The organism is Saccharopolyspora sp. NPDC050389 (genome assembly GCF_040655595.1).
GTDB lineage: Bacteria > Actinomycetota > Actinomycetes > Mycobacteriales > Pseudonocardiaceae > Saccharopolyspora.
Genome location: NZ_JBFAKG010000045.1, coordinates 8,767 through 60,656, shown reverse-complemented (window position 1 = coordinate 60,656; position 51,890 = coordinate 8,767). Strand labels below are relative to the sequence as shown.

Genomic DNA, 51,890 nt, shown 5'->3' with positions numbered 1-51,890 from the left:
ACGCCCCCCCGCCCCCCCCGGGGGGGCGGGGGGGGGGTCTGTCCTCCTGCCCCACCACCCAACCCCCAAAACCCCCCCCCGGCCCCGGCTCCGCGGTGACCGAGCATTTGAAAGGCACAGGCCGCTTCATGGTGTCGTTCGCCGACGTGCGCCGCTGGAAACCCGATGCGCTGGAGGAGGTTTTCCGCACCCTCGGCAAGCGCCGGGACGAGCTGGTCGGGCTCGACGACGAGCTCCAGGCCGCGCGCAACCCGGACGGCTGGACGGGCGAGGCCGCGGAGAATTCCACTAAGCAGCACACCGAACTGGTCGAGAACATGCACCGGCTGGTCGCCGAGGTCGACGGCGTCCGCGACGCCGTCGGCAAGGCAGCCGAAGAGGTCGAGCAGATCAGGAAGCGGCTCGACGAGACGGAACACCAAGCGCGCGCCAACGGCTTCGAGATCACCGAGGAAGGCGGCATCCGCGACGCCGCCCCGCCGCAGGACGTGCCCGCCGGCGAAGTCGAGCAGGTGAAGCAGGAACGGCTGCGCGTCCGCAACGAGCTGGCCGCCGCGATCGAATCGATCCTCGACGACGCCGAGCGCGCCGACGCCGAACTGGCCAAGACGCTGACCGCGGCGGAACAGGACGAGATCGAGCCCGGTGCCGCCCCGGCGCAGACCATGGCCGCAGCCGCCAAGCCTCCCGAGGACGGCGGCCCGGCGGAGAACGCCAAGTGGTGGAAGTCGTTGTCGGACGCCGAACGCGAGGCGTACACCAAGAATCCGCCCGCCTGGCTCGGCAACCGCGACGGCATCCCGGCCGAAGTCCGGGACCAGGCCAACCGCGCCCGCATCGGCGACGAGCGATCCGCACTGCAGGCCCGCAAGGACGAGCTGAAGCAGGGCGGCATTTCCGGCGACGAGGAGAAGGAGCTGGAGAAGGTCGACGCCAAGCTCAAATCCATCGACGCGGTGGAGACGATGCTGGCGCGCGGCGACCGCCAACTGCTGCTGCTCGACACCGGCGGCGAGCGCGCCAAGGCGGCGGTCGCGGTGGGCAATGTGGACACCGCCGACCACGTCTCGGTGTACACGCCGGGCATGAACACCACCGTCGACGGCTCGCTGAACGCCGACAAGCAGATGGACCAGCTGCGCAGGCAGGCCCAGTTCGAGAGCGACCGGCACGGCGACGGCGGCAAGGTCGCCGCGGTGACCTGGGTCGGCACCGAATTCCCGCAGCGGAGCGAGGTCACCGACCCGGACCACTCGGTCGCCGCCGCCAAGTCCGCCGAGGAGGGCGGCAAGAAGCTCGCCGACTTCTACGAGGGCATCAACGCCTCGCGGGGCGACGATCCGCACCTGACCGCGATCGGCCACTCCTACGGCTCCACGATCACCGGCTACGCGATGCAGGAGAAGGGCCACGGCGTCGACGACGCGGTGTTCTCCGGCTCGCCGGGCGTGGGCACCGACAACATCGAGGACCTCAACGTGCCGACCGGGCACTCGTACCGGATCGAGGCGAAGAACGACTGGGTGGCCGACCTGGGCCGCTTCGGCGGCGACCCCAGCCACCTGGACGGGATGACCGGCCTGTCCGCGAAGGAGTCCGAGCACGGCAAGGGCGTCGAGGGCCACAGCAGCTACTTCGCGCCGGACAGCACGAGCCAGTACAACATGAGCACGGTGGTCGCCGGAGTGCCGGATCGGGCGGTCAAGGACGACGGCCGCGGGATCGGCGACGTGATCTCCGGCATGATCTCCTGAGGCGACCGCCACCCTTACCTGACCAGACGGGGGAATCGTGGACGACCCGCGCAACCTGCTCCGCCAGCGCCCCAGCATCGATGAGATCAGCGAGCGCTACGAACAGATGCAGCAGCGGCTGCTGGACCGGCTCAACATCGAGGTCGGGCCGCTGGCATGGGCGGTGTCGGACCCGGTCAGCCGGGCAGGCTGCACGGAGTTCCCGGAGGTCCACGAGGCGGAGAGCCGGGTCCTGGAGTCGTGGCGCGCGCCGGGCAACCTGCCGGACGCGGAGTGGTCCCTCGCGGTGGAGATCGTCCAGGAGATCACCGGCGAGTACGGCTTCGGCGAGCCCGAGATCATCGTGAACCGCAGCGGTGACCACGAGATCATCGGCAACGACCAGTACGGCGCGGTCTACCAGTTCGGCACCGCCGCCAACACGGTGCTGATGGTGACCACCGGCTGCCACCTGCTCGCCGCCGCCAAGGGCTGACGGCGGTTTCGCGCGAAATCGCCTCGGCACCCGGCCGACGTCACCCGGCGGCCACCCCTGCGGGTCGCCGCCACCTGCGCCGATTACCGTTTCGGGTATGAGTGCACAGTCTCCCGACCCGCAGACCACGGGCGCCCACGGCGTGGGCCTGGCCACCGTGACCGACGACGGCACGGTGCTGGACACCTGGTTCCCGACCGTCAAGCTCGGCGAGCCGGGGCAGTCCGGCAGCACGCGGCTGTCCGCCGAGCAGGCGGCCGAGTCCCTCGGCGAGGCCGGGGCCGCCCTGCTCGGGCGGGACGAGGCCCGCGGCGTCGAGGTCGTCGCGGTGCGCACCGAGATCGGCCGGCTCTCCGACGAGCCCGTCGACGCGCACGACATCTACCTGCGCCTGCACCTGCTGTCGCACCGCCTGGTCCGCCCGCACGGCCAGAACCTGGACGGCATGTTCGGACTGCTCGCCAACGTCGTGTGGACCAACCACGGCCCGTGCCCGGTGGAGGGCTTCGAGGCGACCCGGCTGCGGCTGCGGGCGCGCGGCGCGGTCACCGTCTACGGCGTGGACAAGTTCCCGCGCATGGTCGACTACGTCGTGCCGTCCGGGGTCCGCATCGGCGACGCCGACCGGGTCCGGCTGGGCGCGCACCTCGCCAGCGGCACCACCGTGATGCACGAGGGCTTCGTCAACTTCAACGCCGGCACGCTGGGCGCGTCGATGGTGGAGGGCCGGATCTCGGCCGGTGTCGTCGTCGGCGACGGCTCGGACGTCGGGGGCGGCGGCTCGATCATGGGCACCCTCTCCGGCGGCGGCAAGGAGGTCATCTCCATCGGCGAGCGCTGCCTGATCGGCGCCAACGGCGGGGTGGGCATCTCGCTGGGCGACGACTGCGTCGTGGAGGCGGGCCTGTACATCACGGCGGGCACGAAGGTGACGCTGCCGGACGGCACCATCACCAAGGCGCTGGAGCTGTCCGGCTCGGACGGCCTGCTGTACCGCCGCAACTCCACCACCGGGACGATCGAGGTCACCACCCGCACCGGCGGCAAGGTCGAGCTGAACGCGGCGCTGCACGCCAACGACTGACCCGACCGGGTTTCAACAGGCCAGGCGAAGGGCACCTCCGACCGGGGGTGCCCTTCGCTCGTCATCCGAGCGAGATCCACTGGATGGACGAGGCGTCGGCCGGGGCGGCCGGTTTTATCATTGGCAATGGCCACCAGCTGGCAGCGACGAGACCTCACCGGCGTCGTCGAGCTGCCCGCCGAGCCCTTGACGGCCGACCGGCGGGCACCCCTCGCCGAGCACATCCGTGCCGGGCTCGACGCCCGGCTGCGCGCCCTGATCGCGCACGACGCCGGCACCCGGCAGGGCGAAGATCCCGAGGAACTGCACCAGATGCGGGTCTCGGTGCGCCGGATGCGCGCGATGCTGCTGTCCGGCCGGCGGTTCCTGGACCGGGCCTGGTCGGAGCCGTTGCGCGCGGAGCTGGGCTGGTTGGGCAGGGCACTCGGCCCGGTTCGCGATCTCGACGTGCTGCTGGAGCGGCTGCGCGAGGAGAGCGCCGATCTCCCGGCCGACGAACGCGCCGCGGCGGCCCGGCTGATCTCCGGTCTGGAGGCCGAGTACGGCCTGGCCCGCGGGGAGATGCTCACGGCGTTGGACAGCGATCGCTATCTCGCCCTGCTCCGCTCGATCTCGGACGCGCTCCGCGCCGGGCTGCCGACGCCGGAGTCCGATGTGGACACTGAACGCGAGTTGCGCAAGCTGGTCGTCGGCCAGTTCGGCAAGCTCCGGAAATCCGTTGCACGGCTATCAGAAGTGCCCGCCGACGACGAACTGCACGCGCTGCGCATCCGGGGTAAGCGGGTGCGCTACACGGCGGAGCTGGCGCAACCGGCGTTCGGCAAGCCGATGCAGCAGCTGATCAAGGCGGCGAAGCAGTTCCAGGACGTGCTCGGAGAGCACCAGGACGCCTGCGTCGCGGAAGACCGCGTCCGCGGCCTCCTGCGAGACCTCGGCGGGAGCGTCGACGCCGCGGTCCCCTTCGTGGCGGGCCGCCTGGTGGAGCGGGAACAGGCGCGCAAAGCGGCCCGCCGCACCCAGTGGTGGCCGGCCTGGGAAGCACTCGACACCGCTGCCGCGGCGATCTGAAAGGTCAAGTTTTCCCTGGTAAACACCCGTGAGTGTTTTGGGCTGCTATAGCGACCCAAAACACTCACGGGGTTTGACCAGCGGAAACAGTTCAGCCAGCAGCTGCAGAGGCCGGGGTCAGTCGCCCAGGCGTTTGGCGGCCGCGGCGATGCGCTCGTCCGTCGCGGTCAGGGCGATGCGCACGTGGCGGTCGCCCGCCGGACCGTAGAAGGTGCCCGGCGCCACGAGAATTCCCCGCTGCGCCAACCAATCCACCGTCTGCCACGCATCGTCGCCGCGGGTCGCCCACAGGTACAGGCCCGCCTGCGAGTGCTCGATGCGGAACCCCGCCGCCTCCAGCGCGGGCCGCAACACCGCCCGCCGCGCCGCGTAGAGCTCGCGCTGCACGCCCACGTGCGCGTCGTCGCTCAGCGCGGCCGTGATCGCCTCCTGCACCGGCCGCGGGACGATCATCCCCGCGTGCTTGCGCAGCTCCAGCAGGCCTCGCACCAGATCCGGATCACCGGTGACGAACCCGGCGCGATACCCCGCCAGGTTCGACGACTTCGACAGCGAGTGCACGGCGAGCACGCCGCGGAAGTCGGAGCACACCGAGGGGTGCAGCACCGAAACCGGTTCGGCGTCCCACCCGAGCGCGAGGTAGCACTCGTCCGAGGCCACCACCGCGCCGAGCTCCCGCGCAGCCCGCACCGAGTCGGCGAGCTGCTGGGCGTCCAGCACCCGCCCGGTCGGATTGGACGGGGAGTTCAGCCACAGCAACCGGGTTCCGGCCGGCGGCAGCTCGCCGGGCGCGAGCCGGACCACCTCGGCGCCGGCGATCTTCGCGCCGACCTCGTAGGTCGGGTACGCCAGCTCCGGGATCGCGACGACGTCACCCGGCCGCACGCCGAGCAGCGTCGGCAACCAGGCCACCAGTTCCTTCGAACCGATGGTCGGCACCACCGCGTCCGGCGCCAGGCCGAACACGCCGTAGCGCCGCTCCATCGAGGCGACGGCGGCCTCCCGGAGCTCCGGCGTTCCGTGCGTGGCCGGGTAACCCGGCTGGTCGGCCACCGCCGACAGGGCCCGCCGCAGGTTCTCCGGCACCGGGTCGACCGGCGTGCCGACCGACAGGTTGACGATGCCGTCCGGATGCGACCGGGCCGTGGCGGTCTGGGCCACCAGCGAATCCCACGGGAAGTCCGGCAGCTGCGGTCCCCGAAGCCCGGATCCGGGCCCGGACGCCGCGGCGTCCGGGCCGGTCGCGGAACTCATTCGCCCTGCGGGGGCAGGCTGGTGACGGGCTCGACGTCCTTGTTGACCTTGCCCACCTTCGCGGCGCCCCCCGGCGAGCCCAGCTCGTCGAAGAAGTCCACGTTCGCCTTGGTGTAAGCGGCCCACTCCTCCGGCACGTCGTCCTCGTAGTAGATGGCCTCCACCGGGCAGACCGGTTCGCAGGCGCCGCAGTCGACGCACTCATCGGGATGGATGTAGAGCATCCGCCCGCCCTCGTAGATGCAATCGACAGGGCATTCCTCGATGCATGCCTTGTCGAGCACGTCGACGCAGGGCTCGGCGATCACGTAGGTCACGGTTGCTCTCCTGCTCGAAGCGTTGTCCTACTCGCGCCCAGGAACCTCCTGACGCGACTGCTGACAGTATCTCTCGTACCCACCTTGGACACGTAACTGGTCCCACAGCGCGAGAGCCAAGCCGACTCTACGACGCCCGGGTTAACGCCGTAAACCATTGCGCCGCAACCATTGCGCACCCAGCCGCCCCACCTTGCGCAGAGCGGATCTTTCTCCCAGGTAACCGCCCACAACGCCGACGACCGGGACGTTGCCGAGCAACTCGTGGTAGAAGCGGCCCTGCGGTCGCTTGTCGAGTTCCGAATCGATCTCCCACAGCGCACGTGCCATTCGCCACACCGTGCGCGCGACGGCCTTCGGCGTCGCCCGGCCGTGCTCGCGCCGCGCGGCGTCGAGGTCCTCGGTGAGCTCCGAGACCCGCTCGTCGTCCTCGGCGCGCCCGGCCGCCAGCTCCGCCGACAGCTCGCGGCCGAGCAGCACCTCGGCGATCAGCTGCACCTTGACGGCCCGGTCGGTAACGCCGTGCTCGGCGGCGATGGCGCACAGCACCAAGCCCTGGCCGGTGATGCCCAGGGCATTGCGGATCGGCAGCCGCGAGGTGATCACGCCGCCGAACCGGGGCAGCCCGGCGACCAGCGCGAGGAACCGCCCGACCCGCGAGGCCCACCAGTCACAGCGCTGCTCGACGGACATAGCGTCCCACGCGGAACTTCCCGGCACCTGCATCCCGTCCAGCTGCCGCAGGACCTTCCGCAGCGCGCCGTCGGCGTCGAGATCGCCGGCCCGACCGCGCAGCCGCAGCGGATCGGCCTCGCGCAGCGCGTCCAGCACCGGCGCGGTCGCACGCACGAACGGACGCAGCACCGCCGCGATCCGCTCGTCCGTCAACACCTCAGCCATCGCGCTTGGCGTGCTTTCCCAGCACGATCCCGAGCATCATCGCGCTCGGCAGGGCGCCGCCGCCGATCAGCAGCAGGGCTCGCCAGTCGTTGAGCAGCACGATGTCGCCGCCGGGCCCGAACAGGCCGAACACGAAAACCGTCGCGAACCACACCAGCAATGGTGCCCCGGAAACCCGCCGCCGCGGCGAGATCCGCGCGGCCTCGGCCACCAGCAGCGGCGTGGTCACCGCCGCCAGCGCGGCGGTGATCGGGAACTGCATGGCGCCGATGTAGGACGGGAGGAACAGCAGCTCGACCAACGCCAGCAGGACGGCATTGAGCAGCAGGAAACCTAACAGCACGCGGTCGCGAGCGGTCAACGGTCGCCCACCGGCTCGGTTCCGCTCACGCCGAGCCCGCCGAAGAGATCCGCCTGGCAACCCTGCGGGTCACCCGCCGCCAGCACGTAGTGCTCGGTCGTCACGATCGGCTGCGCGACGCCGTTGGACAGCGCGTACGCCGCCACGCCCTCGCCGTTGTGCCACTGGTCCAGCCACACCTTGACCTGCGTGCCGTGCGCGCGCAGGGCGCTTATCTTCGCCGGCAGGTGCTCGGAGACGTCGACGACCGTGGTGATCGACTCGTCCTCGACGCTGGCCAGCTCGTGCGGTTCGGGCAGCTCGAAGGGCATGTCCTCGGCCTGCGCCAGTCCGTCGAGCCCCTTCGCGAGCACGTCGCGGGACGGGACCGCGTAAAACACCCGCTGCACGTCGGAAACCTTCGCGGCCGCCGCGACGGTCACCTCGTGGGCGCGGACGTGGTCCGGGTGACCGTAGCCGCCGTCGGCCGCGTAGCTCACGACGACCTGCGGCTTCACCTCCCGCAGCACGGCCTCCAGCGCATCGGTCTGCTCCTGCAGATCACCGATGGCGAAGGCGCGCGGGTGCGCGTCGGGCAGCGCCCCCGCCTGACCGGGCTGTTCCCAGAGCATCCCCGAGTCGCGCCAGCGGCCGACGCCGCCGAGGAACCGGTGATCGGCCACCCGCAGCGCGGCGCACGCCGAGCGCAGCTCGCCGACCCGATAGCCGCCGAGCTGGTCGGCCTGGTCCGAAGCCAGGCCGCGCAGGCTCTCCGGGATGACCTCGCCTTCCTCGCCGAGGGTGCAGGTCACCAACACCACCTGCACGCCGCGGGCGGCGTAGCGGGCGATCGTCCCGCCGGTCCAGAGGGTTTCGTCGTCTGGGTGCGCGTGTACCAGCAGCAACCTCGGTGGGGCCGTCAGCGTCACCGGTCCAGCCTAATCTGCGGCGCGCACCACACTGCGCACGGTAGCCGCATTACCCCGAACGTCCGAATCGGCTCGCCGCGAACAGCGCACCCGATCGCGACAACCACCCGGTACCGGTACGCCCACGAGCCGAACGAATCGACGCTCTCGCAGCTCAACAGCCATGTGCCCGCTGAGTGGCCGCGTCGCGGGAATTAATACCCGTCGTTATCGGCGGGTGTTCCGATCCACTTGGCCGCGGTGGAGAACGGCCCGGCCAGGCCGTTGCCGGCCTCGACCCCGGTGGCCTCCCGGCGCAGCGCCATCACCTGGGCCTGCTGGTACAGCGGGAACGCGACCGCGTCGCGCCACAGCACCGGCTCGACGACCGCCGAGGCCTCCGGGAACGGCACCTGACCGGTCAGCGCAGCGTCGATCGTCGGCTGCAAGAGCTCGTCGCAGAAGCCTGCATCGTTGTACGGGAACGGCTGCTCGCTGTCCGCGGCCACGCCTGGGCAGCCGTACGAGGAGGCCATCATCGCCGCCGGGTCGCCGCCGGCCGGACGAGGCGCGATCGCCATGTCCACCGAACCCGCGCCGCCGGATTCCCCGAACCGCGGATTCGCCGACAGCATCTCGCCGAACAGCTGATCGCCGGTCGGCGTCACCACGGTCGCCTGGATCCCCTGTTCCCGCAGCTGCTGCGCGACCGTCTCCGCGATCCGGATGTACGACTCGTGCTCGAACGGCGCCGCGATGACCAGGTTCAGCGGTCGCCCGTCCCGCAGCCACGCCCCGCCGCTGCGGTGGTACCCGGCCTCGCCGAGCAGCCGCTCGACCTGCGCGGGATCCGGTCGGTTCGGCAGGCCCGGTTCGGTCGGCGTGTAGCCGCGCTCGGACGGGGCGAGCACTTGGGCGTGCGCCTGGAGTTGATCCGCCGGCCCGCCACCGGTGCCCGCCTCGATCAGCGCGGGCCGGTCGAGGGCCGCGAGGATCGCCCGGCGCACCTTGACGTCCGCCAGCTCGCGGCTGTCGTGCCGCAGCAGCACCTCCATGGTGGCCGGGCGCGGCACGGTGATCAGCTGCACCGCGTCGCCGAGATCCCGCAGCGACTGCATGGTGCCGCGGTCCGCGCCGAACACCGCCAGGTGGCTGTCGCCGCTGCGCAGCGCCTCGACCTGACGCGCCCTGTCGACCGCGCGCAGCACGATCCGGTCCGACTGCGCGGGCGGGCCCCAGTAGCGGTCGTTGCGCTCCAGGATGATCTCGCCGCGGTCCAGGTCGATCTGCCGGATCGCGAACGGCCCGCCGGAGGCCGGGTAGCCGTCGTCGAGCACGGTCGCCCAGCCGCGCGGCGCGTCCCGCAGCAGGTGCGCGGGCAGCAGGTTGTTGAACAGCGTCTGCCAGCCGGGGAACGGCTTGGCGAAGGTCACGTCGACCGTCTTGCCGCCCTGCCGCGACGCGACGTCGTCGATCAGCTGGTAGCCGGCCGGATCGGACACCCCGGGCTGGGAGCGCAGCTGCTCCCACAGGTAGACGAAGTCCTCGGCGGCGATCGGCGCGCCGTCGGACCAGTTGGCCTCCCGCTGGATCCGGTAGCGGACGGTGAACTTCTCCGCGTCCGGCACCACCTCGGCCGATTCCATCAGCGTGCCGTCCAGCTGCAGGCTGCCGTCGGGCGCCGGGCGGAACACCGACGGCAGCATCAGGCTGGCCAGCGCCGAACTCGTCGGCGACAGGTCGGCGAGGGTGTGCGGATTGAACCCGCCTTCGAGCTCGTCGACGCCGACGACGACCTCCACCGGCATCGGCTGCGTCGGCGGCGCGCTGGTCGGCGGGATCTGCGTCGTCGGGGTTTGCGTTTGCGGCACCAGCGGCGGCGGGGGCGCATTCGTGCAGGCAGCCACCACGCTGACGGTCGTCAGCAGCAGGGAGACCACGGCCAGCGGGCGGCGTCGACCCTGGGACACGCCGAACCTCCCCTCACGTCTGCTCCCCCGAACACCCCGGCCCACCCGGGGCGGCTCGCACGTGCGGAAGACGCGCGAGAGCACTCCATGGTTCCTGCCGTCGCCGAAATGATCGACACCGGGGTCATAGCTCAGTGTGCTAGCCGACCGCCCGCCGTGCGCGCGAATCGGCGAAATCCCCGGTCACGCCAAGGAAGGACGCGGGTGATCTCGGGGCGGCCGATGTACCGACCGCCGCCGAGATCACCGCACGATGTCGGGAATCCCACAGCGAGAAGACGACGGCAATTCCCGCAAGGGGCCGCCACCCGCACCGCCGAGCAGAACGAGTTTGGAAAGCAGTCTTCTCAGTTGACGCCGTTGTCGCGGGCCTTGGCGCGCGAACGCTCGCGGCCGCGGGTGGTGCTGTCCAGGACCAACTTGCGCACCCGGATCGCCGACGGGCCGACCTCGACGCACTCGTCGCCGGAGCAGAACTCCAGCGCCTCCTCCAGCGCGAGCGTCCGCGGCTTGGCCAGCCGCTCCAGCTCGTCCGCGGTGGAGGACCGCATGTTGGTGAGCTTCTTCTCCTTGGTGATGTTCACGTCGAGGTCCTCGGCGCGCGGGTTCTCCCCGACCACCATGCCCTCGTAGACCTCGTTGCCCGGCTCCACGAAGAAGCTGCCGCGGTCGGCCAGCTGGATCAGCGCGTAGGTCGTCGCCGAGCCGGCCCGGTCGGCCACCAGCGAACCGGTGTGCCGGGTGCGCAGCTCGCCCACCCACGGGAAGTAGCCCTCGAAGACGTGGTTGGCGATGCCGGTACCACGGGTCTCGGTGAGGAACTCGGTGCGGAACCCGATCAGGCCGCGGGCGGGGATCACGTACTCCAGCTTGATGCGGCCGGTGCCGTGCCCGTCCATGGTCTCCATCCGCCCCTTGCGCCCGGCCAGCAGCTGGGTGACCGCGCCGAGGTGCTCCTCGGGGGCGTCGATGGTCAGCCGCTCGAACGGCTCGCACAGCTGGCCGTCGATGGTCCGGGTGACCACCTGCGGCTTGCCGACGGTGAGCTCGAAGCCCTCCCGGCGCATGGTCTCCACCAGGATGGCCAGCGCCAGCTCGCCGCGGCCCTGCACCTCCCAGGCGTCCGGCCGCTCGGTGGGCAGCACCTTCATGCTGACGTTGCCGATCAGCTCGGCGTCCAGCCGGTTCTTGACCTGCCGCGCGGTGACCTTGGTGCCGCCGTTGCGGCCGGTCAGCGGCGAGGTGTTGACGCCGATGGTCATCGAGATCGCCGGGTCGTCGACGGTGATCCGGGGCAGCGGCGAGGGGGCGTCGGGGTCGGCGAGGGTGTCGCCGATGGTGATGTCCGGAATACCGGCGATGGCGACCAGGTCGCCCGCGGACGCCTCGGTGCACGGCACCCGGTCGAGGTTCTCGGTGATCAACAGCTCGGTCAGCCGGACCTTCTCGACGGTGCCGTCGGCGCGGCACCAGCCGACGGTCTGGCCCTTGCGCAAGGTGCCGGAGTGGATCCGGCACAGCGCGATCCGGCCGAGGAAGGAGGACGCGTCGAGGTTCGTCACCAGCGCGCGCAGCGGTGCCTCGGTGTCCGCGGTCGGCGCGGGCACGTGCTTGAGCAGCACCTGGAACAGCGCGGCGAGGTCTTCGTCGGCGGGCAGCTCGCCGTCCACCGGCTGGGCCAGCGAGGCCCGGCCGGCGCGCGCGGAGGCGTAGACGACCGGCAGGTCCAGGATCGCCTCCATGTCGAGCTCGACCTCCCCGTCGAGCTCGCTGGCCAGCTCCAGCAGCAGGTCGTGGGTCTCCTCGACGACCTCGGCGCAGCGGGCGTCCGGGCGGTCGACCTTGTTCACGACCAGGATCACCGGCAGCCCGGCGGCCAGCGTCTTGCGCAGCACGAACCGGGTCTGCGGCAGCGGGCCCTCGCTGGCGTCCACCAGCAGCAGCACCCCGTCCACCATCGACAGGGCGCGCTCGACCTCGCCGCCGAAGTCGGCGTGGCCGGGGGTGTCCACCACGTTGATGGTCACCGGGCCGGCGTCGGTCTCCCGCCGGACCGCGGTGTTCTTCGCGAGGATCGTGATGCCCTTCTCGCGCTCCAGATCGTTGGAGTCCATCACGCGGTCGACGAGCTCGGCGCGCTCGGAGAAGGCACCGGACTGCCGCAGCATGGCGTCCACCAGGGTGGTCTTGCCGTGGTCGACGTGGGCAACGATGGCGACGTTGCGCAGATCACTGCGAATGGGGGCGGCGACGCTGGTGGCGGACACGCGGGTACTCCTGGATCGGCGCAGTTGGGCGCGGCGGGGTCGGTCGACTTGGTCCGGGTGCGGGACGATCCGCAAGGCACCGAGCCGCGGCTCCACTGCGCCGCAGCTGCGGAGCTAATTGGGCGCCACCACCGCCGGGGCGGAGGCGCGCACGTCGACGCGCGGCTCCCCCCAGGGTAGTGCAACCTCATGCGGGACCGGCCGTCGCGTGCTCAGCGCAACACCCGAGGCCGGTGCCCAACATCAAGTTCGCCAACAGAGGTTAGGTTCGCCTAGCCTGTGCCCAACCCCGTCTCGGCATCGGAAGAACAAACCGTGGGCAAAGGCACCATCAAGGTCAAGAAGAAATGCTGTCGATCTCAACCGCCCTGCAAGAGCTGTCCCATCGTGGTACTGCGCGACCTGCTGCGCGAAGCCAAGGCGGAAGAGGTCAAGAAAACGCAAAAGAAGGTCAAGAAAGGGACAAAGAAGAAATAGCGCGAATTGATCTCACCGCGGCACCCGCCGCGGTTCTGGGATGGCTCCGGGGCTACTTGTGGGCGGCCGTGGACAGCGGGTCGGCGTACTTCGCCAACTCGGGGATCGTCCGCAGCGCGGTGAACTCGATGACCTCGTAGCGAGCGAGCTTGTGCAGCGCGAACGGGTCCGTCGCGAGGATCGCGTCGAGCCTGCCGCGGGACATCGCCCTGGCGATGATCACCCCGCCGCTGCGCGGGTGGCGGTGGCCGGCGGCGATGAAGTCACCGGCGTCGTAATGCTGGGTTACCCATTCGTAGTGATCTACCAGTTGGCCGTCGATATCCGATTCTGGCGCGGTGTATTGCAGCAGCACTACAAACATTCTTTCACGGTAGCCCTTCCACTTGACCGCTGCCGATCACCAAGCGGTAACATTGCGGCGTGCGCGCAATGTCGAACATGTGGTGGGCCGTCCACGGGCGGCCCAGCAGCGTCGTGCACTGACACGCAGACCATCGGCCGCCTCTCCGGGCGGCCGAGCGGTGCGAGGTCGATCCCGGTGGCAGCGGCCCAGGACCCCAGGAGAGACCAATGACCCGCCTGTCCGGGATCACTCCGTCCGGCCACGTCCAGCTGGGCAACTACCTCGGCGCCGTGCGGCGATGGGCCGCCGAGCGCGAACCTGCGGACCTGTTCTTCGTCTCCGACCTGCACGCCATGACCACGTCGCCCCGGCCGCAGCGGCTGCGCGCGCTCACCCGGGAGCAGTTCGCGGTGCTGCTCGCGGCGGGCATCGACCCGGATTCGCTGTTCGTGCAGTCGGATCTGGCCGGCGAGCTGGGGACGCTGAACTGGATCCTGGAATGCACCTGCTCCTACGGCGAAGCCGCCCGGATGGTCCAGTTCAAGGAGCGCGGCGCCGGGCAGGAGTCGGTGCGGGTGGGCCTGCTGACCTACCCGGTGCTGATGGCCGCCGACATCCTGCTGCAGGGCGCCACCCAGGTGCCGGTCGGCAGCGACCAGGACCAGCACGTGGAGCTGGCGCGCACGCTCGCCCGCCGGTTCAACGCCAACTACGGCGACGTGTTCGCCGTCCCGGAAGCCGTGGTGCCCAAGACGGCGGCGCGGATCCGGGACCTCGCCGAACCGGCTCGCAAGATGGAGAAGTCCAACCAGCAGTCCCCCGGCGTGGTCTTCGTGCTCGACGAGCCCGACGTCATCCGCCGGAAGTTCCGCCGCGCGGTCACCGACGGCCTCGACGAGGTGCGGTACGACCCGGACGGCCGCCCGGGCGTGGCGAACCTCCTGGAGATCCTCGCCGCCTGCAACGGCACAAGTCCTTACGCCGCAACGGAATCGGCGAGCACCTACGCGGAGCTCAAGGAGGCGGTGGCCGACGCCGTGATCGAGGAGCTGCGACCGGTGCGCGAACGCGCCCGGGAGCTGCTGGCCGACGCGGCGGAGCTGGACCGCATCCGGGCGCACGGGGCGAAGCGGGCGAGCGAGCGGGCACAGCCGCGGCTGCAGGCCGCGTTGCGCGTGACCGGCCTGCGCTGATCCGCCGGAGCGGGAGGCGCCCGTGACCTGGCCGCTTGGTCACGGGCGCTCCGCGCTACCTGCGCATTCGTTCACTAGTTCGAGTGGATCACCTGGCGAACAGCTGATCGACGTCGGCAATCTTGGGGCATGACTACCGCAGGACAGGTCCCGAACTGGTTCGTCGTCGAAAGGAGTCCCGCCATGGCCGCGCCGAAGATCGAACTGCCTCCGCAGGGTCCGCTCGCCGCCCGCTACGGGTTGTGGACGACCGACGCTGTTCGCCTCAGGCACCGACTAGCAGGTTTCGAAGGGAGTGGACGACGACTCGGTCGGCGTCGAGCCAGTCGAGCCCGGCCAGTTCGTCCGCCTCCACCCAGCGGACTTCGCTGTGCTCCACGGCTTTCGGGGTCGCCGCCGAGTCGGCGAGTTCGGCCGCGTGGATGCGCAGGAGCATGCCGTTGCTGAGCGGGACGTCCGTGCCGACACGGCCGGTCGGGCGGACTTCGACGGCGAGTTCTTCCTGGCATTCCCGGACGACCGCGGCGGATTCGTCCTCGCCCGGCTCGACCCGGCCGCCGGGCAGCTCCCAGCGGCCCGCGTCCGGAGCCGGGTAGCTGCGCTGCTGCGCCAACAATCGTCCCTTGTGGACGATTGCGGTGCCGACGACGATCGGGCGGGTCGCCCAGGATTCGGCGAGCTCCCGCACGGCGGCGATGCGCGCGGCCAACACGTCCAGCACGAACCGGCGAACGACGGTGATGTCGACGAGCCGCCCCAGCGGGCCGAACGGCGTCGTCCAGTGCACGGAGTCGGTGAGCAACGTCCGGGAGCCGACCTCGGCGAGCACCGACGCATGGCGCAACTCCGGCAGCGGGCCGGAGATCAGCACGGAACTCATCGCGTCGGCGTCGGCGCGCACGATTCGAGTGGTCAGATCGACGGGAAGGCGGGCGATCTTGGTGCGAAAGACGATCTCGTCGCCGGGCACGAGCAGCGCGGCCGGGCGGGTCGCGGCGCGGGCGTTGACGCCCAGGGCCGCAAGTCCGACTTCGGCGGTCCGGGTGTGCCGCAACGCGGCCCCCACCGTGGCCACCGGTGCCTCGATCAGTCCCGTGCTCCGCAAAACCGACACGTGCAGACATCTTGCCCCACCCGATCGTGCCGACCACCACCGCCTGCCCGGAGGCCGCGCTGGTCGGGAGCGCTACGTGAACGGGGGCCGACGGTTCCCGCGGTCGGCACCGCCGCGGGACGCGTCCGCTCAGGCGTCGGCCGCGTACCGCGGCCAGCGCGCCTCGACACGGGCACCGCCGTCCGGCGACTCCGAGGCGCGGACCGTTCCGCCGCGGCGGCGCACCGCCTCGGCCGCGAGGGCGAGTCCGAGCCCGGCTCCGCCGGTGCTGCGCGCCCGGTCCGGTTCGACCCGGTGGAACCGGTCGAACACCCGCTCGCGATGTGCCACCGGGATCCCGGGGCCGTCGTCGTCCACCACCAACCGCACCCAGTCCACTCCGGAGGAGCCCCTGCCATCAGCGAAAACGGAGACCCGCACCAAAGTGCTGGTGTAGCGCAGCGCGTTGCCGACGATGTTGTCCAGCACCGTCGACAGTTCCGCCGGATCGGCGAGGACCAGCACCGGCCGGGCCGGGACCTCGACCTCGATCCGCGGCCCGAGGCCGGGCGAGCCCGGCAGTTCGAGCCGATTGGCGGCGGCACGCACAGCCGTGCCGATGTCGACCGGCTGCCCCGGGGCGGCCGCGCCGCGCTCGGCCCTCGCCAACGCGAGCAGGCTCTCCACCAAGACCGACAGGCGCTGCGCCTCGTGCGCGATGTCTTGCAGGGTCTCGTGGGCGAGCTCCGGGTCCGGGTGCATCACGGCGACCTCGGCCTGGGCGCGGATCGATGCGACCGGGTTGCGCAGTTCGTGCGCGGCGTCGCCGGTGAACCGCCGCAGCCGTTCGGTGTCGGCGTCGCGTCGGGCGAGCATCGTGTTGAGCTCCTCGGCGAGCGCGCGGATCTCGTCGGCGGCCTCGGGCACCGGCAGCCGCCGGCCCTCGGGGAGCCCGGCGGCGGCGACCCGCATCCGTTCGACCGGGCGCAGTGAGCGGCGCACCACCAGCCAGGTGGCGAGCCCGACCAGCGCACCGGCGAGGATCGAGCCGAAGCCGAGCAACCGGCCGGTCTTGCCCGCGGTGTCGGTGAATCCGACCAGTCGCGCCCCGGTCGCGACGAGCAGCGGCCGGCCGGTCTGGTCGGGCACGACGATGCCGCGCCACCGGTGCAGTTCGGCGGGTGGTTCGAAGTCGATCACGCCGTCGCCCGCGCGCAGCTCGTCGATCTGCCAGTCGTGCAGGCTCGGCTTGGGCCACCCGTCCAGCGGCGCGCCCGAGGTGTCGAGCACCCGGATGTCGGGGGCGGCGACGGTGACGGGCGCGGCCCCGCCGGCGAGCAGGTTCGCGGTCGTGGCCGCGGTGCGCTGCAGGTCGGCGTCGACCGAATCGATCAGCAGCCAGCTGACGACGCCGGTGCTCACGTGCGCGACCACGCCGAGGCCGATCAACGCCACGACGGCGGCCACCACGCTGGTCCGGAACTGGATGGTGCGGCGGTGCCACCACCTGCGCAGGCGCGTCATCATGCCGGTTCGGCGCAGACCCGGTAGCCCTGGCCGCGCACGGTCTGCACCAGCTCTCCGGCGCCGGCCGCGGCGAGCTTGCGGCGCAGGTAGCCGACGTAGACCTCGACGACGTTGCGGGTGACGAACTGCTCCTCGCCCCACACCATGCGCAGCAGGTCGTCCTTGGGCACCACGGCCTCCGGGTGGCTGGCCAGCGCGACCAGCAGGCCGTACTCCCGCGGCGAGAGGGCGATCGACTCGCCCGCCCAGCGCACCTCGCGGGCGGCTCGGTCGATCTCCAGCTCGCCGACCCGCAGGCTCACCTGCCGCCCGGCGGTTTCGCGCCGCCGCAGCAACGCGCGCACCTGCGCGACCAGCACCAGGAAGGAGAAGGGCTTGACCAGGTAACCGTCCGCGCCGAGATCCAGCCCGTCGGCCTGATCGACCTCGCCGTTCTTCGCCGAGATCAACAGCACCGGGGTGGTCACGTCGTCGGCGCGCATCCGCTCCAGCACCCGGTAACCGGACAGGCCGGGCAGCATCACGTCCAGCACGACGACGTCGAAGGCGCCGGTCAGAGCCAGGCGCAGGGCATCGATGCCGTCGGCCGCGACGGTCACGTCCATGCCCTCGGCGGACAGCCCGCGGCGCAGCGCGGCACGAACTCCCGGCTCGTCGTCCACCACCAACACCCGCGACACCATGGTCCAAGCATGCCGATCCGCCGGCCGTGGCCGCAGGGAAATCTCAGCCGCTTCTCAGTTGCGAACTGCTTTCTCAGGTTGATCTCAGCCTCGGGTCGGTCCAGCGCGCCGGTGCCGGTTGCTCGCGCGGGCTGCGATCGGCGGCGCGTCGAAGCCGACAAATCGAACCGATCACAGAAGCCGAGCCGTCGGAAATGGCCGGAAAGCCGGATTCCGGCGATAACCGTCCGAATCGGATCGGCGGCGCCGGGTGATGAACCGAACCCGGCGCATTGTGACGCTGCTCGCCTTCCGATCGGTCGGCTAACGGCGGGAGAACCACCTGCGACAAACCCCGCTCGCGGCGTCGCCGAGGCGCGCTCCGGGGCCGCCCGGCACCGGCGAAACCCATGGCCAAGCGCGGTTCGACGACATGATCAAGCGTTGCGAAAGTAGCAAGAGAGAGCAACGTTTGAACCGTCACCGGCGACCCGGGGCTTGACATATCAACCCAGCGCATGGCGGGTTGACAGGCTCCATCACGTCGGTAAAGGTCGATGCGATCGATTGACTGATCAATCAGTCACAGGTCGAAACGCAACGCCAGCGGGGCGCTGTCGAGACGCTCCAGCGCCGCCCCAGCGGCCACGTCACCGGCGCACGTCCGCGCCGACGGGTGCCGCGCGCCCCGCGAGACACAGGAGGTTCCGCCGGATGCCGAGCAGAGGACAGTCGAACGCCGGCCCGAGTCGTCGCGACTTCCTCCGATACGTCGCGGTGGGCGCCGGCGCAGTGGGCGCGGGCGCCGTGGTCAGCGGGTGCGCGGGCGGCGCGGTCCGGAAGGCACCGATCCCGTCCGGGCCGCCGCAGTACGGCGGGCGACTGCGGGTCGGCATCGTCGGCGGGTCCAGCAAGGACACCCTGGACGCGCACGCCACCGTGACCCACCCGGACCAGGCGCGCATCTTCCAGCTCTACGACACGCTGCTCAGGTTCGACGACGACTACCAGATCCAGCCGGCGCTGGCCGAGTCCGTCGAGTCCGATCCGCAGGCGCTGACCTGGACCATCCGGCTGCGCGAGGGCGTCGAGTTCCACAACGGCAAGACCCTCGCCGCCGAGGACGTGATCCACACCCTGCGCCGGATCGCCGACCCGGCGGACCCGAAGAACGGCGCCGTCGGGCTGAGCTCGCTGGACCTCAACGCCATGCAGGCACTGGATCAGCGCACCGTCCGGCTGACCCTGTCCCGCCCGGACGTCACGCTGCCCGACCAGTTCGCCGAGTACGCCAACGGCATCGTCCCGGTCGGCTACGACCCGAACCGGCCGGTCGGCTGCGGCCCGTTCGCCTACGACTCGTTCGAGCCCGGCCAGCAGAGCCTGTTCACCAAGAACCGCAACTACTGGCGCGACGGCGAGCCGTACGTGGACGAGGTCGTGATCATCGACTTCCCGGACGACACGGCCCGGATCAACGCGCTGCTCGGCGGCCAGGTCGACGCCATCGACCAGGTGCCGCTGGGGCTGCTGCGGGTGCTCGACGCCGACCCGAACCTCCGGCTGCTGGAATCCCAGACCGGCTCGTGGGTGCCGTTCACCATGCGGGTGGACCGGCCGCCGTTCGACGACGTCCGGGTGCGGCAGGCGTTCCGGCTCGTCGTGGACCGCGAGCAGATGATCAGGCAGGTGCTCGGCGGCCACGGCACCGTCGGCAACGACATCTACTCGCCGGCGGATCCGCTGTACAACTCGTCGCTGCCGCAGCGCGGCCGCGATGTGGCCAAAGCGCGCCAGCTGCTGCGCGAGGCCGGCCGGGAGAACCTGACGGTGGAGCTGGTGACGTCGCCGGTGGCGGCCGGTGTGGTGGAGGCCGCGCAGGTGTTCGCCCAGCAGGCCGCCGACGCCGGGATCACCGTCAACATCCGCCGGGTCGATTCCGGCGAGTTCTTCGGCGACATGTACCTGTCCTGGGACTTCGCGCAGGACTACTGGTTCACGCGGAACTTCCTGGCGCAGGCGGGTTCCGGCAGCCTGCCCGATTCGCCGTACAACGAGACCCACTGGAACCACCCGGAATTCAACGATCTGGTGTACCAGGCGCGGGCCACCACCGATGCGGCGCGCCGCAAGGAGCTCGTCGCGCGCGCCCAGCAGATCGAGTGGGAGAGCGGCGGATACATCATCTGGGGCTTCCCGAACCAGCTGGACGCGCACAGCGTCCGGGTCGTCGGGCTCGAACCGGACAAGAGCGGGGCACCGTTGAACTCCTACGGTTTCCGCCACGCGTGGCTGGCGAAGTGAGGGCGGATCAATGACTCGAATGCTGGTCAAGCGAATCCTGCTCGGCGTGGTCATCCTGTGGGCCGTGTCGGTGGTGGTCTTCCTCGCCACCCAGGCGCTGCCCGGGGACGCAGCCCGCGCCATCCTGGGCCGCGAGGCCACCCCGGAGCGGCTGGCCGCGCTGCGCGCGCAACTGCACCTCGACGAGCCAATGTGGGTGCAGTACTTCTCGTGGCTGGGCAACATCTTCCGGCTCGACCTCGGTACGTCCTACGCCAACGGCATGCCGGTGGCCGAGCTGCTGGGCTCGCGGCTGAACAACTCGCTGGCGCTGATGCTGTGCGCCACGATGATCAGCGTGCCGCTGTCCATCCTGGTCGGCACCTACAGCGCGCTGCGCCGCGACAGGACCTTCGACCACGCCACCTCGGTGGTCAGCCTGGTGCTGGCCTCGCTGCCGGAGTTCGTGGTCGGCATCGTGCTGGTGCTGATCTTCTCCACCGGGCTGCTCAACCTGCTGCCCGCGGTGTACGTCATGACCGGCACGGGTTCGGCCTGGAGCGACCCGACGCAGCTGGTGCTGCCGACGCTGACGATGGTGCTCGCGGTTTCGCCGTACATCGTGCGCATCATGCGGGCCACCATGATCGAGGTGCTGGAGAGCGAGTTCGTGCAGCAGGCCCGGCTGAAGGGGCTGCCGGAGCGCACCGTGATCCTGCGGCACGCGCTGCCGAACTCGATCGGCCCGGTGGCGCAGGTGATCGCGCTGCAGCTGGCGTGGCTGGCCGGTGGCGTGGTCATCGTCGAGTTCCTGTTCCGCTTCCCCGGTATCGGGTTCGCGCTGGTGGACGCGGTGAACAACCGCGACCTGCCGGTGGTGCAGACGCTGACCCTGGCCATCGCCGCCGTGTACATCGTCGTGAACCTGCTGGCCGACGTGGTGAGTCTGGCCGCCAATCCGAAGGTGAGGTCCGCCGCGCGATGACCATGACTGCGCAGACCGAGGAAATCCGAGCGACTCCCGCTCCAGCCGTGCCGCGCGCGGTCGGCGCGTGGCGGGCGGCGCTGCGCCTGCCGCGCACCAAGATCGGCCTGGCGCTGTCGATCCTGGTGGTGTTGACCGCGATCGTCGGGCCGCTGCTGGCGCCGCACGGTGCCACCGAGTTCGTGGACACGCCGTTCTCCGATCCGACCGCGAGCTCCTGGTTCGGCACCGACAACCTGGGCCGCGATGTGCTCACCCGGTTCCTCCACGGTGGACAGACGCTGCTGGTGCTGGCGGTGCTGGCCACGCTGCTCGGCGTCGGGCTGGGCTCTCTGCTGGGCATGTACGCCGGCTACCGGCGCGGCTGGTTGGACGAGGTGCTGATGCGCTTCGGCGACATCGCGCTGGCCTTCCCGCAGGTGGTGCTGGCGCTGCTGTTCGTCAGCGTCGTCGGCCCGGAGCTGTGGTTGCTGGTGCTGGTCGTCGGCGGCAGCCACCTGCCGCGGGTGATGCGCGTGGTGCGGGCGGCGACGCTGTCGGTCGCCGAGCGCGACTTCGTCAAGTCGGCGGAGGCGATCGGGCTGTCCCGGGTTCGCATCCTGCTCAGCGAGATCCTGCCGAACGTCACCGGCACAGTGCTGGTGGAGCTCGGGCTGCGGCTGAACTACTCGATCGGGCTGGTCGCCGGGCTGAGCTTCCTGGGCCTGGGCCTGCAGCCGCCGACGGCGGACTGGGGCCTGATGATCAACGAGAACCGGATCGCGCTGACCGTGCAGCCGTGGGCGGTGGCGCTGCCGGTGATCGCCATCGCGGTGCTGACGATCGGCACCAACCTGGTGGCCGATGGCCTGGCCCGCTCGGTCGCGGGCGTCGACCGAGGCATCGAGAAGGCCCGCTGATGCCACCGACGACTCGTGATCCGCAATTTCCATTGAAATCGAAGGTCCAGTTTCCGTTGAGATCGCGGGAGATCCCGGACCACGACCTGCCGTCGACCCGTTGGGGGTGCCGATGACCGCCGCTGCTTTGGACGCCGCCGGACTGGAGATCCGGGGCGTGCCCTCGGAAGCCGCCATCGTCGCCGACGTGACCTTCACCTTGGCGCCGGGCGAGATCCTCGGCCTGATCGGTGAATCCGGCTCCGGAAAGACCACGCTCGGCTTGGCGATGCTGCGCTACTGCAAGCGCGGCACCCGAATCGCCGACGGCCGCATCCGCGTCGGCGACACCGATCTGACCGCGCTCCCGCCGAAGCGTGCCGCCGCGCTGCGCGGGCGCCGGGTCGCGTACATCCCGCAGTCGCCGGGCTCGGCGCTGAACCCGGCGCTGCGGCTGCACACCCAGCTCGCGGAGGGCGTGCACGACGTTTCCGGCGAGGCGGCGCGGCAGCGGATCAAGCAGGTGCTGGCCGAAGTCGCGCTGCCCGCTGACGACGAGTTCCTGAGCCGCTACCCGCACCAGCTCTCCGGCGGTCAGCAGCAGCGCATCGCGATCGCGATGGCCTTCGTCGGCCGTCCGGAGGTCGTGGTGCTGGACGAGCCGACCACGGGCCTGGACGTGACCACCCAGAAGCGGGTGCTGACCACGATCCGCGAGATGTGCGAGCGGCACGGGACGGCGGGCGTGTACATCTCGCACGACATGGCGGTGGTCGCCGAGCTGGCCGACCGCATCGCGGTGATGTACTCCGGTCGCATCGTGGAGACCGGCCCGACCGCCGAGGTGCTGAACGAGCCGCGCCACCACTACACGGCGGGCCTGGTGCTCGCGGTGCCGGACCTGGACGGCGAGCGGGCGATGCAGGCCATCGACGGCCAGGCGCCGTCGCCGCTGGACCGCCCGGGCGGCTGCGCGTTCGCGCCGCGCTGCACGGCCGCGACCGACGAGTGCCGCGCCGGGGTGCCGCCGGTGCAGGAGATCTCTTCCGGCCACGAAATCCGCTGCCTGCATCCGCGTTCCGGGCGCCTCGTGGCACCGGCTCGCACGTCGGATTCCGTTGCGGCTGAAGCAGAACCGGTTCTCGAAGTCCGCAACATCCGCGCCTGGTACACCGATTCCCCGGTGCTGCAGGACGTTTCGCTGAGCGTGTCGCCCGGTTCCTGCCTCGCGCTGCTGGGCGAGTCGGGTAGCGGCAAGACCACGCTGTCGCGTTGCCTGGCCGGCCTGCATCCGAAGCACGAGGGGTCGGTGCTGCTGAACGGCACCGAGCTGGCGGCCGGCAGCACCAAGCGCACCCGCGAGCAGCGGCGCCAGGTGCAGTACGTGTTCCAGAACCCGTACGAGTCACTGAACCCGCGCCGCCGGGTCCGCGACCTGGTGGCGCAGCCGATCTCGGTGCTCGGCGGGGATTCCGGTGGCAAGGGCACGTCGGAGCGGGTCATCGAGGCGCTGGAGCTCGCCGCGCTGCGGCCGGACATCGCCGAGCGCTATCCGGATCAGCTCAGCGGCGGCGAGCGGCAGCGGGTGGCGATCGCGCGCGCCCTGGTCACCCGGCCCGAGGTGCTGATCTGCGACGAGATCACCTCCGCACTGGACGTCTCGGTGCAGTCGGCGATCGTCGACCTGCTGCGGGATCTGCGGGAGAAGATGGGGCTGGCGCTGGTGTTCGTCACGCACAACATCGCGCTGGTGCGCAACATCGCGCAACGGGTCGCGATCCTGCAGAACGGGCGCATCGTCGAGCAGGCACCGGCCGAGGAGCTGTTCGCCGCGCCGCAGCACGAATACACCCGGTCGCTGCTGAGCGACGCGCCAAACTTCCAGCTGGAGGCAAAGAACTGATGTCGGTCGCAGCGGGTTTCGAGCGGGTTGCCGAGGAGTTCGCCGAGGTGGTGGCGGCCGATGCGGCGGGCGCCGCGTTCGCCGTCTTCCGCGACGGCCTGCAGATCGTCGACCTGCAGGCCGGGCACCGCGACCAGGCGGCCACCGAGCCGATGACGACCGACACCCTGATGCCGGTGTTCTCCGGCACCAAGGGCATCGTCGCCACCGGCGTCGCCCTGCTGGTCGACGGCGGAGCGATCGACCCGGACGCGCCGGTGGTGCGGTACTGGCCGGAGTTCGGCGCGGCGGGCAAGCAGGACGTCCTGGTCCGGCAGCTGCTCTCGCACTCGGCCGGGTTGCCGTACCCGGCGAAGCCGGTCACCCGCGAGGCGTCGATGGACGTCCGGGCGATGGCCGAGCTGCTGGCCGCGCAGGCTCCGCTGTGGCCGTTCGGGACGACCACCGCCTACCACGCGCTGACCTTCGGCTGGTTGGCGGCGGAGCTGATCCGGCGGGTCGATGGGCGGGAGGTCGGCGAGTACCTGCGCGCCGAGATCGCCGAGCGGGTTCCGGCCGACTTCTGGCTGGGGCTGCCCGAGTCCGAGTGGCCTCGCACCGGGCGGCGCTGGCGCGCAGCCGACTACCAGGTGGCGAACCGGCTGAACACCCCGGAGGCCCTGGCCTACCGCGACAAGGTCTACGGAAATCCGCCCACGCTGCTGGGCGACGACGCGCCCTGGAACACCCCGGCGTGGTGGTCCAGCGGCAGTCCGGGCGGCGGTGCGATGGCGTCCGCTCGCGGCATGGCCGCGGTGTATTCGGCGCTGGTGACCGGGAAGCTCGTCGGCGGCCGGACGCTCGACCGGATTCGCCGGGAGGAGAGCCGGGGCACCGATCCGGGCACGGGCCGGCCGCTGGTCTTCGGCCTGGGCTACGAGCTGCAGGATCCGATCGAGACCTACGGGCCGGAGGCCACGGGTTTCGGCCACAGCGGAGCGGGCGGTTCGCTGTTCGGCTGCTGGCCGCGCCTGGGCGTGGCGTTCGCCTTCAGCCCGTGCCTGATGCGAACGGAGGGCTTCGACGACCGCTCCCACCGCCTCCTGACCGCCCTGCACGCCTGCCTCTAGCGGCTGTCACCGCTGGTCCGGGCCGTCGTGCGGCAAAATCGGTTGGCCCGGCCGATACGCTCGGGGCATGGAGTTCGAGGTGGACGATTCGCGGGCCCGGGTCGATCGCGACGTGGTGTGGGAATTCCTTTCCACGCAGGCGTATTGGGGCCAGTGGCGCAAGCGGGAGGACTTCGACCGGCAGATCGACCTCGCCTGGCGCGTCGTCGGCGTCTACCGGAAGCCGGACGGCGCGTTGATGGGCTTCGCGCGAGCGTTCTCCGACGGCGTGGCTACGGCGTACCTGGCGGACGTGTTCGTCCTCCCGGAGGCGCGCGGCCACGGCATCGGCAAGGCCCTGGTGCAGGGCATGATCGAGGACGGCCCCGGTCGCGACTTCCGCTGGATGCTGCACACCGACGACGCGCACGGCCTCTACCGCGCCTACGGCTTCACCGATCCCGACGGCACCTACCTGGAGCGGCCGCGGCGCGTCTCGTGAGCGACGCGCGGCCTCGCCGGGTGGAGGTCGGCGCGCCGAACCTCCACCATGTCGGTATGACGGAACTGCTCACCGATACCCAGGTCTCCGAAGCGCTCCAGCACCTGCCGGAGTGGACCCAGTCCGGAGTCAAGCTGACCCGCACCGTCGAGTTCGGCAACTTCCCGCAGGCGATCCAGGCAGTGAACCGGATCGCCGAAATCGCCGAGAGCGAGAACCACCACCCGGACATGGACATCCGCTGGCGCACTGTGACGTTCTACTGCACCACGCACTCGAAGGGCGGCATCACGGCCAACGACACCTCGCTCGCCCAGGAGATCGACAACGTCGTGGAGCAGCTCCAGTCCTGATCGCTCCCGGCTGGACGACGTTCGGCCTGGTCAGGACCCGTGCGTACGTTGTGCTGCTATAGCGACAAAAAGCACTCACGGCAGTTGACCAGGCCGAATCGGGCTCAGTCGGCCTCTTCGGCGAGGTCCGCGGCCTCGAACGCGCATCCCCAGGACAGCGCGACGCCGCAGCCTCCGTGGCCGTAGTTGTGGATGATGCGCGCGCCTTCGTAGTGCTCGACCTCCACCCGCACCGATTCCCGGCCGGGCCGCAGCCCGACCAGTTCCGCGAGCACTTCGGCGTCGGCCAACCGCGGCTCCACCTCGGCGCACCGGCGCCGGATGCCCTCGCTGTCCTCGCGGCGGGGCGTGAGGCTCCAGTCCTGCTCGGCCGCGACGCCGCCGAGCACCACCCGGTCGCCGTGCGGCATGTACGCGGTGAACTCGCCGGAGTCGCTGAGCTCGATGAAGTACTCGTCGATCCCTGGGTTGCGCACCACGACGTGCTGGCCGCGCACCGGGTGGACACCGGGGTCGCCGACGAGTTCCCGCGCGCCGACTCCGGTGCAGTTGACCACCGTCGCGGATTCGGCGACCGCGTCGGCCAGCGACGAGACCGGGCTGAGCTGCAGTTCGCCTCCCGCGTCGCGGAACCTGGCGACCAGGTGGTCGAGGTAGCGCGGCATGTCGATCAGCGGCACGGTCGCGCGGTAGCCGCTGACGAACCCGTCCGGCAGTTCTTCGGGTGCGCATGGGCGCAGGTCGGGGATCAGCCTCACCTCGGGCGGGACCGCGTCGCCGAGGTCGAACCGGGCCGCCATCCGCCCCACCGCCAGGTGCACGCCGGAGCTCTCGTCGCGAGCGAGCGCGGTGAACTCCGCGTGCGACCGGGTCACCCAGTACAACACCCGATCGGCGGGCCGCAGCATCGCCGGGCCCCACATCGCGCCCGCGACCGCGGATGTGGTGTCCCGCGGCCGATCGGCGGTCCGGATGCGCACGCGCCTGCCCGCCTCGGCGAGAACGACCCCGGTGGTCAGGCCCTGCACGCCCGCGCCGATCACCAGCACCGGATCTGCGGTCATCTTCGACACGCTAGCAGTCAACCGGCGAACTCGACGGGGCTGAACGTGCCGCCCAGCTCAGGCGTCGACCACGTCGTGCTCGATGCGGATGCGCTCGCACACGCGCCCTCGGGCATCGGCCTGGTGGAAGCCGCAACGCTACTGCTCAACGGGCTCACCGCCGCCCAGGCCCCTCGGCACGCTCGGGCTGGTGCCGTGAGCAGCCCGGAGCGCCGCGGCGAGTGCCGTTTCGCTCACTACGGTGTAGATCATGAAGACCCTGATCATCCCCGGCGAACAGGAGTTTCTCGATCAGTTCGGCGAAGCGCCCGAAGTCTTGGAAGAGCCTTGGATTCAGGGGGCGAAGTTCGAGACCGGGAACGGAACCCTCCGGCTCAGCTTTGACCAGCTCGAGAACTCCATCCGGTTCGAGTGGCGCCAAAGCGATGACGTTCTGTGGCACTTCTTCCGCGAAGGTGCGACCGCTCTGAGCATCCGAGCGGAGAACGAGGAGACGCGCCTCGTTGCGGAGTTCGAGTCCGAAGAGCTGTCCGGAGAAGTGGACGTCAGGGTTTACCCGAAGATCGCGATCAAGGATTCTTTGCTCCGCAGTTGAAAGGGAGTCCCCGGCCATCCGACTCTGCCCCTTTGACTCTTGGTGGGGCCGGCGGCGCGCACGAGAATACCTGGCGATACCACGCACGAGGCCAGGAAACGAGGTCACATGCCAACGCCCGGATTTCCGCCGGACACGCTCGACGACGACGGAGCGCCCATCTGGATCACCGAGTTGGCCAGCGACGACCCGAACCACGCCGTGCACGTGGTCCGCGACCTCGAACCTGCGGACGCGCTGGAAGCGCTGGGCGCCAAACCCCGGTTGTTCCGGCCGTGCGAGCTGCCCCGAAGCAAGCCGGACGAGTGGACCTCCCTGCCGGCTGCGGCCCTCGGCGGCGAACCCGGCGGCGGTGCGACGCTGCTGGCAGGACGCATCGGTGCGTGGACATTCGTGTACGACGACGCGGGGTACACCGTCGGTGTTGATGACACAACCGCCCTGTCCGCCAACGGTCGCGTAGCAGCCACGAGCATGTTCTCCATCAACGCCGACGCCAGCCTCACCTACGCCGTCGACGGGAAGGAACTTGCCTGGATCAACGTCGACGACCTCGACCTCGAGGGAGATCTGCCCGGCATGCCGGCCGAACTGCGCGCAGCGTTCGAAGCGGCAGGCACCGTCGAACACGACTACCTCGATCCTGGCGAGCCCGACTACGACATCTGCATGCGCGCTGTCTGCGCTCTTGCCGGCCTGCGCTGCACGGTCGAAGACCTGCGTCGAATCCCGCTACTGGCCACACCGTTCGGCTGACCCCGCGCAAGTGGCCGGGTCGCCGAACTGCGGTCAGGCAGGGGCCCGAGCGAAGCTCAGCCCAGGAAGTCCTGGATCGCCGCGAGCCACGGTTTCGGGTTCTCCGCGCCGATGAGGTGCCCGGAGTCGATCTCGACCAGCCGCGCGCCGGGGATCTTCGCGGCGAGCTCGCCGGAGTTGTGCGGCGACACCAGGGTGTCCCGGGTGGTCGCGACGACCAGCGTCGGCACGGAGATCTTCGGCAGGTCGGCGCGGACGTCGACGGTGCGCAGCAGGTCGAGGTGGTCGCCGGTGCCGACCGGCACGCCGTCGGCGGTGCCTCGGAACATCTCGTCCCAGTCGTCGATGGAGTTCAGCGCCGCCGGGCTGAAGCAGTTCAGCAGCACGAATCGCGCGAGCGCTTCCCGGTCCGGGCCGTCGAGCAGCTGCTGCCAGAGGTCCAGGTTCAGCCGGAAGTGCCGGTCGGCGGTGGCGAATCCGGCGGTGAGCACCAGCGACGTGACGCGCTCCGGGTACCGCACGGCGGCCCGGACGGCGACCGTCGTGCCCATCGAATAGCCCAGCACGCCAAAGGTTTCCACACCCTCGTCGACCGCCGACGCGACGACTTCGTCGACGAGCCGGTCAAGTTCGAGAGGTTGCCCGGCCTTCGGAGTGCCGCCCGAGCCGGGATAGTCCGGCGCGACGACCGTGTGCTTCATGGCGAGCTCGTCGATGAACGGGAAGTTCGCCGCGGCCGACCCGCCCGCGCCGTGGGCCAGCAACAACCCGGGCCCCGAACCACGCACCTCAACGGACAAGGACATCGATTTTTCCTTTCACATCAACATTTCGCCGAACACCAGTGGCCGACAGCGCGACCAAGGCGGCGACGATTCCGATCCCGATGAGCCAGTACGGCGTGGCGCCACCGTCGAGCACCCGCCCACCGATCCACGCACCGCCGGCGTTGCCGAGGTTGAAAGCCGAGGTGTTCACCGCGACCGTCAAGGTCGGCGCGCCCGCGGCCGCCGCGAACGCCCGGGCCTGCAACGCCGGGATCAGCGCGCAGCTCACCGCCCCGAGCACGAACACGCCCACCGCTGCGGCCACCGGATTCCGCACGACCAGCCCGAAAACCCCTAGCGCGACGGCCATTCCGGCGAGCAATCCGCGAACCGAACCCCACGGCCGCAGATCCGCCAACCGGCCACCCACCAGGTTCCCCAGCAGCCCGCCCGCGCCGAACGCCATCAGCAGCCAAGCCACCGCCCCGCCCCCGAAACCGGAGATGCCGGTGAGAATCGTGGCGATGTAGGTGTACGGCGTGAAGAGGGCGATCTGCGTGAGCACCGTGATCACGACGACCACGAACACCTCACGGCTGCCCAGCGCCCTGATTTCCGCCCGCACCGAAGAGGTTCCGGTCGCCCGGGACGACGGCACAGCGGCCGCGACGATCGCCGTGGCGATCAGGCTCAGTGCGGCGATCGCCCAGAACGTGGCGCGCCATCCGAGCTCATGACCGATGAATGTGCCCAGCGGAGCGCCGAACACGGTCGCCAGGTTGAGCCCGGCGCTCACCACTGCGATCGCCCAACCACGACTCTCCTCGCCCACCACAGACACGGCCTGCACCAGACCAACGGCGAAGAAGGTGGAGTGCACGAGCGCCGCGAGAACCCGCGCGATCATCACCAGCCCGAAGGAGCCGGCGACCGCAGCCAGCACATTGCCCGCGGTGAATCCCGCGATCAGGCCGATGAGCAGCGCCTTACGCGGCAGCCGCGTAGTCGCGGCGGTGACCACGGGCCCGGCCAACGCGACCGTCAGCGCATAGCCGGTGACGAGCAGGCCCGTCGTGCCGACCGACACGTGCAGATCCGCCGCGATGTCCGGCAGGACGCCGATCACCGCGTACTCGGCGGAGCCCACGGCGAACACGCAGGTCATCAACGCCACTAGGGCCCAACCGCTCCGCTGGCTTCGCATGCCGCAGACGCTAGAGTCTGACAGTGATGTCAGAGTCAACGACGCGTGAGCCGGATCTCATGAAGATCGGCGAGCTGTCCCGCCGGAGCGGCGTCAGCCAGCGCCTGCTGCGCTACTACGAGCAGCAGGGCCTGCTCGCCTCGGAACGGGCGCCGAGCGGCTACCGCTACTACCGCGAGGAAGCGGTGACGATCGTCGCGCAGATCCGGAATCTGCTGGCGGCGGGCCTGAACACGGAAACGATCCGCACGGTCCTGCCCTGCGCGAGGGGCGAACTACCGATCCTCGAACCGTGCCCGGACGTCCTGGCCACCCTCCGAACCCAGCTAGCGGCAATAGACGACCGCCTGACGTGCCTCCAGCAAACCAGAACGGCCCTGGCCACCTACCTCACCGCCACCGACCGGTAGGGCCGTCCGCCGCGCACCGATACCGTTGCCAGGTGCCCGCCGCCTGGTCGTTCCCGCCACGAGCGGAAGGCTGGTTCGCAGAGGATCTCGACGGCCTGCACGAAGCGCCTCGACACACGGAACTGATCGACGGCACGCTCTGCTTCCCGGCAACCCCGCAACAGTCCTGGCACGGCCGCCTCGTTACAGGACTGACCGTCGAGCTCGCCCGCCAGGCCCCCGCCGGCATCGAGGTCGAACGGGAGATGACGATCCGGCTCGACGCACGCAACAGGCCCGAGCCCGGCCTGCTGGTCACCACGGCCCCGTTCGACCCGGACCGGACCTGGTACGAACCGCGGGACGTGCTGCTCGTGGTGGAGGTGGTCTCGCCGGAATCGGCACACCGCGACCGGACGGTCAAGCTCCGCAAGTACGCCGACGCGGGCATCCGGCACTACTGGTACGTCGGAGACGAGGACGCATCCGCGGCAGTTCACGTCTACGAACTGGACGGACCGACCGGTGTCTACGCCCCGGCGGGCATCTTCCGCGGCACCCTCCAGCGGCCGGTGCCGTTCGAAATCAGCGTCGACCTTGATCGGCTCACCCCGCGCCGCTCCCGCTAGACCACGCCTGGCGGAGATCCGCTCCGGGGTGTTCGCCGATGACCGCTGGGAACGCCAGGGCTGGTGATGGCGAGCCGCCGGCATCCGCCACATCGGTCCGATCGGGGGCTGACCCGCCGCGTTACGGTGTAGATCCCCCCGCTCTCAGCTCCGCCCACCAGGAGATCCGCATGTCCCCGCTCAGGGCGGGGCCGGTCGCCTGGGGCCTGCAGTTCCACCTGGAGGTCACCCCCTCTCGGCCCCGACGCGACGGAGCGGCTGCGAGCCGACGCCCCCGCCTTGTGCCCGCTGGCCGAGCAGAGCCTCGCCCACCCGCGGGCCCTCTTCCTGTGGCAGTAGCCGCGGCAAGGGGCGGCCGAGTCGGACGGAAAACAGGACAGGGGCCAGACCGCAAGATCTGGCCCCTGCCCTGGAATTTTCGACCTCGACCAGCCTTTTCGGTCGATCAAGGAATCGAGCGTCAGACGTTGAAGCGGAACTCCACGACGTCGCCGTCGGTCATGACGTAGTCCTTGCCTTCCATCCGGACCTTGCCCACAGACTTGGCGTCCGCCATCGAGCCCGCCGCGATCAGGTCGTCGAAGGAGACGATCTCCGCCTTGATGAAGCCGCGCTCGAAGTCGGTGTGGATCACCCCGGCCGCCTGCGGCGCCGTCCAGCCCTGGCGGATCGTCCAGGCCCGCGCCTCCTTCGGCCCGGCCGTCAGGTAGGTCTGCAGGCCCAGCGTGTGGAAGCCCGCGCGGGCCAGCGCGTTCAGGCCCGGCTCCGCCTGGCCGATCGATTCCAGCAGCTCGCGCTGGGACTCCTCGTCCAGCTCCTTGAGCTCCGCCTCGACCTTGGCGTCCAGGAACACCGCGTCGCCGGGCGCGACCAGGTCGCGCAGTTCCTTCTGCTTCGCCTCGTCGGCCAGCACGCCCTCGTCGGCGTTGAACACGTAGAGGAACGGCTTGGTGGTCAGCAGGTTGAGCTCGCGCAGGTCCGGCGTGTCCTTGCCGAGGCCCGCGCCGAACAGGGTCTGGCCGGAGTCGAGGATCTCCTTGGCCTGCTGCGCGATCTCCAGGGCCGGCCGCTTCTCCTTGTGGGTGCGGGCTTCCTTCTCCAGCCGCGGCAGCGCCTTCTCCAGGGTCTGCAGGTCGGCCAGGATCAGCTCGGTGTTGATCGTCTCGATGTCGCTGGACGGGTCCACCCGGCCGTCGACGTGCACCACGTCGGGGTCGTCGAAGACCCGGATGACCTGGCAGATCGCGTCCGCCTCGCGGATGTTGGCGAGGAATTTGTTGCCCAGCCCCTGCCCCTCGGAGGCACCCTTGACCAGGCCCGCGATGTCGACGAACGACACCGTGGCGGGCACCGTCTTCGCCGAGCTGAAGACCCCGGCGAGCTTGTCCAGCCGCTCGTCCGGCAGCGGCACCACGCCGACGTTCGGCTCGATGGTGGCGAACGGGTAGTTCGCCGCGAGGGCGTCGTTGCTGGTCAACGCGTTGAACAGGGTGGACTTACCGACGTTGGGCAGCCCGACGATTCCGAGGGTGAGGCTCACGCCCCGAAGTGTAGGTGCTCACTCGCGGCGGCATCGGGGCCGGTCGCGCGGGGGTGCGCGGATGCACAGCCGAGGCTCGGCCCGAGTGCGCACCCGCGCCGCGACGTCAGTCGTCGTCCTGCTCGCCGCCCTGCTGGTCGCCGCCGTCCTGCTGGTCGCCGTCCTGCTGGTCGCCTTGCTGCTGGTTGTCGCCGTCCTGCTGCTCCTGCTGCTGCTCCGGAGCGGGCGCCGGGTCGTTGCACCCGGCCGTGACCATCAGGGCGAACGCGGCACCCGCCGCAGCGCCGACGATCTTGAAGCCACGCCTGGTGCTGATCTTCGATTGAGCCATGCCGCGACGATAGGGATGAAACACGCAAAATGCACCCTCCCCGATCGAAATCCCCCGCGCGAGGGAGGCGGCCCCCGCCACAGCGGGAGGTTCGCGGGCCGCGAGATCCCGAGCATTGCCGGTGAGTTCAGCCGAACCACCAGGAGCGCAGATGCTCAAGTCGAACCGGGCGGCGCTGATCGCGTCGGCCCTGACCTTCCTCTCCTTCGAATCACGACACTTCCTGCCGCGCGGCCTCATCATCTTCGAGCTCCCGAACTGGGCGACGCCGCTGGCCGCAGCGGCCGGTGTGCTCGGCGCCGCGCTGCTGATGTCGCCGCTGCGAGCCCGCGTGCTCGTCGCGATCAACGGAGCGGCCGTGTTGCTGCTGCTCTGGGCGGCCGGCGGCATCCTGTTCGACCTGTTGCGGCTGTTCGGCCTGATGGGTTTTCCTCCGGACTGGCCGATGTTCGCCACCCGCGCCTTCGCGTTGACGAGCGCGATCCTGCTGGTCCGCGCGACGATCCTGCGCTTCCGGGCGCTCACCGGGGCTTGCGCTCGCTGCGGCGGCCCGGCCTCGTCACCGCCGCGCTGGCTCGGATACCTCGGCGTCCTGTTCGCGCTGCCCTATCCGGTGATCAAGACCAACTGGGCGCTGGGCGGCACGATCGGGCTGGACTACCCGGACCTGGCCCGGGACGGGTTCACCAGCGGATGGCTGGTCGTGCCCGCCGCGCTGATCGGCATCGTGCTTTCGCTGGCCCTCGTTCACCGGTGGGGACGGATCTGGCCGCGCTGGGTTCCCGGCCTTGCTGGACGCCCGACTCCGCGAGGGTTGCTGCTCTTCGGCGGCTGGTTCGGCACCGGGCTGCTTTTCACGATGGGCCCGGCCGGCTTCGCCAGTGTCGTCGCCGACCTGATCTCCGGCACGTCGTCGAGCTCGATCGCCGGGATGCATTACTGGCCCGGGGCGCTGTTCTACGTGAGCTGGATGTGCTGGGCGCTGGCGCTCGGGCCGTCCGTCTACCTGTACCAGCGGGCGACGCGCCGCAAGCCGTGCGGAACCTGCGATCGCGTGCCGGTCCCGCAGGGATGATGTGGCCATGCCGTCCCGCCTGATCAGACCGTTCACCGCGAGCACCACGTACCGGCGGTGGGTGCATCTGATCCTCGGGGCCGTCCTGGCCGTGCCGTACCTGGCGGTGGCCGGGCTGGTGCTCGGGCCGCTGCTGGGCCCGGGCATCGGGCTCGGCCTGCCGCCTGTCGCGGTCGGCCTCGTGCAGGGCGCGTTCGTCGTGCTCGCCGTGGTGGCCACCGGATTGCTGCCGGCGACCCGGTCGCTGTCGGGCGCCGCGGCGAAGGCGCTGCTCGGGCTGCCGGAATCCGGCGGCGCCGACACCTGGCCGGATCGGTGGCGGACCGTCTGCTGGCTCGTCGTGCACCTGGTGCTCGGCTCCGGCATCGGCCTGCTGACGCTGATCGTGCCGCCGTTCATCCTGATCCTGCTCGCCGACCCGCTGCTGCACCTGCCGCCCGAACTCACCGGTATCCCGCTGTACCGGACGCTCGGCATCGGGCGGTGGTGGGCGCCGCTGGCCGGTGCGGGCCTGATCGTCGCGGGTTTCCACCTGGTCGCGGGGATCGGCGCGGTGCCGGCCCGGCTCGCTCCGACGTTGCTGGGGCCGTCCGAGCACGAGCGGCTGCGACGCCAGGTGGAGGAGCTGTCCGAGCGGAACCGGATCGCCTCCGAGCTGCACGACTCGGTCGGGCATGTGCTGAACGTCGTTGCGCTGCAAGCGAGTGCGGCGAACCGGGTGCTGGACAGCGATCCCGCCTTCGCCCGGGAGGCGCTCGCGGTGATCGCGGAATCGACGCGAACCGCCCTGGCCGACCTGGATCACGCACTGGGCAGCCTCCGATCCTCCACTTTGGACGAGGCGAGCCTGGCGGGCCTCGACGACCTGATCCGCTCCACCGAGCTGGCCGGTCTCGCGGTGCGCCTCGAAGTCCGGGGCGACCCGAGTTCGGTGCCGCCGCAGGTGAGCCGCGAGAGCTACCGCGCAGTGCGCGAGGGCCTCTCCAACGCCTTGCGCCACGCAGGCCGGGTGGCGGTCGCGGTGCGGATCACCATCGACACCGGCGCGCTGGAGCTGGAGATCACCAACCCGCTGGGCTCGGCATCAACTCCCGGCCACGGCTTGGGCCTGAGCGGGATCAAGCGCCGCGCAAAGGTCCTCGGCGGCCACGCCGAAGGCGCCGCGCACGGCGGCAACTGGCGACTCCACGTCTACCTCCCCTGGTGACAGCGAGTCTTCCGGAGCAGCGTTCCCGCAGGCACGGGGCCGTGAGTCTTTTGGGCTGCGTTGGTGCGCGCCCACCCCGGTGCGTGGCGCAATACGCTCGGTGGCGTGAGTGAAGCCACGACCGTGCTGGTCGTCGACGACGAGCCGCTGATCCGCTCCGGGCTGCGGGCCCTCATCGACGCCGAGCCCGACCTGACCGTCGTCGGGGAGGCCGCCGACGGCGCCGAGGTCGTCCCGCTGGTGCGGCGGCTGCGGCCCGACGTCGTGCTGATGGACGTCCGGATGCCCGGCGTCGACGGGATCCAGGCCACCACCGCGATCCTGGGCTCGGTGCCGGAGCCGCCGCGCATCGTCGTGATCACCACCTTCGAGCACGACGACCACGTCTACGGCGCGCTGCGCGCCGGAGCGACCGGCTTCCTCCTCAAGCGCTGCCAGCCCGAGGAGCTCGCGCAAGCCATCCGGATCGCGGCGCGCGGCGAATCGCTGCTGTTCCCGGCCGCGATCCGCCGGCTGGCCGCGCCGCACCACGCGAGCCGCCCGCAGGTCGAGCTCACCGAGCGGGAAGCCGACGTCCTCCGCCTGGTTGCGCGCGGGATGTCCAACGGCGAGATCGCCGCCGAGCTGTTCATCGGCGTGCAGACCGTCAAGACCCACGTCGGCAGCGTGCTGGCGAAACTCGGCGCCCGGGACCGCACGCAAGCGGTCGTGTTCGCCTACGAATCGGGCTTCATCAGCGTGTCCGATTCCCGCTAGTAACCGCCTCCGGACGCTGGCACCATCGAAGACATGCTGGTGGGAACAGAGGAAGCACTGCGGGCCGTCGCCTCTCGCGACGCACGTTTCGACGGCTGCTTCATCCACGCCGTGCGCACCACGGGCATCTACTGCCGCCCGTCGTGCCCGGCACGCACGCCCAAGCCCGACAACAGCCTGTTCTTCCCGACGGCCGCCGCCGCGCAAGCCGCCGGCTTCCGCGCGTGCCGCCGGTGCCTGCCGGACGCGGTGCCCGGGTCGCCGGAGTGGGACCTGCGCGCCGATCTCGCCGGCCGCGCCATGCGGCTGATCAGCGACGGCGTCGTGGATCGCTGCGGAGTGCGCGGGCTGGCCGACCAGCTCGGCTACTCGGAACGCCACCTGACGAGGGTGCTCACCGCCGAACTCGGCGCCGGGCCGCTCGGGTTGGCGCGGGCGCACCGCGCGCACTCGGCGCGGATCCTGATCGAAACCACCACGATCCCGTTCGGCGACGTCGCATTCGCCGCCGGATTCTCCAGTCTGCGACAGTTCAACGACACGTTGCGCGAGGTCTTCGGCGTGACCCCGACGGCGATGCGCGGCCGCGCGCAGCGGCGCAGCGAGGTCCCCGGCAGCGCCGGTGCCGTCCAGCTGCGCCTGCCCTTCCGGGCTCCCTGCGATGTGGCCGGCGTGCTGCGGTTCCTCGGCGAACGAGCGCTGGACGGCCTGGAAGATGCCGGGCCGGTCCACTACACGCGCGCGCTGCGCCTGCCGTACGGCACCGGGATCGCCACACTCCGCCCGCATGAGAAGTACGTCGCCTGCACGCTGCGGCTCACGGACCTGCGCGATCTCGGCAGCGCGGTGTCCCGGCTGCGCCGCCTGCTCGACCTCGACGCTGACCCGGTCGCGATCAACGAGGCGCTCGGCGCGGACCCGGCGCTGCGGTCGGCCATCGCGCGGACGCCCGGGGTTCGGGTGCCGGGCAGCGTCGACGGAATGGAGATCCTGGTCCGCGCCGTGATCGGCCAGCAGATCTCGGTGGCGGCAGCGCGAAAGACGACGGAGCGGCTCGTCACCGCGCTGGGCGAGCCGCTGGCCCACCCGGAAGGTTCGGTGACGACGCTCTTCCCGACACCGGAGGTACTCGCGGAGCGAGCGCTGGAGGCCCTGCCCGGGCCGCGTCGGCGGGCGGAAACCGTGCGCGCCGTCGCGGCGGCCGTCGCCGACGGAAGCCTCGCGCTGCACACCGGACGGGACGAAGTCGAGCTGCGGCACGATCTGGAAAGCATCTGCGGCATCGGCTCGTGGACGTCGAGCTACGTCGCCATGCGCGTGCTGGGCGCGCCCGATGTGCTGCTGACCGGTGATCTGGCGTTGCGGCGAGGCGCCGGGATGCTCGGGATGTCCGAAGACCCGGCCGCGATCCAGGCGCACGCGCGGCGCTGGAGCCCGTGGCGCTCCTACGCCGGGGTGCTCCTGTGGGAAGCAGCCGCCAGCGGAACGCCGCAGCTGCAGCTCGCTTCGTGATCCGGCCGCGCCACAAGCAGAAGCCTTGGAGAGAACATGAACAACTGGTCCACTGAGGACACTCCGGCCGGCCCGTTCACCGCCGTGGTCGACGCCGACGGCGCCGTCCTCGCCGGCGGCTGGACGGCCCGGCTCGACGAGCTCGTGCCGCTGGTTTCCCGCGAGCTGCTCCGCGAAGCACCGCGCGAAGCAGCGGATCTCGGTCCGTTGACCCGCGCGATCCGCGACTACCACGCCGGTGACCTGCACGCGGTCGACGGGATTCCGGTGCGGCAGCGCTCCGGGGAGTTCCTCGAGCACGCCTGGGAGGTGCTGCGGAAGGTCCCGGCCGGCGAACCCGTGAGCTACACGGAACTAGCCGCACTGGCGGGCCGCCCACAAGCTGCCCGGGCGGCGGCATCGGCCTGCGCCCGCAACGCGGCGGCACTGTTCGTGCCGTGCCACCGAGTGCTGCGCAGCGACGGCTCCCTAGGCGGCTTCCGCTGGGGCCTCCCGGTCAAGCGCTGGCTCCTCAGCCACGAAACCACCACTAACTGACCGGGCCGGAAAGTCCCCAATTTTGCCTGAAATTGGGGACTCACCTTTCGCGGAGCGCCGGGAGACGCGTGGCTCCGTTTTCGCCTGAGACCGGAGCCACACCCGCAGAGCTCAAGCCGAAGTGCGGTTCCAATTTCGCCTGAAATTGGGCGGAAACGCGGCGCCATGGGCCGTTCGGGATCAGGTTTGGAGTTCCAGGGTGGAGCCGTTGCGGGACTTGCGAACTCGGAGGCGCACCGAGATCCGCTGGCGCATCTCTTCGACGTGGGACACGAGGCCGACGACCCGGCCGCCGGCCCGCAGGTCGTCGAGGGTGTCCATCACCAGGTCGAGGGTGTCGGCATCGAGAGTTCCGAACCCCTCGTCGATGAACAACGTGTCCAGCAGCGCGCCGCCGGTCTCGGCGGCCACCACATCGGCCAGCCCGAGCGCCAGCGAAAGCGAAGCGAGGAACGACTCGCCGCCGGAAAGCGTCTTCGCGGGCCGGACCTTGCCGGAGTAGTCGTCGAGCACGTCCAAGCCGAGCCCGCCACGGGTGCCCCGCGCCCCGGCCGCATCGGAATGCACGAACGAGTACCGGCCGCCGCTCATCCGTTGCAGCCGCCGGGTGGCCGCGACGGCCACCTCCTCCAACCGCGCGGCCAGCACGTACGCGCGCAACGACATCTTCCGCGCGTTCTGCCCGCGTCCGTTGACCACGTCCGCCAACGCCTCCAGCTCGGCGTGCTCCGCCAACGCCGGCCCGAGCTCCGCCCACGCTCCGCGCAGCCGCTCCGCGAGCTGCGCGATGTCGCGCTGCCGCTGCTCGGCGCGATGCGCCAGCGCAGCTGAGCGCTCCGCCGCTTCGCGGGCTACGACGGCCGCCTCGGTGGCCTCTTCGAGGCCGACCTCGGCGTCTGCGTCTACGCCGAACAGCTCCGCGCTGGCCAGCGCCGCGCGGGCGCCTGCGGCACGTTCTTCGACCTCGGCGAGCGCCTTGGCGAGCTGGGCGATCCGGTCTTCGCCGCGTTCGGCGGCGAGCGCGGCTGCCGCGTCGTCGAAGCCTGCCGTGGTGGCGGCTTCGGCCAGGGCGGTTTCTTGTTCGACCAGGCGGTGTTCGGCGTCGTCCCTGGCCGTCCGGGCCGCTGCGAGTTGTTCGAGGCGGGCCGCGATGTCCAGCAGGTGCGCTCGCCGGTCGGCGATGCTCGGGAAGTCGGCGCGTCCTTCACACAGCCTGGCTTCGCGTTCGTCCACTGTGGTCGCGAGCGACGCCTGCTCGCTGCGGGCTGCCGCGACTCGGGTTCGCACCTTCGACAGCTGCTCGTTCAGGCGCTCGGTGGATTCTTCGAGCTCGGCCAGCTTCTTGTTGCGTTGCGGTAGTTGCGCGGCGGTGTTCTGGAGTGCGTCGCGTTCGGCTTTGAGCTCGGCGAGTTCGGCGGCGAGTTCCGCCTCGGTGTGATCGCCGAGGCGTTCTGCCAGGTTGTCGACGTGTTGCTGGGTCCGTTGCGCTTCTGCCGTGGCCTTTTCCCGGCGGGTGGCGGCGCGCTGTTCCTCGGTTTGGGCGTTGTCCTCGTCTTCGGCGCGCACCGGATCGTCGATCGGTTCGCCGGGCGCGGGGTGTTCCGCCGAGCCGCAGACCGGGCACGGTTCGCCGGGCGAGAGCCGGGCCGCGAGTTCGGCGGCCATCCCGGCGAGCCTGCGGGCTCGGAGATCTTGCAGCAGGTCGCGGGCCTGCTGGTGAGTGTCGATGGCCTGTTGCGCGCGGACCGTCGCCGCCGCGAGTTCCTTTTGCGCGCCAGGCATTTCCCGCGCGGTCCGCAGCAGCGCCGCGACCTCGGTGCCGCGCGCTTGCACGGTTTCCAGCCGCAGTTCGGCGTGCTTCGCCTCTTCGACCTGCTGCCTCGCGGTGCCGATGCGGTCGGGCAAGGTGGCCTGCTGCCCGACGAGCTCGGCTTCCAGGGTCTCGTCCGAGGCCAGCCGCTCGGCGAGGGACGTGAGCTTCTGGCGGTCGGTTTCCTGTTGCTGGGACTCGGGAATCAGGTGTGCGAGGCCACCCGCTTCCTCACGCCTGGTGCCCGCGAGCGAACGCAGTTCGTCCAGCGGCGCTTCGGCGTTCACCTCGCAACTCGCTGCCGCGGCGGCTACCGCGGCTCGTGCTTTGTCGCGTTCCTGCTCCGCCCGCAGTGCGGCATTGCGGGCCGCGAGCACCGGGACGGCACGTTGCGCCGCTTCCCGTTCCGCTCGCCAGGCGTCGTGCTGCTCCTGCTGTTCGCCGCTCCCCGCGAGGGTCGCGTTGGCCTGCCGGACCCGGCGGACCTTCTCGGCGAGCTCGCGACGCTCGGTCAGCTTCGCCTCGGCCGCCTCCCGCTCGCGCCGCAGGCGAGAGTGTTCGGCCCGCGTGCCCTCCATCTCGCGAACGGACACCTTTTCGATGTCCTCCAACCAGTTCCGCTCGTCCGCGTCGGCATCCGGCTCCGCGCCCGAGACCTGCGAGACGCGCGCGAGCAACTCGCGGACCCGCTGCGTCTGCTCCTCGAGCCCGCGCCCGCGCTCCCGGCGGCGTTCGACGAACCAGCGCTCGACCTCGCCGAACCGCTGGGTGCCGAACAGCTTCTCCAGCAGCTTCTCGCGCTCGGCGGTGTCCGAGCGCAGGAACTTGGCGAACTCGCCCTGCGGCAGCATCACGACCTGGAAGAACTGGTCGACCGTCATGCCCAGCAGGCGTTGCACCGTGCGCCCGACCTCGTCGATGCGCGTCAGGCCCTCCGGCGGCTGCTCGGTGGGCGCGCCGTCGATCCAGGTCAGCGAGGCCTTCGCCTGCTGCGTGGTGTGGCCGTCGCCGCGCTTCTTCGGCCGCTGGTACTCCGGGCTGCGCTCCAGCCGCAGCCGCTGCCCCTGCACCGTCAACTCCAGCACGACCTTGGTCACGGTGTCGGGATTCGCGGTGTCGCAGCGCAGCCGCTTGACCTCGCCGCGCGCGCCCGGCACCGAACCGTAGAGCGCGAAGGCGACCGCATCCAGCAGCGTCGTCTTGCCCGCGCCGGTGTCGCCGTGCAGCAGGAAGAGGCCGTCGCCGCCGAGCCGGTCGAAGTCCACCTCCTGGTGGTCGCGGTACGGGCCGAACGCGGTGACTTCCAGGCGGTGCAGCCTCATTTCGCCCCCTCCGCCGCGGCTACCGCGCGCAGCGCCTCGCTGAGCAGCGCGCGTTCGGAATCGTTCGGGTCGGCGCCCCGGCAGTCGGCCACGAACCTGGCGGCGAGTTCGTGGTCGTCGCGGCCGCGCACGATCTCGGCGTAGTGCAACGGCGCTGTCGCACGCCCGGTCGCCGGCCTCCACTCCAGGTGCACGGCATGCGGAAAGCGCTGCTGCAGCCGCCGCATCGCCTCCAGCGGGCGCACCTCGTCGGTGAGCGTCGCCGAGAGGTAGCACTCCTCCAGCGCGGCGTGTTCCGGCTCGGCGAGCAGGTCCTCCAGCAGTCCCTGGACCGTCGCCAGCCGCCGGGGCACCGGCAGTTCGCGCCGCTCGACGCCGGCCAGGCCGTCCTCGTCCAGATCGACCAGCCACACCGACTTCCGGTGCGCCGCTTCGGAGAACGAGTAAGCCAGCGGGCTGCCGGAATAACGCAGGTGCTCGGCGAGCCGCTGCGGGCCGTGCAGGTGCCCCAGCGCGACGTAGTCGACGCCGTCGAACACCGAGCCAGGCACCTGCTCGACGCCGCCGACGGCGATGGTGCGCTCCGACTCGCTGCTGTCGCCTCCGGTGACGAAGGCGTGCGCCAGCACCACCGAACGAGTCCCCTGTGGACGTCCGGCCAGTTCGGCGCGCACCCGGTTCATCGCTTCGGTGAGCACCGCCGTGTGGCCGCGCGATTCGATCTCGGCGCTGGCCCCGGGCACGTCGGCGCAGGCCTGCAGGGCGTGGCGTGCCGGGTCCGGTTCGAGGTACGGGATGCCGTAGAAGGCGACCGGGCCGTGCCGGTCGTCGATCACCACCGGCTCGTGCAGCCGGGCGATCTGGGTGCGCAGGTGCAGGCCGCCGGCCGCGGCGAACTCGGCGAACGCGCCGACGCGTGCGGCGGAGTCGTGGTTGCCCGAGGTGACCACCAGCTGGGCGCCCGCTTCGCGAATCCTGCCGAGCACCCGGACGCAGGTCTGCACCGCCTCGCCCGACGGCACCGCGCGGTCGTAGAGATCGCCGGCGACCACCACGACGTCGACCTGCTCCTCGACGACCAGGTCGGCCAGCCCGCCCAGGACGGCCTCCTGATCTCCGAGCAGGTCTCGGCCGTGGAACGTCCGTCCCACGTGCCAGTCGGAGGTGTGCAGCACTCGCATGAACCCCAAGCTATCGACGCCCCCGCCGGGCGTCGCAGACCCCCCACGTCGCTTCGGCGTGTCGTGCACCCTGCGACCGCTTTCCGCAGGTCATCGCCCGTGCGCGTTTTGTGCTGCTATGGCGACACAAAACGCGCACGGCACCTGACCAGTGGAAACGAACCCGGCGACCGGTGTCGCGTCCATGGCGTGGCTGTGCGTGATGTTGTCGGGCCGGTCCGCCATCATTTGAGCTGCCACGGCCACTACCGGACGGAGCTCATGTGGGTACCGGCGTCCTGATCACCATCGTCGTCGTGCTGACGCTGTTGTTCGCGGCAGCGCTGATGCTGATCTGGCGGCTGTACACGGACAGTGCACGCCGAGCCGACGAAGCGCTGCGCATGGTCGAGGCCGAGCGCGCCCGCACCGCCGAGCAGCAGGCCGCGCTGCGGCGCTACGAAGTCGCGTTCGCGTCCATCACCGGCCGCGGCGAGCTCGGCGAGCAGGTGCTCGTGGAGACCGCGCGGTCGCTGGGGCTGCGCGAAGGCATCCACTTCACGCTGCAGACCGACCTCGCCGGCGGCGGCTCCGCGCGCCCCGACATGGTGCTGTCCGTCGGCGGCGGGCGGCAGGTCCCGGTGGACGCAAAGGCGAGCCTGGCGGTGTGGGCCGAGGCGATGGAGACCGACGACCCGGAAGAACGCACCGACGCCCTGCGGGTGCACGTCCGCAACATCCGCTCCCGCGCCACCGAACTCGCGGGCAAGGGCTACCAGAAGTGGGCCGACGCGATCTACGGCTCGATCATGTTCGTGCCGTCCGACGCCGCCGTGATCGCCGCACTCGACACCGACCCGCAGCTGCTCACCTGGCTGCTGGGCAAGCGGGTTTTCCTCTGCGGGCCGACCGGATTCGCGGTGCTGGCATCGGCGTCGATGTTCGCCGCGACGGAACGCACGATCGCCGAGGACATCGAGCAGGTGCGCGCCCACTCGGTCCGCGCCCAGCGCGCGGCGTCCAACGCGGTGGAAGCGGTGAACCTCTCCAGCACGCACCTGCAGCGCTTCGTCTCGGCCCGCCGCCGCGAACTCGACGCGCTGGAGTCGTTCCGCAGCACGGTCCAGCCGCTGGCCGAAGCCGCGGGCTCCGGCGACGTCGGAACCATCCGCCAAGACGAAGACGGCCTGGTCAACGGCTCGCTCCCGGCGCGGGAAGGACTCGATACGCCTCAGCAGCTCGTCGGTGACCGGGAAACCGAGCGGTTCTGAGCCGACGCACCGCTTCGGCACGCACACCCTCGACCTAGAGCTAGATCGAGCTTCCGAACCATCCATCTCGGCAGGTGAGGGCACATTCCCCCGCTCCGCCGCGATTGACGGAAGCCGGAACGGGAACTCCGCTGTGCGGAAGGACGGTCAGACGTGGGTTTCGACGAAGGCCGCGACCGTGTCGACGATCAGCGTGTTGTGCGGGCCCCGGCCGAAGCCGTGGTCCAGGCCCTCGTAGGGGTGCATCTCCACCGTGACGCCCAGCTTGCGCAGGTCCCGCGCGAAGTCGAGGCTCTGGTCGATCGGGACCAGCGAATCCGCCGTGCCCTGCTGGATCAGGAACGGCGGCTCGTCCCCGGAGATGTTCTTGATCGGGCTCGCCGACTCGGCCCTCGCCGGGCACTCCACCGGCATGCACCCGAGCAGCTGCTTGATCACCCTCCGCGCGTACTCCTGCATCTGCGGGTGCGCCGCCTCGGCCTCGGCGCTCATGTCGGCCGGCCCGAACCAGTCCACCACCGCCCGGACACCGGTCAGCCCGCCGCCCGGCTTCGCCGGATCTCCGGCCAGCGCGCCCAGCTGGGACACCAGGTGGCCGCCCGCCGAGGCTCCCCAGAGCCCGACCCGGCCGGCGTCCAACTGCCACTCCCCGGCCCGCTGCTGCAGCCAGCGCACGGCATCCGCCACGTCGATCACCTGCGCCGGGTACTGCGCCGCTCCGGTCAGCCGGTAGTCCACTGTTGCCACTGCGTAGCCGTGCTCCAGCAGGCGCTGCGCCGTCAGCGCCTCCGGCGCCCCGGGATCGGCGTCCAACGTGCGAACACCGGCGTCCCAGCCGCCGCCGTGCACGTACACGATCAGCGGGGTCGGCGTCTCGCGCTTCGCGGGCAGGAACAGATCCAGCTTCAGCGCGCCGGTGTCGCGCTGCGCGTACACCTGGTCGCGCTGCACGCTGGCCGCGCCGAGGTCGCGGCCGGCAGCATCGATCGGTGGCGCTTCGTCCGCATCCGACTCCCGTGAGCAACCGGCCGCGACCAACGTCGCCAAGGCGAAACAGGCCGCCAAGACACGCCGAGTCACCGCCATCCGCCCCGCGCCTCCCCGATCTCGTGACAGCTCACCCGAATGCCTGAGCTTAACAAGATCAGCGGCGCGTCATTCGGTGATCAGTCACGCTCATCCGCGGCGCGCTGCTCACCTGCCAAGAAGTGCGCGATCCGCACCGTGGAGTCGTAGAGGTCCCGGTAGTGGCCGAAGTACGCGTCGTAGCGCTCGGTGTGCTCGGGGTTCGGCCGGACGGTCCGCGTCACCGGGTTCCAGCCGTCCGGGTCGACGGCGGTGCCGGTGCCGACGCCTGCGAGCAGCGCGTCGCCGTACGCCGCGCCGACCGTCTCGGCCGGGATCTGCTGCTCCTGACCGGTGATGTCGGAAACGATCTGCGTCCACAACCCACCCTGGGTGCCGCCGCCGACGGCGACCAGCCGCCGGGCCGTGCCGCCTGCCTCGCCCATCGCCGCCAGGTTGTGGCGGACCCCGAAACCGATGCCCTCCAGCGCGGCCCGGTACAGCTCTGCGCGGCCGTGGCTGGTCGTCAGCCCGGCCAGGATGCCGCGCGCGTCCGGATCGAAGATCGGCGTCCGCTCCCCGGCGAAGTACGGCAGCAGCAGCAACCCGCGGCTGCCCGCGGGCACCTTGCTCGCTTCCTCGACGAGCTGGGCGAAATCGCCGTCGACGAGACCGCGCAGCCACTGCGTCACCGCGCCCGAGGTCGCCATCCCGGCGGCGAGCGTGTACGTGTCGGGGAACGCCCCGCAGGTGCCCCAAAGCGCCTCGTGCGGCTGCAGATCGGTGAGCACCTGGACGAAGAACATCGTGGTGCCGTACATCAGCATCACGTCGCCCGGCTCCCGCACGCCGACGCTGGTGGCCTCGGCCCAGGCGTCCACGGTGCCCGCGGTGACCGGGAGCCCTTCCGGCAGCCCGGTTTCGGCCGCCGCCTGCGCGGTGACCCGCCCGACGACCTCGGTCGGCCACGCCAGCTCCGGCAGCGGCAGCCCGGGCGCGACCCGCCGGGCCCAGTCCGCCGACCAGTCGCGGGCCCGCAGGTCGTAGAGCGGATCGCACTGGCTGGCCGAGTGGTGGTCGAGCACGTACCGGCCGGTCAGCCGGTGCACCAGGTAGGAGCTGCACATCAGCAGCATCTCGGTGCGCTGGTAGATCTCCGGCTCGTGCTTGGCCAGCCAGCGGATCTTCGGCCCGACGGCCTGGCTGGACAGCGCCGAGCCGCCCCGGCGCTGGATCTCGTCCGCCCCGAACTCCTCGGTGAGCTCCGCGATCTCCTCGGTCGCGCGGGTGTCCACGCCGTAGAGGATGGCCGGCCGCAGGGGCTTTCCGTCGCCGTCGGTGGGCAGCAGCACGGGCCCGATGCCGCTGACGCCGAGACCGGCGATCTCCCGGCCCTCGGCGGCGGGCACCAGCTCCCGGGCCAACTCCAGGAAGTCCGCCCACCACACGGCTTCCGCGTCGTGCTCCACCCAGCCCGGATGCGGGTGGGAGGTCTCGTGCGGCCGGCTGGCACGGGCGATGATCCGCCCATCGGTGCCGACCAGCACCCCCTTCGAGCTCGCCGTGCCGATGTCGATCCCGAGCAACAACTTCTCGGCCACTGCGCAACTACCTCCTCGTCACCCGGACATGTGCCGCGCCGATCGTCCGCCATCCGGAGAAGAGCGAGCGGCGATTTCGCGCGAAATCGCCGCTCCCCGTGCGTGCCGGATGGCGATTTCGCGCGAAATCGCCATCCAACACCGTAGATCCGATCAGCCCCGGGTCCACTCGTCGAGGCGGACGTCCAGTTGATCAGCGACCGCCCGCAGGGCTGCTCGGTGGTCGCCGGGCACCGCGTGGATGTGGTTCGCGCCGAACTTCGACAGGAACAGCTCGCCCGGCGCGTCCAGCCGTGCGAAGGCGTGCGGCCACTCCGGCGTCGACTGCTCCACCAGTTTCTGGTTGGTCTCGTCGTCGTACGCCTCGAACTCGCCGAGCATCAGCTGCAGGCGGTACTCGCCGTCGTCGCGGGTCAACCGGCCCAGCGTCATCTGCCCCGGCGCCGCGATGTGCTGCACCGACGCGCCACCGGCCGGGAAGAAGAACACCTCCGGATAGAAGTTGACCTTCGCCAGGTTCTCCGCCGGGTCGTCGCTGCGGGCGGCGTACCAGGTGGCGTGCTGGCCGGAGTTGCAGAGGTCCCAGATGTCCCGGTCGGCGTGGTAGTGCCGCACGTCGGCGAACAGCACCGGAGTGCGGGCCACCGCCTTGAACAGCTGCATGGTCAGCGCGCCGTCCATGTCCGCCTCGGTGGCGCACACGTGCGGTTCCTTCGGCCCGTTCCAGTCGTACGGGTCATTCAGGAACGCCTCGGTGACGTCCATGGTCGCGAAGTTCTCGGTCAGCTCCGGCTGCGCCTTGATGCCGGAGAAGTCCAGGTTGCGCTCCGCGATGATGTCCCGGATCGCCTGGTAGGAGCGGATCTGCCGTTCAAGCAGCTCCGGCGTCAGCTTCTTGCCGTCGTAGTGCACGCCGGCCGCGTGCTGCTCGATCCACTCGCGCGCCTTCCGCGCCTCGGCGGCGTCCGCCTTGCCGGCGCGCAGGACCAGCTCGTACTGGTCGATCTCCTCCACGTCGATGCCGAACTTGCGCATCCACTGGTCGGTGTTGGCCACCGCCGTGTTCATGCCCATCGGCCGCCCGCCGAACCGGCCGAACGTCGACCCGTGCAGCGACCGCACCGCCGCGGACGCCGTGGCGTGCACGCCGATCTTCTCGGCCAGCTCGGCGTCGTCCGGCGCGCCCCAGGCACGCGTGTGGCGGCGGCCGATCTGGTCCAGCGCGCCGCCCGCGGCGAGCATGCCGACCAGGCCCGGCTCGGTCGGGTCCGTGCTGGCCACCAGCACCAGCGGGCTGCGGGTGGCATCCGCGGCGAGCATGGTGAAGTGCGGGAACGCCCACACCGAGTAGTAGAAGACGGTGACGTCGACGTCGGCCGCGGCGACCTTGCGGGATACCGAGGTGGCGAGCGTGTTGGTGGCGACCAGGTCGTCGCCGACCACCACGTCGTGCCCGGCGGCTTGCAGCGACCGGACCAGGGAATCCTGTTTGGACTGGATGAAATCCGCGACGCGGGCGTGGACGTGGTCACGACCGTCGGAAATGCTGACGACGCCGATGCGAGCCACAGTTCCTCCCAAGTTCACTGACAGGCGGCGTTGACTGCTGGAGAACCGGCGGCGAGGAGCACGTCGGTGGCGCCACCGGTGAACTCCCTGCGGATCGCCTGACCGGGAAAGCTCGCCGCTTGAGTTGCCGAAGAGACTAGCGAGCAATCGTTTTCTCGGACGCTATTCTGGCATGACACGGGCTGTCAAGGCAGGTAGCCCGCCATCACTCGGCTAGCGGGCACACGAGGAGGAGCCGTGGCGACCATCAGTGACGTGGCAACCCGCGCCGGGGTGTCCACTGCGACCGTTTCGCGTGCACTCAACGGCAAGAGCACCGTCGATCCGGCGCTGGCCGCGCGGGTGCTCGCGGCCGCCGCGGAGCTCGGATACCGGCCCAACGGCCCGGCCCGAAACCTGCGCAAGCAGGAGACAGCAGTGCTGGCCCTGATCATCTCCGACGTGGAGAACCCGTTCTTCACCGCGATCGCTCGCGGCGTCGAGGACGTGGCGCACGCCGCGGGCTACTCGGTGGTGCTGTGCAACTCCGACGACGAGCCGGACAAGGAGCGCGAGTACGTCGACGTCGCCCTGCAGGAACGGGTGGCCGGTGTGCTGCTGTCACCGACGGGGCGCGGCGACAGCGCCGAACTGCTGAGCCGCAACAACACGCCTGTGGTGGCGGTGGACCGACCGCTGCCGAACTCGCCCGGCGACACGGTGCTGGTCGACAGCAGGCTCGCCGCCGAGGAAGCGACCGTGCACCTGGCGGAGCAGGGCTACCGGCGGATCGGCTGCCTCACCGGCCCCAGCGGCGTGCTGACCGCGGACGACCGGCTCGCCGGCTACCGCGACGGGCTGCGCGCGGCGAAGCTGCCGGCCTCGGCGGCGCTGGTGCGGCGCTCGGCGTTCAAGGCGGCCGGGGCGAAGCAGGCGGCGCGACCGCTGCTGACCCAGGACGATCCGCCGGACGCGGTCCTCGTGGCCAACAGCATGATGGCGGTCGGCGTGCTGGAGACGTGCGCCGAACTGGGCCTGCGCCCTGGCCGGGACATCGGCGTGGTCGCCTTCGACGACACGCCGTGGGCGACGCTGCTCGACCCGCCGCTGACGGTCGTCGCCCAGCCCGCCTACGACATGGGCGCGGTCGGCGCGCAGCTGCTGCTGGACCGGATCAGCGGGGATCGCACCGACACGACCACCACCACCCTGTCGGCGCACCTCGTCACCCGGGGCAGCAGCACCCGCCCGTGACGCCAGGCGAAAGAGCGAACGGACCATTCGCCTCGACAGGAGGCGTGAATGGCCCGTTCGCTCGGTCCCGCCGGTCGGGCGGGGATCAGTCGTTGCGCTGGTGTTGGCGGACGACCTCGTCCACCACCTGCTGGATGTCCGCCGGCCGTTCGCCGTCGTCCTGGCCGGTGGTTTCCGGCGTGCCCACCTCCGGAGTCCCGGGCTCCGGAGGAGCGGTCGAAGACGGCGGCGAGCTGGTCTCCGGCGGCGATGACGGTGAAGCGGGCTGCGTCTCCGGCGGCCGGTTTGGCGCCGGCGGGGCGATCGGCAGCTGGCGGCCCGGCACGCGACCGCCGTACCAGTACGTCGTCGAGCTGTAGTCGCCCGGCTCGTCGTTGACCGGCCCGTGCTCGATGCCCGCCCGCAGACCGGTGCGGAACGGCACCGCGTCGTTGATCATGATCCGGTAGGCGCCGGTGCAGTCGAACTGGCAGCCGTCGGCGCCGATCTCGTGCGACGGATTGCCGACCTGCGGCATCGAGAACGTGGTGCCGTCCCGGAAGTACCAACCGGACTCGTAGAAGTCCTCGGTTCCGGTGCCGTGCCACGCCGGCTCCGCGGCCCCGTCGACGTAGAACCGCTCGTCGCCCTCCAGGTAGTTGCGCTGGTTCACAGCCGCGTGCGTGCCGAGGGAGTGCGGTTGGTTGTCGCGCACCGCCGCGCCCGGCGGGATCAGCCCGCGCATGGTGTGCGTGACGCCGTAGAAGGTGCCCGCGCCGCCGGTGTTCAGGAACGTCCAGTCCCTACCGGGCACGGTGTTCCCCCGCAGGTGGGTGGCGTGGAAGTACCCGGTGTTGCCGTCCACCGGCGCCGGCGCACTGGTGACCTCGGCGGTCGCGCCGGTGATCGGCACACCGCCGCCGTTGACCACCTCGACCACCGCGTTCTGCGCGAACGGCATCGGCCACCAGGACGTGTACCAGCCGTCCAGCCCCGGGTCGACCGAGGTCATCAGGCTGCGCACGTCGTACTCTCCGAGCCCGGTGCCGAAGAACTCGCCGATCGGGGCGTCCACAGTGGTCTGCCTGTCGAAGGTGATGCGGATCCGGGCGGTGGCCAGCAGCTCGTCGGAGGCCGCGACCTGGCCGGGATCGTTGGGGTAGCGGGCGATGAGCTTGGACCGGGCGAAGACCTCGTTGTCGATGCGGTAGCCGTGCGCGCTCTGCTCACCGGGGTGGTCCGGCCCGAGGTCGAGCACGTCGGTGCGCACCCACTCGCCGCCGACCTTGCTGTGCACGTCGTAGCGGAACTCGTTGACGTCCAAGGCGGACGACACGAAGCGGGTGGAGACCTGCACCTCGGACTTGCCTGCCGTCAGCTCGGCGGGCACCTCGAGGAACTCCACGCCCCACTGGCCGGGCCGGGCCGGGCCGCTGCGCCACTGGCCGACCGGCCGGCCGTCGACGAAGACGTCGGCGACCTGGTCGGCGATCTGCGCGTCGTACCGCCGGATCAGCCGGATGCCCTGGTTGTTCGGGTCCACGCGCATGGTGAACCGGCTGCCGCCGGCCTGCCCGTATGCGTAGCCGTCGTCGACCGCCTGCGGGCTGCCCACCGCCTGCGGCAGCCGTACCCGGAGCTGGGAGATCTGCTGCGGCCCGGTGAGCCGGGCGATCGTGGTCGAGGAACCCGGCGTCAGGTCGAAGTCCTTGCGGGTCGGGGTGGCGCCGGAGGCGGCGGGCTTCGGGTCGGCGACGCCGAAGCGGCGCAACCGGTCGAGCACGTCGCCGGCGGACTCGCGGGGATTGAAGGTCTTCACGCCGTCGGCGTTGGGAAACGCCCGGTAGGAGACGTGGTAGAAGTACGGGTTGTGCTGGACGGTCACCCGCATCGAATTGCGGTACGGCATCGGCACCTTGATGGCGACGCCGCCGGCGGCGTCGCCGGCGCTGGCCACCAGCGGCCACGTGAACGGCGCGCCCACCCGCCCGGCGACCACGTCGATCAACGGCGCGTTCAGGATCACCCGGCCGTCGAGTTCGATCACGATGTTGCCGGTGCCCGTGACGTCGCCCCAGGGTTCGCGGGTCGACCAGATGGACGTGATCTCGCCCGCGCCGTCGTGTTCGGCGACAACGCAACCGCGGTCGGTGATCCGCAGGCAGGAATAGGTGCCCCGGAATCCGTCGTTGTTCCCACCGGTGCGGTCGAAGCTGGAGGCTTGGAACGACTTCTCGTCCCCGCGCATCTGGGCCATCGCGCCGAGATTCCGGTACGTGTCCCAGCCGACCGGTCCCCTCGCCGGCGCCGCCGGCTGCGCATCCGCGCGGACCGAGCCGAGTCCGGCATCCGCGACCACGGCGGCCGCAGCCAGCGAAGCGATTCCGAGGTAGGCACCGAGCCGGCGGGCGCGCCGACGACCAATTCCCGGCGGCGTTGCTGAGCGATCTCTCATCGTGCTCGCCCCTCCCCGCGCGCCACTATCCACTGCGGACGGTGGCGGACGCTGTTTCCGATGGTGGTGCGCGACTGAATGGATTTTCGTCCGGCTCCGAGGTGCAAGATCACTCGCGCCTTGAGCGCAGCGTAAGAAGGAGATCTCCGCGAAGCCAACCGATATGGGCGTGTCGAAGAATCCGCGATGCGAATTCACTCGATAAGATGGTTGCCGGATCGGCAGGCTCCGACAACCACCATCCAGGTGTATTGGGATTTACACGAGAAAAGTCTTACCAACAACGGAATTGTTCAGAGAGCGCGATCATTCGCAATAGCGGTGGGGCTTGGCGTGAGCACGCAGTCGTGAGTGGTCGTGGCCGCCCCGGCGACCACGACCACCCAGCGCCGCGTGCGGATCGTCGTCGACAACGTCACCGCGATGACGCGACTGC

At 70.8% G+C, this 51,890-nt stretch carries 46 protein-coding genes; 24 read left to right on the top strand and 22 right to left on the bottom strand.

Annotated elements, in window-relative coordinates; all coding sequences use genetic code 11:
- Nucleotides 1–128: 128 nt before the first annotated feature.
- From AB0I53_RS27375 to AB0I53_RS27360, 4 genes are all read left to right on the top strand, one after another.
- Nucleotides 129–1,754 (top strand): alpha/beta hydrolase, encoded by a 1,626-nt coding sequence (locus AB0I53_RS27375; RefSeq protein ID WP_358608719.1) that lies wholly within the window; start codon nt 129–131, stop codon nt 1,752–1,754.
- A gap of 37 nt (nt 1,755–1,791) precedes the next feature.
- Entirely contained in the window at nt 1,792–2,229 is a 438-nt protein-coding gene (locus AB0I53_RS27370; protein WP_358608716.1) for an LppA family lipoprotein, read from the top strand.
- 97 nt (nt 2,230–2,326) lie between these two features.
- The gene (dapD, locus tag AB0I53_RS27365) at nt 2,327–3,313 is read left to right on the top strand and encodes a 2,3,4,5-tetrahydropyridine-2,6-dicarboxylate N-succinyltransferase (RefSeq protein ID WP_358608713.1); all 987 of its coding nucleotides are present in this window, start codon (nt 2,327–2,329) and stop codon (nt 3,311–3,313) included.
- Nucleotides 3,314–3,439: 126 nt separating this feature from the next.
- Nucleotides 3,440–4,381: a CHAD domain-containing protein gene (locus AB0I53_RS27360; RefSeq protein WP_358608711.1), complete on the top strand. Its 942-nt coding sequence runs from the start codon at nt 3,440–3,442 to the stop codon at nt 4,379–4,381.
- A 117-nt stretch (nt 4,382–4,498) separates the two neighbouring features.
- Here the strand turns inward: AB0I53_RS27360 and dapC are convergent, their stop codons facing one another.
- The 7 genes from dapC to typA all read right to left on the bottom strand — a co-directional run bounded on the left by dapC (nt 4,499) and on the right by typA (nt 12,337).
- The gene (dapC, locus tag AB0I53_RS27355; protein ID WP_358608708.1) at nt 4,499–5,635 is read right to left on the bottom strand and encodes a succinyldiaminopimelate transaminase; all 1,137 of its coding nucleotides are present in this window, start codon (nt 5,633–5,635) and stop codon (nt 4,499–4,501) included.
- Nucleotides 5,632–5,952 carry a ferredoxin gene (fdxA, locus tag AB0I53_RS27350; RefSeq protein WP_093273442.1) on the bottom strand — a complete coding sequence of 107 codons (321 nt, stop codon included), beginning with the start codon at nt 5,950–5,952 and terminating at the stop codon, nt 5,632–5,634. The genes dapC and fdxA overlap by 4 nt, the downstream gene beginning before the upstream one ends.
- Nucleotides 5,953–6,093: 141 nt before the next feature.
- Nucleotides 6,094–6,852, bottom strand: coding sequence for a hypothetical protein (locus tag AB0I53_RS27345; RefSeq protein WP_358608705.1), 759 nt, complete (start codon nt 6,850–6,852; stop codon nt 6,094–6,096).
- Nucleotides 6,845–7,213 (bottom strand): hypothetical protein, encoded by a 369-nt coding sequence (locus AB0I53_RS27340; RefSeq protein ID WP_358608702.1) that lies wholly within the window; start codon nt 7,211–7,213, stop codon nt 6,845–6,847. Before AB0I53_RS27340 ends, AB0I53_RS27345 begins: the two co-directional genes overlap by 8 nt.
- Complete coding sequence (gene mshB / locus AB0I53_RS27335) at nt 7,210–8,121, bottom strand: N-acetyl-1-D-myo-inositol-2-amino-2-deoxy-alpha-D-glucopyranoside deacetylase (protein WP_358608699.1); 912 nt, start codon at nt 8,119–8,121, stop codon at nt 7,210–7,212. Before mshB ends, AB0I53_RS27340 begins: the two co-directional genes overlap by 4 nt.
- Before the next feature lie 194 nt (nt 8,122–8,315).
- Complete coding sequence (locus AB0I53_RS27330) at nt 8,316–10,070, bottom strand: ABC transporter family substrate-binding protein (RefSeq protein ID WP_358608696.1); 1,755 nt, start codon at nt 10,068–10,070, stop codon at nt 8,316–8,318.
- Nucleotides 10,071–10,417: 347 nt separating this feature from the next.
- Nucleotides 10,418–12,337, bottom strand: a complete 1,920-nt coding sequence (gene typA, locus AB0I53_RS27325; protein WP_358608693.1) for a translational GTPase TypA — start codon at nt 12,335–12,337, stop codon at nt 10,418–10,420.
- 279 nt (nt 12,338–12,616) lie between these two features.
- On the opposite strand from typA, the gene AB0I53_RS27320 reads away from it, so the two are divergent.
- Complete coding sequence (locus AB0I53_RS27320; protein ID WP_358608690.1) at nt 12,617–12,814, top strand: hypothetical protein; 198 nt, start codon at nt 12,617–12,619, stop codon at nt 12,812–12,814.
- A 52-nt stretch (nt 12,815–12,866) separates the two neighbouring features.
- Here the strand turns inward: AB0I53_RS27320 and AB0I53_RS27315 are convergent, their stop codons facing one another.
- A complete protein-coding gene (locus AB0I53_RS27315; RefSeq protein WP_132483150.1) occupies nt 12,867–13,178 on the bottom strand; it encodes a YciI family protein in 312 nt (103 codons plus the stop codon).
- A gap of 209 nt (nt 13,179–13,387) precedes the next feature.
- On the opposite strand from AB0I53_RS27315, the gene trpS reads away from it, so the two are divergent.
- Entirely contained in the window at nt 13,388–14,353 is a 966-nt protein-coding gene (trpS, locus tag AB0I53_RS27310; RefSeq protein WP_358608687.1) for a tryptophan--tRNA ligase, read from the top strand.
- A gap of 265 nt (nt 14,354–14,618) precedes the next feature.
- Here the strand turns inward: trpS and AB0I53_RS27305 are convergent, their stop codons facing one another.
- From AB0I53_RS27305 to AB0I53_RS27295, 3 genes are all read right to left on the bottom strand, one after another.
- The gene (locus AB0I53_RS27305; RefSeq protein ID WP_358608684.1) at nt 14,619–15,467 is read right to left on the bottom strand and encodes an NUDIX domain-containing protein; all 849 of its coding nucleotides are present in this window, start codon (nt 15,465–15,467) and stop codon (nt 14,619–14,621) included.
- Nucleotides 15,468–15,596: 129 nt separating this feature from the next.
- Nucleotides 15,597–16,973 carry a HAMP domain-containing sensor histidine kinase gene (locus tag AB0I53_RS27300; RefSeq protein ID WP_358608681.1) on the bottom strand — a complete coding sequence of 459 codons (1,377 nt, stop codon included), beginning with the start codon at nt 16,971–16,973 and terminating at the stop codon, nt 15,597–15,599.
- A complete protein-coding gene (locus tag AB0I53_RS27295) occupies nt 16,970–17,656 on the bottom strand; it encodes a response regulator transcription factor (RefSeq protein WP_358608678.1) in 687 nt (228 codons plus the stop codon). The genes AB0I53_RS27300 and AB0I53_RS27295 overlap by 4 nt, the downstream gene beginning before the upstream one ends.
- A 693-nt stretch (nt 17,657–18,349) precedes the next feature.
- Here AB0I53_RS27295 and AB0I53_RS27290 point away from each other — a divergent pair.
- The 7 genes from AB0I53_RS27290 (at nt 18,350) to AB0I53_RS27260 (ending at nt 25,627) form a co-directional block, all read left to right on the top strand.
- On the top strand, nt 18,350–19,939 hold the full coding sequence (locus tag AB0I53_RS27290) for an ABC transporter substrate-binding protein (protein WP_358608675.1): 1,590 nt from the start codon (nt 18,350–18,352) through the stop codon (nt 19,937–19,939).
- Between the two features lie 10 nt (nt 19,940–19,949).
- Nucleotides 19,950–20,903 carry an ABC transporter permease gene (locus AB0I53_RS27285; RefSeq protein WP_358608672.1) on the top strand — a complete coding sequence of 318 codons (954 nt, stop codon included), beginning with the start codon at nt 19,950–19,952 and terminating at the stop codon, nt 20,901–20,903.
- A 2-nt stretch (nt 20,904–20,905) separates the two neighbouring features.
- The gene (locus tag AB0I53_RS27280) at nt 20,906–21,802 is read left to right on the top strand and encodes an ABC transporter permease (RefSeq protein WP_358608791.1); all 897 of its coding nucleotides are present in this window, start codon (nt 20,906–20,908) and stop codon (nt 21,800–21,802) included.
- 112 nt (nt 21,803–21,914) lie between these two features.
- Nucleotides 21,915–23,684, top strand: a complete 1,770-nt coding sequence (locus tag AB0I53_RS27275) for an ABC transporter ATP-binding protein (RefSeq protein ID WP_358608669.1) — start codon at nt 21,915–21,917, stop codon at nt 23,682–23,684.
- Nucleotides 23,684–24,793 (top strand): serine hydrolase domain-containing protein, encoded by a 1,110-nt coding sequence (locus AB0I53_RS27270; protein ID WP_358608666.1) that lies wholly within the window; start codon nt 23,684–23,686, stop codon nt 24,791–24,793. Before AB0I53_RS27275 ends, AB0I53_RS27270 begins: the two co-directional genes overlap by 1 nt.
- 67 nt (nt 24,794–24,860) lie before the next feature.
- Entirely contained in the window at nt 24,861–25,274 is a 414-nt protein-coding gene (locus AB0I53_RS27265; RefSeq protein ID WP_358608663.1) for a GNAT family N-acetyltransferase, read from the top strand.
- A gap of 56 nt (nt 25,275–25,330) precedes the next feature.
- Complete coding sequence (locus tag AB0I53_RS27260; protein ID WP_358608660.1) at nt 25,331–25,627, top strand: 4a-hydroxytetrahydrobiopterin dehydratase; 297 nt, start codon at nt 25,331–25,333, stop codon at nt 25,625–25,627.
- A 104-nt stretch (nt 25,628–25,731) separates the two neighbouring features.
- Here the strand turns inward: AB0I53_RS27260 and AB0I53_RS27255 are convergent, their stop codons facing one another.
- A complete protein-coding gene (locus AB0I53_RS27255) occupies nt 25,732–26,691 on the bottom strand; it encodes an FAD-dependent oxidoreductase (RefSeq protein WP_358608657.1) in 960 nt (319 codons plus the stop codon).
- A gap of 250 nt (nt 26,692–26,941) precedes the next feature.
- On the opposite strand from AB0I53_RS27255, the gene AB0I53_RS27250 reads away from it, so the two are divergent.
- Both AB0I53_RS27250 and AB0I53_RS27245 read left to right on the top strand, forming a co-directional pair.
- Nucleotides 26,942–27,286: a hypothetical protein gene (locus AB0I53_RS27250; protein WP_358608654.1), complete on the top strand. Its 345-nt coding sequence runs from the start codon at nt 26,942–26,944 to the stop codon at nt 27,284–27,286.
- Nucleotides 27,287–27,394: 108 nt separating this feature from the next.
- Nucleotides 27,395–28,042: a DUF6461 domain-containing protein gene (locus AB0I53_RS27245; RefSeq protein ID WP_358608651.1), complete on the top strand. Its 648-nt coding sequence runs from the start codon at nt 27,395–27,397 to the stop codon at nt 28,040–28,042.
- Nucleotides 28,043–28,098: 56 nt separating this feature from the next.
- Here the strand turns inward: AB0I53_RS27245 and AB0I53_RS27240 are convergent, their stop codons facing one another.
- Nucleotides 28,099–28,848 (bottom strand): alpha/beta hydrolase, encoded by a 750-nt coding sequence (locus tag AB0I53_RS27240; RefSeq protein ID WP_358608648.1) that lies wholly within the window; start codon nt 28,846–28,848, stop codon nt 28,099–28,101.
- Nucleotides 28,832–30,013 (bottom strand): MFS transporter, encoded by a 1,182-nt coding sequence (locus tag AB0I53_RS27235; RefSeq protein WP_358608645.1) that lies wholly within the window; start codon nt 30,011–30,013, stop codon nt 28,832–28,834. The genes AB0I53_RS27240 and AB0I53_RS27235 overlap by 17 nt, the downstream gene beginning before the upstream one ends.
- Nucleotides 30,014–30,072: 59 nt before the next feature.
- Here AB0I53_RS27235 and AB0I53_RS27230 point away from each other — a divergent pair, with 59 nt between their 5' ends.
- Together AB0I53_RS27230 and AB0I53_RS27225 are read left to right on the top strand one after the other, a co-directional pair.
- Entirely contained in the window at nt 30,073–30,423 is a 351-nt protein-coding gene (locus AB0I53_RS27230) for a MerR family transcriptional regulator (RefSeq protein WP_358608788.1), read from the top strand.
- Nucleotides 30,424–30,455: 32 nt separating this feature from the next.
- Nucleotides 30,456–31,031: a Uma2 family endonuclease gene (locus AB0I53_RS27225; RefSeq protein ID WP_358608642.1), complete on the top strand. Its 576-nt coding sequence runs from the start codon at nt 30,456–30,458 to the stop codon at nt 31,029–31,031.
- Nucleotides 31,032–31,491: 460 nt separating this feature from the next.
- On the opposite strand, the gene ychF is transcribed toward AB0I53_RS27225, so the two are convergent.
- Both ychF and AB0I53_RS27215 read right to left on the bottom strand, forming a co-directional pair.
- Nucleotides 31,492–32,571, bottom strand: a complete 1,080-nt coding sequence (gene ychF, locus AB0I53_RS27220) for a redox-regulated ATPase YchF (protein WP_358608639.1) — start codon at nt 32,569–32,571, stop codon at nt 31,492–31,494.
- 106 nt (nt 32,572–32,677) lie between these two features.
- A complete protein-coding gene (locus AB0I53_RS27215; protein WP_358608636.1) occupies nt 32,678–32,902 on the bottom strand; it encodes a hypothetical protein in 225 nt (74 codons plus the stop codon).
- Nucleotides 32,903–33,053: 151 nt separating this feature from the next.
- On the opposite strand from AB0I53_RS27215, the gene AB0I53_RS27210 reads away from it, so the two are divergent.
- The 5 genes from AB0I53_RS27210 (at nt 33,054) to AB0I53_RS27190 (ending at nt 37,989) form a co-directional block, all read left to right on the top strand.
- Nucleotides 33,054–33,977, top strand: a complete 924-nt coding sequence (locus AB0I53_RS27210; RefSeq protein WP_358608633.1) for a hypothetical protein — start codon at nt 33,054–33,056, stop codon at nt 33,975–33,977.
- Between the two features lie 7 nt (nt 33,978–33,984).
- Complete coding sequence (locus tag AB0I53_RS27205; protein WP_358608630.1) at nt 33,985–35,184, top strand: histidine kinase; 1,200 nt, start codon at nt 33,985–33,987, stop codon at nt 35,182–35,184.
- A 105-nt stretch (nt 35,185–35,289) separates the two neighbouring features.
- Nucleotides 35,290–35,940, top strand: coding sequence for a response regulator transcription factor (locus AB0I53_RS27200; protein WP_358608627.1), 651 nt, complete (start codon nt 35,290–35,292; stop codon nt 35,938–35,940).
- A 33-nt stretch (nt 35,941–35,973) separates the two neighbouring features.
- A complete protein-coding gene (locus AB0I53_RS27195) occupies nt 35,974–37,452 on the top strand; it encodes an AlkA N-terminal domain-containing protein (RefSeq protein WP_358608624.1) in 1,479 nt (492 codons plus the stop codon).
- A 36-nt stretch (nt 37,453–37,488) separates the two neighbouring features.
- On the top strand, nt 37,489–37,989 hold the full coding sequence (locus tag AB0I53_RS27190; RefSeq protein WP_358608622.1) for a methylated-DNA--[protein]-cysteine S-methyltransferase: 501 nt from the start codon (nt 37,489–37,491) through the stop codon (nt 37,987–37,989).
- A gap of 180 nt (nt 37,990–38,169) precedes the next feature.
- Here the strand turns inward: AB0I53_RS27190 and AB0I53_RS27185 are convergent, their stop codons facing one another.
- Complete coding sequence (locus AB0I53_RS27185) at nt 38,170–41,121, bottom strand: SMC family ATPase (protein WP_358608620.1); 2,952 nt, start codon at nt 41,119–41,121, stop codon at nt 38,170–38,172.
- Complete coding sequence (locus AB0I53_RS27180; RefSeq protein WP_358608617.1) at nt 41,118–42,302, bottom strand: exonuclease SbcCD subunit D; 1,185 nt, start codon at nt 42,300–42,302, stop codon at nt 41,118–41,120. Before AB0I53_RS27180 ends, AB0I53_RS27185 begins: the two co-directional genes overlap by 4 nt.
- Before the next feature lie 263 nt (nt 42,303–42,565).
- Here AB0I53_RS27180 and AB0I53_RS27175 point away from each other — a divergent pair, with 263 nt between their 5' ends.
- Entirely contained in the window at nt 42,566–43,552 is a 987-nt protein-coding gene (locus AB0I53_RS27175; protein ID WP_358608614.1) for a DNA recombination protein RmuC, read from the top strand.
- Between the two features lie 147 nt (nt 43,553–43,699).
- Here the strand turns inward: AB0I53_RS27175 and AB0I53_RS27170 are convergent, their stop codons facing one another.
- The 3 genes from AB0I53_RS27170 to AB0I53_RS27160 form a co-directional block, all read right to left on the bottom strand.
- Entirely contained in the window at nt 43,700–44,638 is a 939-nt protein-coding gene (locus AB0I53_RS27170) for an alpha/beta hydrolase (protein ID WP_358608611.1), read from the bottom strand.
- An 80-nt stretch (nt 44,639–44,718) separates the two neighbouring features.
- The gene (locus AB0I53_RS27165; RefSeq protein WP_358608608.1) at nt 44,719–46,218 is read right to left on the bottom strand and encodes an FGGY-family carbohydrate kinase; all 1,500 of its coding nucleotides are present in this window, start codon (nt 46,216–46,218) and stop codon (nt 44,719–44,721) included.
- Between the two features lie 153 nt (nt 46,219–46,371).
- The gene (locus AB0I53_RS27160; RefSeq protein WP_358608605.1) at nt 46,372–47,787 is read right to left on the bottom strand and encodes an L-fucose/L-arabinose isomerase family protein; all 1,416 of its coding nucleotides are present in this window, start codon (nt 47,785–47,787) and stop codon (nt 46,372–46,374) included.
- A gap of 237 nt (nt 47,788–48,024) precedes the next feature.
- Between AB0I53_RS27160 and AB0I53_RS27155 the strand changes: the two genes are divergently transcribed.
- The gene (locus tag AB0I53_RS27155) at nt 48,025–49,020 is read left to right on the top strand and encodes a LacI family DNA-binding transcriptional regulator (protein ID WP_358608602.1); all 996 of its coding nucleotides are present in this window, start codon (nt 48,025–48,027) and stop codon (nt 49,018–49,020) included.
- An 85-nt stretch (nt 49,021–49,105) separates the two neighbouring features.
- Here the strand turns inward: AB0I53_RS27155 and AB0I53_RS27150 are convergent, their stop codons facing one another.
- On the bottom strand, nt 49,106–51,454 hold the full coding sequence (locus AB0I53_RS27150) for a glycoside hydrolase family 172 protein (protein WP_358608599.1): 2,349 nt from the start codon (nt 51,452–51,454) through the stop codon (nt 49,106–49,108).
- Between the last annotated feature and the right edge of the window lie 436 nt (nt 51,455–51,890).

Bases quoted from the DNA above. Each gene is read 5' to 3' on its own strand.
- AB0I53_RS27375 (WP_358608719.1), top strand. From the start codon at position 129: ATGGTGTCGTTCGCCGACGTGCGCCGCTGGAAACCCGATGCGCTGGAG.
- dapD (WP_358608713.1), top strand. From the start codon at position 2,327: ATGAGTGCACAGTCTCCCGACCCGCAGACCACGGGCGCCCACGGCGTG.
- AB0I53_RS27360 (WP_358608711.1), top strand. From the start codon at position 3,440: ATGGCCACCAGCTGGCAGCGACGAGACCTCACCGGCGTCGTCGAGCTG.
- dapC (WP_358608708.1), bottom strand. From the start codon at position 5,635: ATGAGTTCCGCGACCGGCCCGGACGCCGCGGCGTCCGGGCCCGGATCC.
- AB0I53_RS27345 (WP_358608705.1), bottom strand. From the start codon at position 6,852: ATGGCTGAGGTGTTGACGGACGAGCGGATCGCGGCGGTGCTGCGTCCG.
- AB0I53_RS27315 (WP_132483150.1), bottom strand. From the start codon at position 13,178: ATGTTTGTAGTGCTGCTGCAATACACCGCGCCAGAATCGGATATCGAC.
- trpS (WP_358608687.1), top strand. From the start codon at position 13,388: ATGACCCGCCTGTCCGGGATCACTCCGTCCGGCCACGTCCAGCTGGGC.
- AB0I53_RS27300 (WP_358608681.1), bottom strand. From the start codon at position 16,973: ATGATGACGCGCCTGCGCAGGTGGTGGCACCGCCGCACCATCCAGTTC.
- AB0I53_RS27295 (WP_358608678.1), bottom strand. From the start codon at position 17,656: ATGGTGTCGCGGGTGTTGGTGGTGGACGACGAGCCGGGAGTTCGTGCC.
- AB0I53_RS27290 (WP_358608675.1), top strand. From the start codon at position 18,350: ATGCCGAGCAGAGGACAGTCGAACGCCGGCCCGAGTCGTCGCGACTTC.
- AB0I53_RS27285 (WP_358608672.1), top strand. From the start codon at position 19,950: ATGACTCGAATGCTGGTCAAGCGAATCCTGCTCGGCGTGGTCATCCTG.
- AB0I53_RS27280 (WP_358608791.1), top strand. From the start codon at position 20,906: ATGACTGCGCAGACCGAGGAAATCCGAGCGACTCCCGCTCCAGCCGTG.
- AB0I53_RS27275 (WP_358608669.1), top strand. From the start codon at position 21,915: ATGACCGCCGCTGCTTTGGACGCCGCCGGACTGGAGATCCGGGGCGTG.
- AB0I53_RS27270 (WP_358608666.1), top strand. From the start codon at position 23,684: ATGTCGGTCGCAGCGGGTTTCGAGCGGGTTGCCGAGGAGTTCGCCGAG.
- AB0I53_RS27265 (WP_358608663.1), top strand. From the start codon at position 24,861: ATGGAGTTCGAGGTGGACGATTCGCGGGCCCGGGTCGATCGCGACGTG.
- AB0I53_RS27260 (WP_358608660.1), top strand. From the start codon at position 25,331: ATGACGGAACTGCTCACCGATACCCAGGTCTCCGAAGCGCTCCAGCAC.
- AB0I53_RS27255 (WP_358608657.1), bottom strand. From the start codon at position 26,691: ATGACCGCAGATCCGGTGCTGGTGATCGGCGCGGGCGTGCAGGGCCTG.
- AB0I53_RS27250 (WP_358608654.1), top strand. From the start codon at position 26,942: ATGAAGACCCTGATCATCCCCGGCGAACAGGAGTTTCTCGATCAGTTC.
- AB0I53_RS27245 (WP_358608651.1), top strand. From the start codon at position 27,395: ATGCCAACGCCCGGATTTCCGCCGGACACGCTCGACGACGACGGAGCG.
- AB0I53_RS27240 (WP_358608648.1), bottom strand. From the start codon at position 28,848: ATGTCCTTGTCCGTTGAGGTGCGTGGTTCGGGGCCCGGGTTGTTGCTG.
- AB0I53_RS27235 (WP_358608645.1), bottom strand. From the start codon at position 30,013: ATGCGAAGCCAGCGGAGCGGTTGGGCCCTAGTGGCGTTGATGACCTGC.
- AB0I53_RS27230 (WP_358608788.1), top strand. From the start codon at position 30,073: ATGAAGATCGGCGAGCTGTCCCGCCGGAGCGGCGTCAGCCAGCGCCTG.
- AB0I53_RS27215 (WP_358608636.1), bottom strand. From the start codon at position 32,902: ATGGCTCAATCGAAGATCAGCACCAGGCGTGGCTTCAAGATCGTCGGC.
- AB0I53_RS27210 (WP_358608633.1), top strand. From the start codon at position 33,054: ATGCTCAAGTCGAACCGGGCGGCGCTGATCGCGTCGGCCCTGACCTTC.
- AB0I53_RS27205 (WP_358608630.1), top strand. From the start codon at position 33,985: ATGCCGTCCCGCCTGATCAGACCGTTCACCGCGAGCACCACGTACCGG.
- AB0I53_RS27195 (WP_358608624.1), top strand. From the start codon at position 35,974: ATGCTGGTGGGAACAGAGGAAGCACTGCGGGCCGTCGCCTCTCGCGAC.
- AB0I53_RS27190 (WP_358608622.1), top strand. From the start codon at position 37,489: ATGAACAACTGGTCCACTGAGGACACTCCGGCCGGCCCGTTCACCGCC.
- AB0I53_RS27185 (WP_358608620.1), bottom strand. From the start codon at position 41,121: ATGAGGCTGCACCGCCTGGAAGTCACCGCGTTCGGCCCGTACCGCGAC.
- AB0I53_RS27180 (WP_358608617.1), bottom strand. From the start codon at position 42,302: ATGCGAGTGCTGCACACCTCCGACTGGCACGTGGGACGGACGTTCCAC.
- AB0I53_RS27170 (WP_358608611.1), bottom strand. From the start codon at position 44,638: ATGGCGGTGACTCGGCGTGTCTTGGCGGCCTGTTTCGCCTTGGCGACG.
- AB0I53_RS27150 (WP_358608599.1), bottom strand. From the start codon at position 51,454: ATGAGAGATCGCTCAGCAACGCCGCCGGGAATTGGTCGTCGGCGCGCC.